We start from the raw sequence: 56,271 nt of genomic DNA on the forward strand, positions 1-56,271 counted from the left end.
TCACCGGAAATTGCACCCGATCTGTCCAGCCATGAAACCGCGACACCGACGGGACCGTTGCTATAATTCACCCATGGATGGACGGAATCGCAGCCTGCCCGACCGTTTTCTGGCGAGCGCCGACAACGCGCTGCGAACCCTGTTCGCGCCGCCGGGCGGCAGTCGGCCCAACCCGGGTGCGGAGCGGCCCGAGGCGCAGCTGTCGCGCGAGGACGCCAGACACGTCGCCGGGCTGATGCGCATCAACCATTCCGGCGAGGTCGCCGCGCAGGGCCTGTATCAGGGGCACGCGGTCGTCGCCAGGGACCCGGCCGTGGCCGCGGAGATGCACCATGCGGCCGAGGAGGAGACGGATCACCTGCGCTGGTGCGCGCAGCGGCTGCAGGAGCTGGACGCGGCGCCGAGCCGGCTGGCACCGGTCTGGTATGCCGGCGCCTGGACCATCGGCGCGCTGAGCGGACTGGCCGGCGACCGCTGGAGCCTCGGTTTCATCGCGGAGACAGAGCGGCAGGTGGTCGAACACCTGAACGGACATTTGGACCGACTGCCCGTCGAGGACGAACGCAGTCGAGCCATCCTGCAGCGGATGGCGGAGGAAGAGGCGGTGCACGGCGCCGCCGCCGCGGAATCCGGCGGCAGCCGCCTGCCCGCCCCCGTGCAGGGACTGATGCGGGCCACGGCGAAGCTGATGACACGAACCGCCTACTGGTTCTAGCCGGCCGCCGGGGCCGCCGGCTTGCCCTTGTTGAGCGTCTGTCACAAAATAGCTGTTGGATCCAGCGAGGGGGCTCGAATGCCAACGACAGCGAAGAATCTGAGCGACGTACCGGCCATCAACCGGTTCCTCAGCTACTGCCGCGTGCGCACCATCCCGTCGAAGACGGTGATGATCCACGCCGGCGACCTCCCCGACATCCTCTACTACATCGTCGACGGCTCGGTCGAGGTCATGATCGAGGACGAGGACGGCAACGAGATGGTGCTGGCCTACCTCAATAAGGGTCAGTTCTTCGGCGAGATGGGCCTGTTCTACGAACAGCCGACGCGCAGCGCGTGGGTGCGCACCCGCACCGAGAGCGAGATCGCGGAGATGACCTACCCCCGCTTCCGCCAGATCGCCAGCGAGAGCCCGGGCCTGGTCTTCGAACTGGCCACACAGCTGGCGAGCCGGCTGGATCGCACCAACCGCAAGCTCGGCGATCTGGCCTTCGTGGACGTCACCGGCCGCGTGGCTCACGCCATCATGGATCTGTGCAACGAGCCGGATGCCATGACACATCCCGACGGCATGCAGATCAAGGTCAGCCGCCAGGAACTCTCCCGTCTGGTGGGCTGCTCCCGCGAGATGGCCGGCCGGGTCCTGAAGGTCCTGGAGGAGCAGGGACTGGTTTCCGCCAACGGCAAGACCATCGTGGTCTACGGCGCGCGACCGAAACGCTAGCCGCTCGCCGGCGGCCGTTTAGTCCGCCTTCCCGGCCTTCGCGATAGTCTCTTTCATTGCGCGGATGGTCGCGGCGTAGTCGTCGCTGCCGAATATCGCCGAGCCAGCCACGAACGTATCGGCGCCGGCGGCCGCCACGTCGCCGATATTGTCCACCTTCACGCCGCCGTCGACTTCCAGCCGGATATCCCTGCCTGATTCGTCGATGAGCCGGCGCACCGCGCGCAGCTTGGTCAGCGCCTCCGGGATGAACTTCTGCCCGCCGAAGCCCGGGTTCACCGACATGATCAGGATCATTTCCACCTTGTCCATCACGTGCTCGAGCCAGGAGAGCGGCGTCGCGGGATTGAACACCAGCCCCGCGCCGACGCCCTGCTCGCGGATCAGCGCGAGGCTGCGATCTACGTGCCGCGAGGCCTCCGGGTGGAACGTGATGTAACTCGCGCCGGCCGCCGCGAAATCGGGGATCAGGCGGTCCACGGGTTCCACCATCAGGTGGACATCGATGGGCGCCGTCACGCCGTAGTTGCGCAGGGCCTCGCAGACCAGCGGGCCCACCGTCAGGTTCGGCACGTAATGGTTGTCCATCACGTCGAAGTGGACCATGCCGGCGCCGGCCGCGAGCACGGCGTCCACCTCTTCGCCGAGCCGGGCGAAGTCCGCCGACAGGATGGAAGGAGCGATCACGGGCTGCACGACGCTGTCTCCGTTGTTGTGTGGCACGGCACTGTAGCCAAGCGCGCCCGCCATGTATAGCCGGCCTGTCCTACCTGAAACCGCGTCGGGCTTTCAGGGACTCGTAGGCATTGCGGATCTCCCGCGTGCGCTGCTGCGCGCCCGCAAGATCCTCGGGGCTGAGATCCTTCGACGCCAGCTTGTCCGGATGGTAGCGATTCATCAGGCGGCGGTAGGCCTGTTTGATATCCGTATCGCTCGCGGATTCCGGCACCCCCAGGACTTCGTAGGCGTGGTCGACGAGCTTCCTCTCGGCGCGGCCCCGTTCCGAACGGGCGAAACCGCGCTGTGCCCGCAGCACGGCCTCCATCTGGGCGAACTCCACGCGGCCGATGCCGAACTCACCCGCCATGGCCCACAGCAGAGCGCGTTCGCGCTCGTGCATGCGTCCGTCGGCGAGCGCGATGCGCAGCTGCAGGCGCAGGAACGCACGGCCGAGATCGCCGCCGCGGCCGGCCAGCGCCGCCAGACGCTGCAGCCGGCCGCGCAAGGGATAATCCGCGCGCTTGCCCTGATTGAACCATTCAATGGCGGAACGGGTGTCGTCGGCCGACAGCCCGAGTTCGTGCATGATCCGGCGCGCGGCTCCGATCTCGGCTTCGCTCACGCGCCCGTCAGCCTTGGCGAGGTGACCCATGGTCTCGAAGGTGATGCGCAGGAATTCGGCAGGCAGCCGGGTCGGCCCGGCCCGGGATTCCCGCCATTTGGCGTAGCCCCGGTCGAACTGGTGGCCCAGCAGGACGCCGAGCACGGCGAACAACGGCCGGCCCGTGGCGAGACCCAGCAGGCCGCCTGCGAGCTTGCCCCACCAGTTCAACGACGCGGTCCGTGACCGTGCATAAGCGGGGATGCTACCCCGATTAACGACACCGTTGCACTGCGCAGGGCGGAGCGGTTGCCCGCGCCGCGCCGCCGGTCCATCATCGCCGCTTTACCGCGGGGAAGCGCCGATGGCCGAGCACAGCAGCGACGTCGTATTCGAGTCCACCGTGACCGGTCTCGAGCTGATCGGCCGCGGCAAGGTCCGCGACCTGTGGGCGGTGGACGACGAGCATCTGCTGATGGTCGCCACCGACCGGCTGTCGGCCTACGACGTCGTGCTGCCGGACCCGATCCCGGGCAAGGGCGCCATCCTCACCCGCATCTCCCGGTTCTGGTTCGCCCGCACGGCGGGCATCGTCCCGAATCATCTGAGCGAGCTGCCACTGGAGGCCGTCATCACCGATCCTGCCGAACGTGAGCTGCTCGGCGAACGCAGCATGGTCGTGCGGCGGCTGCAGCCCCTGCCGATGGAAGCCGTGGTCCGCGGCTACCTGATCGGCTCCGGCTGGCGCGACTACCGGGCGACCGGCGCCGTGTGCGGTATCCCTCTGCCGCCCGACCTGCCCCAGGCCGCGCAGCTGGACGAGCCCCTGTTCACACCGGCCACCAAGGCCGCCGTCGGCGATCACGACGAGAACATCAGCTTCGACACGCTGACGGAGATCATCGGACGGGAGCGGGCGATACAGGTTCGCGAGCTGTCGCTGCGCATCTATTCCGAGTGCGCGGACTACGCCATGCAGCGGGGCATCATCATCGCCGACACGAAGTTCGAGTTCGGCGTGGACCGCGCCGGCACTCTGTACCTGATCGACGAGGTACTCACGCCCGACTCGTCCCGATTCTGGCCGGCGGAGTCCTGGCGCACCGGCACGAGCCCGCCGAGTTTCGACAAGCAGTTCGTTCGCGACTATCTGGAGACACTCGACTGGGACAAGCGCGCGCCCGGACCGCGCCTGCCGGCGGAGGTCATCGCCCGCACGCGCGAAAAATATCTCCGCGCGCTGGAGCTGCTCACCGGCGACAGCGCTCCGACCAGCCGCGAATAATGGCGGCGATCTCGCGCACGCCGTCGGTCAGCGCCGCCGGTCCCGGCTGCAGGATCTGCGCCGACTTCACCTCGTAGAGATCGCCGTGGCGCACGGCGGGCACCGCATCCCAGCCCGGGCGCTCCGCCACTCGCTCGGGGCGGAACTTCTTGCCGCACCAGGATCCGATCACGATGTCGGGAGCCGCGTCGATGATGGGGGCGTCGTCGGCGAAGATGCGGTTCTTCGCCAGCGGCTCGTCGGCCATCGCCGGGAAGCAGTCCTCGCCGCCCGCGATGCGGATCAGCTCGGCGACCCAGCGGATGCCGGTGATACGGGGCTCGTCCCATTCCTCGAAGTAGACGCGGGGTCGGTGTTCCAGTGCGGCGGTGCCGGCGCGGATGGTCTCCAGGCCCTCCGCCAGGTTCGCGGCGTAGGCCCGGGCCCGGGACTCGCAACCGACCATGCCGCCGAGCACCCGGATCATCTGCAGGATCTCCGCCACCGAACGGTGATTGAACACGTGCACCGGCACACCGCGACGAATCAAATCGGCCGCGATGTCGGCCTGCAGATCGGAAAATCCCAGCACCAGGTCCGGCTCGAGCGCCATGATGCGGTCGATCTTCGCGCTGGTGAAGGCGGAGACCTTCGGCTTCTCGCGCCGCGCGCGCGGCGGCCGCACGGTGAATCCGGAGATGCCGACGATGCGGTCCTCCTCGCCGAGCGCATACAGCGTCTCGGTGGTCTCCTCCGTCATGCAGATGATGCGGCTCGGATAATCGTCCATGCGAAAGTCCTTCGTCCGCCCGTCTCGCTCGTGCCCGTTCATGCCGGAGCCCCGACTACAGGGGCTAATGTACAATCGGCGACGGCCCGTGCCAAAGGAGGGCGGCACCGCACCCATGCTGGATTCCCTGATCCGTTATCTGCAGCGATTCCTCTGGAGCCCGCAGTTCGCCGGTCTCCCCCCCGTGCCTGCCTTCGGCGTCGCTTTCCTGCGCTATGTCTGGGCCATCGTCCGCGACCTGATGAGCGGACAGCTGACGATGCGGGCGATGAGCCTGGTCTACACCACGCTGCTTTCCATCGTGCCGCTGCTCGCATTCAGCTTCTCTGTGCTGAAGGGATTCGGCATCCACCGGGAACTGGAACCCCAGCTGACCGAGTTCCTCGCGCCGCTCGGCAGCCAGGGGGAGCGGATCGTCTCCACGCTGATGAACCTCGTCAACGACGTGGACGGCGGCGTGCTCGGCGGCGTCAGCCTCGCGTTCTTCATCTACACCGCCTTCTCGATGGTGCAGAAGATCGAAGAAAGCGTGAACTTCGTCTGGCACGTCAGCAACCCGCGCAGCATCGCGCGGCGCTTCACGGAGTATTTCAGCGTGTTGCTGATGGGGCCGGTCGTGCTGGTGGTCGCCCTCGGCATCATCGCCTCCGTCCGCAACAACGCGCTCACCGAGCGGCTGATGGAGGTCGAACCATTCGGCACGGCGATCGTCGCGGCCGGCGAACTCACGCCCTATCTCCTCGCCATCCTGGCCCTGACCGTCCTGTACAAGCTGATCCCGAATACCCGGGTGAAGTTCCGCGCCGCCTTCGTCGGCGGGCTGACCGCGGGCATTCTGTGGGCGACCACCAGCGCCGTGTTCGCCAACGTCTTCGTCGGCGCCGGCGGCCGCATCCAGGTGGTCTACGCCAGTTTCGCGATCGCCATCCTGGTGCTGATGTGGTTGTACCTGAACTGGCTGATCCTGCTGCTCGGCGCGCAGATCGCGTTCTACAACCAGAATCCGGGCTTCCTGCGCCTCGGCCGCCGGGAGACGCGGCTGGCGAACAGCCTGCGCGAGCGGCTGGCGCTGAACGTGATGTACCTCGTGGGGGCCGCTTTTCGCGGCGGCTCCGGTTGCCGGACGGTACGCGAGCTGGCGAAGGAGCTGGCGATCCCGGGCATCGTCATCTCCCAGGTCGTCACGAATCTGGAGGACGCGGGCCTCATCACCAGCACCGAGCAGGAACGGCTGGTTCCCGCGCGGGAGCCTGCGCGCATCCGGCTGCAGGACATCCTCGATGCGGTACGGGAAGGCGGCGACACCGGCTCCTGGCGGCCGCCGTCGTGGACGCCTGCCATCGCGGACCTGGGTGACCGCATCGACGACGCCCTGGAGACCGTAGTGGACGAGCGGACCCTGAGCGACCTCCTCGATCAGCTCGAGGACGGCGCAGAGCGGGCCGGCTGACGGCCCTCGCGCCGCGGATAAAGGTCGAGCGCGTTCAGTTGCCGGCGACAGTCATCTCGGCGACGAGCACCGAGCCACAGCGGATGCCCCCCCTCAAGTCCTGGTCCCGGCCCACCGCGACGATGTCCCGGTACAGGTCGCGCAGGTTGCCGGCGATGGTGATCTCGCTGACCGGATAGGCGATCTCCCCGCCCTCCACCCAGAAGCCGGCGGCGCCCCGACTGTAATCGCCGGTGACCGCGTTCACGCCCTGTCCCATCAGCTCGGAGACGATCAGGCCCCGGTCCATCTGCCGGGTCAGGGTCTCCAGGCCCTCCGCATTGCCCTCCACCAGCAGGTTGTGCACGCCGCCTGCGTTGCCCGTGGTCTCCAGGCCAAGCCGGCGGGCGGAGTAGGTGGACAGCACATAGCCCTGCAGCACGCCGGCGGAGACCAGATCCCGGTCCGTCGTGGCCACGCCCTCGCGGTCGAACGGAGCGCTGCCGAATGCGCCGGGGATGTGCGGGCGCTCGAGGATATTCAGGAAGTCGGGGAAGAGCGTCTCGCCCGCGGCATCCAGAAGGAACGAGGAGCGCCGGTACTGGGCCGCGCCGCTGATGGCGCCGACGGCATGGCCGATGAACCCCCGGGCCAGCTCCGGCGGGAACAGCACCGGCACCTTCGCCGTCGTGACCTGGCGGGCACCCAGACGCCGCAGGGTGCGCTCGGCGGCCTTCGCACCCACTGCCTCCAGCGCCTCGAGCTGCGCCGGGTCCCGCGCGGCGGTGTAGTGGTAGTCCCGCTCCATGCCGCCGTCGTCGCCGGCCAGCACGGCACAGCTGATGCTGTGGCTGCTGCGCCGGTAGGCGCCGAAGAAGCCGTGGCTGTTACCGTAGGCCCTGACGCCCCGGCTGGTCGCCACGGTGGCGCCCTCCGAATTGCTGATGCGCGGGTCGCTGTCGAGCGCGGCACCCTCACAGCGGATAGCCATCTCCCGTGCCGCCTCCGGCGAGACCTCCCAGGCATGGTCCAGCGCAAGGTCGGGCGGATCCACGGCGAGCCTGGCAGGATCCGCGAGGCCCGCGCAGGGATCCTCGGCGGTGCGCCGGGCAATGGAGCAGGCCCTCCGCACGGCCTCCGTGATGGCTTCCGGGCGGAAGTCCGACGTGCTCGCGCTGCCCTTGCGGCGGTCGAAGTAGACGGTGACGCCGAAGGAGCGGTCGTTCTGGTACTCCAGCGTCTCGATGTCGCGCATGCGGGCGGTCACCGAGAGGCCGAGGTCGTGGCTAACCGCCGCTTCGCACTCGTCGGCGCCGGACCGGGCCGCCGTCTCCAGCGCCTGCGACACCAGGTCGGCGAAGCGCCGCTCCTCCGCCGGGCTGATCTCCAGGGTATGACTCATGGCGGCTCCTTCGCGGTCGGGCTCGGTCGTGGACGACAGTGCCGGGGATTCTAAACGGGTGCGGGAGCGCTGACGAGGCGGCGCGCTCGCCAGCCCGGGTCACCTCTCGCGCGCCGGTCACGATACAACCGGCGCCTGTGCCCCTGTAGAATGCCGCCATGGACGTGAAAGTCGGCATCATCATGGGTTCGGTCTCCGACTGGGACACCATGGCTCATGCGAGCGAGACCCTGCATGCGCTCGGCATCCCGCACGAGACGCGGGTGGTCTCCGCCCACCGTACCCCGGACCTGCTGTTCGAGTACTGCGAGACGGCGGCCGGCCGGGGCCTCGGCGTGATCATCGCCGGCGCCGGCGGCGCAGCCCACCTGCCCGGCATGGCCGCCGCCAAGACACCGCTGCCCGTGCTGGGCGTGCCGGTGCAGTCGAAGGCACTCTCGGGCATGGATTCGCTGCTCTCGATCGTGCAGATGCCTGCGGGTATCCCGGTGGGCACACTCGCCATCGGCAAGGCCGGTGCGATAAACGCCGCCCTGCTTGCCGCGGCCATCCTTGCCGTCAGCGACGCGGACATCCGCCGCTCCCTCGAAGAGTACCGCCGGCGGCAGACCGAGAAGGTGCTCGCGCGTCCCGACCCGGCGGCCGACGATCCGGCCGAAGTCTGACCGTCATGCGCGTCGGAGTGGTCGGCGGGGGGCAGCTGGGCCGTATGCTCGGCCTGGCGGGCCTGCCGCTGGGACTGGACTTCGTGTTCCTGGATCCTTCGCCCGACGCACCCGCCGGGGCGGTGGGAGAGCACATTGCCGCCGCCTTCGACGAGCAGGGCGCCATCGCCGAACTGGCGGCGCGCTGCGACGTCGTCACCTACGAATTCGAGAACGTCGACGTGGACTCCCTCGCCGCTGCGGCCGGCGACACGCCCGTGTACCCGCCGCCCGGCGCCCTCGCCACCGCCCAGGACCGACGCAACGAGAAGCTGGCGTTCGAGGCGGCCGGCATCCCGGTGGCGCCCTGGCAGACCGTCGACAGCCGTGACGAGCTGGAGGCCGCATGCCGCGCCATCGGCCTGCCCCTCATCGTGAAGACCCGGCGCCTCGGCTACGACGGCAAGGGTCAGCACCGCATTCTGGCCGAGACCGACATACCGGCCGCCTGGGAGGCACTGGCCGGCGTGCCGCTGCTGGCCGAACGGCTGGTCGCCTTCGACGGGGAGGTTTCGGTCATCGGCAGCCGCGGAGCGGACGGGTCACTCGCGTGCTACCCGCTGACAGGCAACGTGCACCGGCACGGTATCCTGCATACCTCCTGCGCGCCCGCCGCCGACGCCGCGCTGCAGGAGCTGGCCGAGACCTATCTTCGCGCGCTGGTCCAGCGGCTCGATTACCGCGGTACCATCGCCGTCGAATTCTTCGTGGCCGGCGACCGCCTGCTGGGCAACGAGTTCGCGCCGCGGGTCCACAATTCGGGGCACTGGACCATCGAGGGCGCCGCCTGCAGCCAGTTCGAGAACCACCTGCGGGCGGTCTGCGGATTACCGGCCGGCGACTGCCGCACGCGCGGCCATGCCGGCATGCTGAACCTGATCGGCGCGATGCCGGCGGCCGCCGGCATCCTGGCCGTGCCCGACGCCCACCTGCACGACTACGGCAAGTCCCCGCGCCCCGGAAGGAAACTGGGCCATGTCACGGTCGTCGCCGAATCACCGGAGGAGCGGGATCGGCGCCTGGCGCGGCTGCAAGCCCTGGTCGCGGCCGGGACTGAGAACCGTTCCCTGTAAGAGCGCCCGCTTTTGGTGTTAATGTTTAAGGTTGTTCCGGGGTAAGCCCGGAGGATCGATCGACAGACCATGTCCTATCTCGAGCATTTCGCACTCACCGAACAGCCTTTCCGCCTGACGCCGGACCCGGCTTTCGTCTACTGGAGCAAGCAGCACGCTCGCGCCAAGGCGTATATGGAGTCGACCATCTGGCTCGCCGACGGCTTCGTGGTCATCACCGGCGAGATCGGCTCGGGCAAGACCACTCTCATCCAGTCGTTCCTGAACGAGCTCGGCGACGACGTGGTCTACGCCATGGTGTCGCAGACCCAGCTCTCGCCGAGCCAGTTCCTGCAGGCCGTGCTGGCGGAATTCGGCTTCAAGCCGTTCCAGGCCCGCAAGGCCGAGCTGCTGGACATGCTGAACATGTTCCTCGTCGAACAGTACGGCGAAGGCAAGAAAGTGGTGCTGATCATCGACGAGGCGCAGAACCTCAGCCCGAAGGTGCTCGAGGAGATCCGGCTGCTGTCGGGCATCGAGACGCACAAGGAGAAGGTGCTGCGTATCATCCTGGCCGGCCAGCCCGAGCTGAAGGACAAGATCGAGTCGCCACGGCTGAAGCAGCTCACCCAGCGGGTGCGCCTGCGCTTCCACCTCGGGCCGCTTACCAACCGGGAGATGCGCGAGTACATCGGCCATCGGCTGAAGGTGGCGGGCGCGGACGCCGAGGAGATCTTCGCCGAGGACTGCCTCGACCTCATCTACCGCCGCACCGGCGGTGTGCCCCGACTGATCAACACGCTGTGCGACACGGCGATGCTCTGCGCTTTCGCCGAGGACGAGAAGCTCATCACCCCGGCGATCATCGAGACGGCACTGGAGGAGCTGGCCTGGGAGCACGAAGCGCCGGCGGCCGAGCCTACCGAACATGCCGAACCCGGCAATACGGGGCAGATCCTGCGCCCCGCCTCACTGGATCCGCGGGATACCGGCGAGATGACGCTCGCGCGCATCGACGTGCGCGTCGGGGGCAAGGTGGTGGAGAGCCACAACCTCGAAATCGGGCGCACGGTGATCGGACGCACGCCGGACAACGAGATCCGGATCGACAGCAAGTACGTGAGTCGCCACCATTGCCAGATCGTGAGCGACCTGGAGCGCTCGGTGCTCGAGGACCTCAACAGCACCAACGGCGTGTTCCTGGACAAACACCGCATCAAGAAGAAGAACCTCGAGGACGGCGACGTCATCGTCCTCGGCAAGCACGAACTCCACTACATCGACCTGCGGGACGCGGAGCTCGAGGCGGACGAGGAAGCGGACGAGGACGAGCTGGCCGAAGAGAGGGACGACGAGGACGACGACGAAGAGGACGACGAAGAGGACGAGGACCTCTACGCCACCTGATCCCCTTCCCTGCTCGGTCCTATTCGGGTACGTCGCTCTCGCGCTCGCGCTCCATGCGTCGCTGCCGGTGATCCCGGCGCTTCAGCAGCACGACGATCCCGCCCAGCAGCGAGAACATGCCTACCACGAAGCAGATCGACGGCCAGTACCAGTAGTCGAGGTACAGCGACGCCGCCAGCGCGATACAGCCGGCCAGCAGGTAGAAGTACGGGACCACCTCGTAGATCGGTTTAGAAAGCCACATCGCTCCCCCTGAGCTCGACGACGGTCCCCTGTGACGGGCATCCGCGCTGATCGGATCCATCTAATTAATGCAGCGCCGGGACCGCGTCAAGCGCGGGATGGCCGGGGAGCAGGCCGGAAACGCGGCCATTGGGGGCTCCGGGCCGGCGTTTCAGTCCCTGCGGCCGCGGAACAGGTTCAGCAGCTTGGCGCCCAGAGACTCGCCGAAACCGTCGATATTCATGTCACGCGGGGCCTCCATGGGGCGCTCGCGCAGGCTCCTGGCGAATTCCAGTGCGGCCGGATCCAGCTCGGATTCGGTGTAGGTGCGTTCGAAGTCCATGATCAGTGCCACCTTTGCTGACAGTGGCCATGGAGATTAGCCGGACGGGTTACGTATTGCAGTGACGCCTTTCACAGAGCGGGGTACCAAGCCGGCCGCCTGCCGGCGGCAGCGGCCTCAGCTCGTGCCGCCCACCGTGATGCGGTCCACCTTCAGGGTAGGCTGGCCGACCCCGACGGGCACCGACTGCCCCTCCTTGCCGCAGACCCCGACGCCCGTGTCCAGCCTGAGGTCGTTGCCCACCATGGACACCCGGGTCAGCACGTCCGGGCCGTTGCCGATCAGGGTGGCGCCCTTGACCGGCGCCCCGATGCGGCCCTTCTCGATCAGGTAGGCCTCGCTGGCGGAGAACACGAATTTGCCCGACGTGATATCGACCTGACCGCCACCGAAACTGGGTGCGTACAGCCCGTACTCCACGGACTCGATGATCTCGCCCGGATCGTGCGGCCCCGCGAGCATGTAGGTATTGGTCATGCGCGGCATGGGCAGATGGGCGAAGGACTCGCGGCGGCCGTTGCCGGTCGGCGCGACACCCATGAGGCGCGCGTTCATCTTGTCCTGCATGTATCCCTTCAGTCGGCCGTTCTCGATCAGCACCGTGCAGGACGAGGGCGTGCCCTCGTCGTCGATGGTGAGCGAACCGCGGCGCCCCGGCAGCGTGCCGTCGTCGACGATGGTGCAGAGCTCGGAGGCGACCTGCTCGCCGATGCGCCCGGAGAAGGCGGACGTGCCCTTGCGGTTGAAGTCGCCCTCCAGGCCGTGGCCGATGGCCTCGTGCAGGAGCACGCCAGGCCAGCCCGGCCCCAGCACCACCGGCATGCTGCCGGCCGGCGCCGGCACCGCCTCGAGCTGGACCAGGGCCTGACGGACCGCCTCCCGGGCGTAATCCATGACCCGGTCGCCCTCGAGGAAGAAATTCAGATCGGTGCGCCCGCCGCCGCCGCTGTAGCCCTGCTCCCGGCGGCCGTTCTGCTCCACGATGACGTGGACGTTGCAGCGGACCAGCGGACGGGAATCCGCCCCCATCGTGCCGTCGCTGCCGACGATCATCACCAGATCGTGGGAGGCCACCAGGCTGACGACGACCTCCTTCACCCGGCTGTCGAGCGCACGGGTCTCGCGGTCGACGCGGCGAAGGAGTTCGGTCTTCTCCTCGTCGCCGAGGCTCGAGACCGGATCGGCCGCGGGATAGAGCGCCGGCGGCTGGCTGCGGCTCCAGGCCTGCACTTGCGAGTCGCCGCCGCCCGCGGCGATGGCACGGGCGGCATCGGCAGCCTGCTCCAGCGCCGGCAGCACGAGTTCGTCGGAATAGGCGAAACCGGTCTTGTCGCCGTAGATCGCGCGCACGCCCACGCCCTGCTCCTGGCTGTAGCTGCCTTCGCGGACAATGCCGTCCTCGAGGCTCCAGCCCTCGAAACGGGAGCTCTGGAAATACAGATCGGCCGCGTCGATGGAACGCCGCATGATGGCGCCGAGCGTCCGGCTCAGGTGGCCCTCGTCGAGGCCGGCGGGATCTAGCAGTTCCTTCTGCGCCGTCTCCAGCGCGTTCGTTTCCGTCACAGCGAAAATCTCCGTTCGGGCACAGGGGCCCGTCCTTTCAGGTGGCTGTCTATCCTATCAGACGGGCCTCGCTCACTCGCCCTGATTCAGGCAGCCGGCCAGCTCGCTCGTAGCCCCGAAACGGCGCGCATCCGTGCGCTCGATGGTCGGGTCGTCGAAGTCGCCGCTCACCTGGTAATAGGCCTGGCCGAGCTCCTGCAGGGGCTTCTTGAAGATCTGGGAGAACAGCAGCAGCGCCGCTGCGGCCGGCGGGCCGCCGACGACCGCGCCGACCGCGGGCAGGCTGCTGCCGACATCGGCACTGACCAGCGCCGTCTGGTTGTAGTCACGCTGGGCCAGCCCGGCGCGCCCCACCACTCCGATATCGGCCACCGAGCCTTCCAGGGTCAGGTCGCAGGTATAGGCATCGCCGTTGACGATACGGAACGTGCCCTCGATCTTGTCGAAGCCGAGGCCCTTGTTGAACACGTCGCGGAAGTCGAGGGACAGACGGCGCGGCAGCGCAGCCACCGACAGCAGGCCGAAGACCCGGCCCGCGCCGGGCTCCACCTCGTCCAGCTGGCCGTTCACGATACGGATGGAGACGTCGCCATCCAGCTCCTCCAGGAACTCGCTGCGGGGCGGACCCGAGATCGACAGGTCCAGGCTGACGGCAGCCTCCTCGGCGTCGATGCCCGGGAAATAGCCGAGCTGGCTCAGCGTCTCTTTCACGTCGCTGCTCTCGAGGCGCCCGGAAAGACCGGCGCGCTGACCCGCCGGGTCCGTGAGGTCCACCCGCCAGCCGGCGCCGCCGGTGAATTCGAAGGTGGCCGCGTTCGCGGTGAGATCGTCGCTCTCGATGCCGGTCTCGGTCTTGCGGAAAGTGGCCGCCACCGTGCCGAACTCCCGCTCGCCCAGCCGGAAGTCCGCGATGCGCAGGTCCAGCGGCGGATACTGGGCCGGGCTGCCCGGATCGCCGGCTTCCGGGTCGGCCTCGAGCAGGTGCAGGCGCTGCATGTCCAGTACCAGCGGCCGCCCGTCGGCGAGATCGGCCGGCACGATGATCGAGCCTGCCGCCGTGGGTCCGTCGACCTGCACCAGCCAGTCGCTGGGGTTGCGCTCCATCTCCAGTCCGATGCTCCTCGCGCGCTGCCCGAACGCATAGAGATCGCCGACGGTCAGGTCCGCGGCGCGGATCAGGCCGCCCGGGGCGGCTTCTCCCGCCGTGGCACGGTCCAGCCAGTCGCCGAGCCGCAGCCGCTCCAGGCTGCCCGTGAGGTAGAGGCCGGACCCCGTCGGCAGCGACGGCAGTCCCGGGCCCAGGTGGATGTTGCCGCGACTGAGGCGCCAGCCCTCGGCTTCCCGGCCTACCTCCGCGGTCCACTTGGCCGTCTGGCCATAGAACCCGGTGATCCCCAGCAGGTCCGGCTCGGGAAACGCGATCTCGAAACTGAACGGCCAGGACTCGGCAGCCGTCTTGGCCACGGGCTCGGGCAGGCTCAGGCTCATCCCTTCCAGGCGGGACTCGACCCGGATCGTGACCGGCGGCCCGTTCTCCAGTCCTGCTTTCGGAAAACGCACCGTCGCCTGGTAGTCGGTCTCACCCGCGATATCGCCGGCCAGCGGGAGGCCCGCCTCCTGCACCAGCGCTTCCGCGCCGATGCGGCTCTCGGCCAGCGCGATCGCCGCGACGTCGCTGCCGGCATCCCCGGCAGAAGTCAGCTCGATCTGCACCGGACTGCCGAGGAAGGCGGCCTCGATATCCTGTCCCTCGACGCCGGAACGCGTGATTCGGGCCGTGCCGGCAATCGCCGTGAGGGGATGCGGGAACCCCGCAAGGGAGAGCCGCCCGTCCGTCGTGCTGACGGCCGCCTCCACCGCGTAGTCCTCGATGCGGGTCACCGGTATGCTGAGGTCGAGATCCACGCTCGCCGGTCCCGCGGCCGTCACGTCGGCGAGGCGGCCGCCGAACAGCCCGGACAGGGGCGACGCCTCGGCGTAGTCGACAACATTCGCCAGCGTGCCGGCCGCCGAACCGCGCACCTCCAGCACGCCCTTGCGAAGATCCTCGATCGCCGCGTAGACATCCTCGATGGCAGCGCCCATGGTGACCGCGGAATTCTCCGTGCTCGAGAGGCGCATGCCATCCAGTATCACTTCGCCGTCGAGCTGCTCGATATCCGGCCACTTCAGCGCGAATCGCATGACCGCATCGCGGATGCTGGTCCGGGCCCGGAATACGCCCTCGCCGTCCTCGAACGGAAAGTCGGCGAGCGCCCCGTCGAACCGGACCGTGCCCCGCTCCGCCCGGCCGGCGACCAGGGCTTTTTCGACCCATTCCACCGCGAGGCGCGGCATCACACGGACGGGAAGATAGCGAGGCGTGCGCGAGAGATCCGTGAGCCGCCATTCGCCGGTGAAATCCAGCCGCGGCGATGACGCGTTCGGGCCGCCGGGCAGTTCCAGCTCGAAGCTGCCCTCGGTGGCGAGCCACTCGTCCTCCAGGATGAACCGGTCGCACAGCACGGTGAGGCCGCTGCCGGTGCCGCGCCAGACCACGGTGGCATCCGCCCGGGTGAAATCGACCGGCGCCGCCAGGACCTTCGGTGCGTCCAGCACCAGTGTCCGGCTGTCGAGCACCAGCCGGCCGTTGCGCTCGTCGGCCCGCACGGTGCCCGAGATGCCGCGGACGCCGGGGATCGAGCCGTGCGGTGCGACGCCGGCATCGCGCAGCTCGGCCTCCAGCGAATAGGTCAGCGGTGCCCCTTCGGGCAGCCCGTCGACGTGCAGGCGCAGCGACACGAGATCGCCGCTGGGATCGTAATCGGCGTAGGGCTGCGCCAGGGGGGCGGGCAGCCAGGCCGCAAAGGGCCGGAGGTCATCCATCGAGAGGAACCCGGACTCGATCTCGAGGGCTGTGAGGCGCGAGTCGGCGTCGGTCTCCGCCGAGACCTGGACGAAGCTGTCCGGCCGGAGAGTGTCGCCACGCTCGATCCTGAGATCGTTAACCGCCGCCAGCCAGCCGCCATCGTTCAGTGCCCACTCCAGCCGCGCGCCAAGATCGTAGGGCGCGGATGGCGGCGCGTCTCCGGCGCCCGCGGGCGCCAGCCCGCGCGCCTCCAGCGTGGCCCCCGCCCTGCGCAGCAGTCCGGCCCGGAACCGGGACCAGATCTCGACGTCGGCGATACCGGCCGCCGGCGCCGGCCACTCCTCGGGCAGGATGGAGGCCAGCCGGCCCAGATCCAGCTCGCTGGCTTCGACGTTCACGTCCCACACCGGTGCATCGTCCTGCCGGGCTCCGCGGCGTGTAGCAAGGATGCGCAGCGCACTGCCGAGTTCGCTGCCGGGCTCGAGCCGGGCCTCCAGCTCCTGGTCTTCGCCGGATCGGTTCCACTCGAGGCTGGTCAGCCGGGCCTGGAGAGGGCCGCCCCGGGCGCGGGGATCGCTATAGGTGAAGTTGACGTCCTCGAGCACGATGCGTATGTCCCGGGGCAGGTCGCTGCCGGAGACGTCCTCGGACGTCTCGGCCGCCCGGCCCTGGACGGCGAAACGGCCGTCGCCGAGCCGCTCCACGGTCACGCTCGTGCCGGTCACCGCGAGCCGGCCGACGCTGATGCGGCGTTCCCGGAGAACGCGCAGGATGGCCGCGCCCACGCTCACCTCGTCGGCATCCAGCACCGCATCGCCGCTGCCGGGATCGATCAGCGTGACGTCGGTGAATATCAGCTCCGGCCCGTTCAGCCGCCAGCGGGCGTCGATGCGCTCGAACTCCACGTCGAGGCCGATGGCGGCGCTGGCCCGTGCACGGATCTCTTCCCGGTACTCGGGCAGCTCCGGCAGCATCAACCGCAGCAGCCCCACTCCCACCGCCAGCAGGATCACCAGCGCGGCGACGGTGTAGGCGAAGAACTTCAGTGCGCTTGCGGCGTAGCGATTCATCTCCGTCCGGTCAGAGCAGCACCACGTCGAAATGGTCCTGCGCATAAAGCGATTCGGTCTGCAGCCGGATGGGCTTCCCGGTCAGCTCCTCCAGCTCCGCCAGGCCGGCCGATTCCTCGTCCAGCAGCAATTCGATGACGTCCTGGTGGGCGAGGACCATCAGGCCCTCGAAGCTGAACTGCCGGTGCTGGCGCAGGATCTCGCGGAAGATCTCGTAGCAGACCGTCTGCGCCGTGCGTACCTGGCCTCGGCCCTCGCAGATTGGACAAGCCTCGCACAGGATATGTTCCAGGCTCTCCCGCGTGCGCTTGCGTGTCATCTCGACCAGCCCCAACGGCGAGACCTGGGTGATATGGTGGCGGGCATGGTCGGCGGCCAGCGAGCGCTCCAGCACCTGCATGACCCGGTCGCGGTGCTCGGCCTCCTCCATGTCGATGAAGTCGATGATGATGATGCCGCCCAGGTTGCGCAGCTTGAGCTGGCGCGCGATCGTCACCGCGGCTTCGAGATTGGTACGGTAGATCGTCTCTTCCAGGTTGCGGCTGCCCACGTAACCACCGGTGTTCACGTCGACCGTGGTCATCGCCTCCGTCTGATCGATGATGACGTAGCCCCCGGACTTCAGCGGTACCGTACGGTCCAGGGCCTTCCTGATCTCCTCCTCCACGCCGTACAGGTCGAAGACGGGCCGGCGCCCGTCGTAGAGTTCGACGATGGGCTCCAGATCCGGCAGGAAACGCCGGGTGAAGCCCTTCATCTTCTCGAAGGTGCGGGCATCGTCCACGCGGATGCGTTCGATGTCGGCGCTGACGAGATCGCGCAGGATGCGCACGGGCAGCGGCAGGTCCTCGTGGATCAGCCCGATGCCATGCTGCGCCCTCGACTGCTCCTGAATGACTTCCCACATGCGCTGCAGGAAGATCATGTCGGCCCGCAAAGCCTCGACACCGGCTCCCTCGGCGGCCGTACGGACGATGTAGCCGTGCTCCGGCGCCTCCGGCATGATCGCCTCCATCAGGCTCTTCAGCCGGGCACGTTCGGCCTCGTCCTCGATGCGCGAGGAGATGCCGATGCCGCTGCCGTGGGGCATCAGCACGAGGAAACGGGACGGCAGCGTGACGAAGGTGGACAGTCGCGCGCCCTTGGTGCCGATGGGATCCTTCAGCACCTGCACCACGATCTCGGCGCCCTCACTGACCAGCTCGCGGATATTCGCCTGGCGGGGACGCTCGCCGTTGCCGGCACCGGCGCCGCCGGCGGGGACCTCCTCCACCGGCGTGGGGGCGACGATATCGGAGGCGTGCAGGAACGCGGTGCGCTCGAGGCCGATGTCGATGAACGCGGCCTGCATCCCCGGCAGCACCCGCGAGACCTTGCCGCGATAGATATTGCTGATGAGGCCCCGCCGGGCGGCCCGCTCGATGAAGATTTCCTGCAGCACGCCGTTCTCGAGCACGGCAGCACGGACTTCCCGCGGCGTGACGTTGATCAGGATTTCTTCACCCATGGCTCTCTCGCTCCCCGTCGGGCACCGCCAGGGCCAGCAGGTCGACGCCCGCGGCGGCCAGCAGCTCCCCGGTCTCATACAGCGGCAGTCCCACCACGCCGGAATAGCTGCCCTCGAGTCCGGTCACGAACAGCGCACCGAGGCCCTGGATGGCATAACCGCCGGCCTTGTCCCGGGGCTCGCCGCTGGCCCAGTACTGCCGCATCTCTCTCTCGTCGAGTTTCCTGAGCCGGACCCGGCTCACCGCCGTGCGGACCGCGGTCCGCCCTCCCCGCACGACCGCGACGCCCGTGTAGACCTCATGGGAGCGCCCGCCCAGCGCGCCCATCATACGCCGGAAGTCCGCCGCCGAGGCAGGCTTGCCGTAGATCTCGTCGTCGAGGACTACCGCAGTATCGGCGCCGATCACGACGGCTGTCCGGGCGTCCGCGGCCGCAGCCTCCGCCTTGGCAATCGCGAGCCGCTCCACGTAGTCGCGCGGCGGCTCCCCGGGGCGGGCGGTCTCGTCGACGCCCACGGGCCGCACCACCGGTTCCAGGCCATACGCGGCCAGAAGCTCCCGGCGCCGGGGCGATGCCGATGCCAGCACCACCGCTCCGCTGTGGGATCCCGTGCCGCTCATCATGGCCGGTGATAGGGGTGGCCGGCGATAATGGTGGAGGCACGGTACAGCTGCTCCGCCAGCACCGCGCGCACCATCTCGTGGGGCAGGGTCAGCGGCGAGAGCGACCAGCGGAAATCCGCCGCGGCGAGGAAGGCCGCGTCCAGCCCGTCGGCGCCGCCGATCACGAAAGCGATATCCCGGCCCTCGGCGAGCCACCCGGACATCCGGGCGGCGAATCCCTCGCTGTCGAGTTCGCGGCCGCGCTCGTCGAGGGCGACGACCTGCTCGTCCGGACGCAGCACCCCGCGTACACGGTCCGCCTCGGCAGCCTTCACCTCGGCGTCGGGCTGCCGCGCCGAGCGCCGGGCACCCGCCACTTCCACGAGCTCCGTGCGCCACTGGGGCGGCAGGCGCTTGGCGTACTGCTCCCAGGCCTCCGCGACCCAGGAACGGGGCCGGCCGCCGATGGCCACGACTCTCACGCGCACGGGAGTCGCTCAGCGCTCTGTCGACGCCGCGCTGTTCCGGGGCTCACTGATGTCCCAGAGCTTCTCGAGATTGTAGAAGACCCGGGTCTCGGGCTGCATGACGTGGACCAGCGCATCCTGCAGGTCGACCAGGATCCAGTCTCCCTTCTCCTCGCCCTCGACGCCGTAGGGTTTCACCCCCGCCGCGCCGGCGCGCTCGATGACCCGGTCGGCGACGGATCTGACGTGGCGGTCCGAAGTGCCGCTGGCGATGATCATGTAATCGGTGATGGTCGTGAGATGGCGCACGTCGAGCACCTTGACGTTTCGCGCCTTCAGATCCTCCAGCGCCTCCACGACCAGATCGCGCAGCTCTTCACTGTTCATGCAGTCTCCCGTAGTCCTTCGTCATGCGTACCGTCTCCGCTCATTCTCCGCCGTCCTCGTCCTCGTCCCCGGACGCCGCCCGGTAGCAGCCGCTCTCGTCGATGAGATCCCGCACCGCGTCCGGCATCAGGAAACGCGGATCGCGCCCGGCTCTGACCAGCGCCCGGATGTCCGAGGAGGAGATCTCGAGCTGGGTCACGGCATGGATATAGATGCTACCCGCCCGTGACTCGTGCAGATCGCCGATACGCCCCGTGCCGCGGTCCACCAGGAGCTCGCCGAGTGGGCCCATGTCGGGCGCGCGCCAGCCGGGCCGGTGGGCCACGATGATGTGGGCTAGCTGCAGTATCTCGCGCCAGTGGTACCAGCGCGGCAGACTCAGGAAAGCGTCCATGCCGACGATCAGACACAGCGAGCGGGTAGGATACTCCGCGCGCAGGGCCGCCAGGGTATCGACGGAATAGGACGGCCCCTCGCGCTGCAGTTCCCGGTCGTCCACGACGAAGCCGTGCTGCGCTTGCGTCGCCAGTTCCACCATGCGCACGCGCAGGGCGGCATCCGCGATGGGCGTGCCGCGATGCGGCGGCGTGCCGCAGGGCATGAACCGGAGCTCCGACAGACGGAGTTCCTGCAGCAACTCGAAGGCCGTCCGCAGGTGACCGTAGTGGATGGGGTCGAAGGTCCCGCCGAATACGCCCATCGGATTCATCGGCGCATGCCCTCCCCGTCTGTGGCCCGACTCCTCACGCAGCCCGCCGGACCCGCGGCCCCCGCGCCATGCCTGTCGTGAGCGCCACGAGTTCCTGCCAGGGCTGTCCCGGGGCGCGGCCCTTGACCACCTGGTCGGCGAGAGCCGCCCGGCGCATCAGCGCATGCAGGCTCGCCGGGCTGTGCCGGCCCACGCAGGCGCGCAGCAGATCTTCCCGACTGGACCAGACGCCCCGCTGCTTGAGGCTGCGGGCCAGCGCGACACCCGCTTCGAGATCGTCGCGGACCAACGCAGCGGTGCGCAGCTCCCGGGTGAGTGCCCACAACACCAGCACCGGCTCGACACCCTCCGCGCGCAGCGAGCCCAGGATGCGCAGCGCCCGATCCGCGTGACCGGCGACGGCCGCATCGCTGAGCTTGAAGATATTGAAGCGGGCGCTGTCCGCGACGGCGGCCTCGACCTGGTCCGCGTCCACGGGCCCCTCGCCGTGCACAAGGCGCAGTTTCTCGAGTTCCTGGGCGGCCGCAAGCAGATTGCCCTCGACCCGGTCCGCCAGCAGCCGCACGGCATCACGCGTGGGCTCCAGGCCAAGTTCGCGCATCCGCGCGGCGATCCAGCCGGGCAGCGCGCGGGCATCCACGGGCCAGACCTGCACCAGCGCACCCGCCCCCTCCAGGGCCTTGACCCACTTCGAAGACAGCTGCGCGCGTTCCAGCTTCGGCGCGGACACCAGCACCAGGGTGTCCGGCGGCAGGGTGGCGGTGAGTTCCACCAGTGTCCGCGACCCCGCATCCCCCGGCTTGCCGGTAGGCAGACGCAGCTCCAGGATCCGCTTCTCGGCGAACAGCGACAGGCTCGCGCCGCCGGCCAGCACCCGGTTCCAGTCGAAACCGCGCTCGGCCGTCAGGACCTCACGCTCCACATAGCCCTGCTCCCGGGCCCGGACCCGGATCGCGTCCAGTGCCTCGGCCACGAGCAGCGGCTCGTCGCCGGTCACGAAGTAAAGCGGCAGGATGCGTTCTTTCAGGTGGGCCTTGAGCTGGTCGGCGCTGATTTTCACTCTGGAATTTCGGGCTCGGGACTGCGCCGATCATACATGGGCGGCGCGCGGGCAGGGAACCTCGGCGACCCGGTCAGGGCGTGGACAGCTGGGCGAGTGCAATGGCTTCGTCTTCCAGCAGCACCGGTATGCCGTCGTCGACGGGATAGGCGATCCGGTCGTCCTCGGTCACCAGCGCTTCCTCGAGACGCCGCTCCACCGGACTGCCGTCGTGGCGCAGCAGACGCCCCTCCGAGACGGCCGCATTTAGCCGCTCGAGCACGTCCGGCGTCGCCGGATGCAGAGACTTGTGGGTGACCGGGCAGCAGAGGATTTCCAGCAGTTTTCGCTTCACGGGACGTTCTTCCGTCAGGTTTGCGTCGATGATTTTGCCTGGGGTCTTGCCACCCATGTGGCCCGGGTTTGCGTCCCGCCATTGCCGCCAGAAACGTAATGTTATATCTTTCAGTTCCGGCAGGCGCCGGTCCATCTCGCTAGCGTAACCCCAGGTTCCCGTGGAAAACACCCCCTCACGACATCAGCAGCGCCTCGATCGCGTGGCGGTCGCGCTGTCCGGTCTCTGCCTGTTGCATTGCCTCGCCCTGTCGCTGGTGACGGTGGCGGCGCCGGCCGTGGTCGGGCTCGGGTTCGACGGCGGCTGGACCCACGTGGCCATGCTGGCGCTGGTCATACCCCTGAGCGCCATCGCGCTGCCCAGAGGCTACCGCGAGCACCGCCGTAACGCGGTGCTTTGGCTGGGCGGCGCCGGGCTCACCCTGCTCGTGCTGGGCGCCACGCTGGGGCACCACGTCTATGGACCGGCGGCGGACACCGCACTGACCATGACCGGCGCCGTCGTCCTCGGACTGGCCCACGTAATGAACGCCGTGTGGTGCGGCCGGCCCGCGCCGCGGCACCGCGGCGCGAGTAGCTAGGCGAGTCTCCAGGCGAGTGGCCAGCATCAGCTAGGCACTCGGCCGGGGGCCCGTCGCCGACCCGGAATATCGCTTGCCCCGGAGCGCGGCCGCCAGTCCGGCCCGGCCGTGGCGCTCTGCGGCGGCCAGCAGCGGCTTCAGGTCGTCGTCACCGGGTCGGAAGCCGGCGTCGAGAGCAAGGCACCGGCCCAATACCGCCAGAGCCTCCTCCCAGGCGCCCGCCCGGCCCAGACGGGTGATGTAGTCGCGACCGAAGTTGATCCGGGCGCGGGGCGATTCCCACTCGCCGAACGCCTCGAAGAACCAGCGCCAGGCCTCCACGTCGTCGTCGTTGCGCTCCAGCCACTGGCGGACGTACGCGACGCCGGCCGGGCCGTTGCCGCGGCTGACGTGGGCGTAGGCGTGGTCCAGCACGGCCCGACGCTCACGCTCCGCAGCCTGCCGGCGCCGGGCGGCAGCGATCTCCGGCGCGCACCGCACCGGGAGGCCGAGCGCATCCCTGCGCGAGTAGAACACCGCGCCGCTCAGGCTGAACAGGAGCACCACTTCGTAGGCGGCCGCGAGGAACCGCACCGCCACCGGCAACCCGGCGGCGAGGCCGTTCACCAGCGCAGCGACGGCAGCCGCGGCAAATATCCAGCCATAAGCGGCACCCGTCTTCCGAATCGTATCGGCCAGGGCGAGCGGACGCAGCATCTCGAGCGGCGACTGGGTCACGGCGAGCCGCAACGCGGCCGCGGGGAACAGGAAGGCGGTCGCATAGAGCAGGACGTTCGCGGCCGCGCCGTAGCCGGCGCCATCCAGCACGAACGCCGCGAAACCCGCGATCGACATCGCCGCCCAGGCGCCGAGCATCCACAGCCGAGCGGCCGGATTGAACAGGTCGACCTCCGCCACCGTCGGCTCCTCCCCCAGTGCCCGGGCGCGCAGCACGGCCAGCAGGTATTTGGCGCCGCCGAAGCTCAGCAGCACCGCCAGCCAGAGGCCGAACAGGCCCGCCTTGACCGCCAGCAGCGCCAGCGCCGCGAAGCAGACGATGGCGACGGCAAGGGCGCCGTGGATGACGGGGTAGACGAGTTCGCGGAGGAACTCCCGCGCCGTCATCGGCGCGGCTGGGGTTCGCCGGCGGCGTCCTCGGGCTCGGGCACCGGGTCGTAGCCGCTGCCGCCCCAGGGATGGCAGCGGCCGATGCGGCGCAGTGCCAGCGCCCCGCCCTTCAGTGCGCCGTGCCGGGCGATGGCCTCCCGGGCGTATTCGGAACAGGTCGGGTGGTAGCGGCAGTTCGCACCCAGAAACGGGGAGACCAGGAGCTGGTAGCCGCGGATCAGGCCGAGTAGCAGGCCGCGCAGGAGCCGGGAACCCATCAGACGGCGGTGCCGGCGCACTCCGCCGCCGCCCGCGCGCGGATGGACTTCAGCATGGCCATCAACCCGTTGCTGCGGGTGGGGCTCAGGTGCTCGTCGAAACCCAGCGCCGCGATGAAGGAGGGCTCCGCCGCCACGACGTCCTCGGGCGGGCGATCGTCGTAGACCCGCAGCACCACCGCGATGAGCCCCTTGACGATCGCCGCGTCGCTGGTGGCCCGGTAGTGCATGCGACCGTCATCCGCCGCCGACACCAGCCAGACCTGGGACTGGCAGCCCTGCAGCTTGTTCTCCTCCGTCATCTCGTCGGCGGGGAACTCCGGCAGCCGCCGGCCCAGCTCGATCAGGTACTGGTAGCGGTCCATCCAGTTGTCGAAGAAGGCGAATTCCTCGATGAGTTCCTGCTCGGCCTGTTCGATCTCGTTCATAAGCCCTCAGCTCGCCACACGCCAGCGCGTGCCGTCCGGTCCGTCCTCGATCACGATGCCACGCGCCTCCAGCTCGTCACGGATGCGGTCCGCCTCGGCGAAGTCCCGGGCCTTGCGGGCCGCCTGGCGCTGTTCGAGCAGCGCCTCGATCGCCTCGGCATCGGGCAGCTCGTCGCCGCCGGCGCCGAACCAGGACTCCGGGTCGTCCTGCAGCAGGCCCATCACGTCTCCGCTCGCAGCCAGCGTGGCGCCGAGGCGGCGGCGCTCTGTTTCGTCTTCCGCCTTGTTCACCCGCCGGGCCATGTCGAACAGGGCCGCCATGGCCCGCGGCGTGTTCAGGTCGTCCTCGAGTGCCTCCAGGAAATCCGCCGCCGGTTCCGCGGCCGCCACCTCTTCCGCCGTCGGCGCCGCCACACGCAGAGCGCCATACAGGCGGTCGAGCTTGCGGCGGCATTCGGTGATCAGTTCCTCGGTCCAGTCCAGCGGCTGGCGGTAATGCGCCGACAGCAGCGCCACCCGAACCGCTTCGCCCGGCCAGCGCTCCAGCAGGTCGCGCACCAGCAGCACGTTGCCGAGGGACTTGGACATCTTTTCGTGCTCGACGTTCAGGAAACCGTTGTGCACCCAGTAGCGCGCGAACTGCCGGCCACCGTGGGCGCAGGTGCTCTGCGCGATCTCGTTCTCGTGATGGGGGAACATCAGGTCCTGGCCGCCGCCGTGGATGTCGATGGTCTCGCCGAGATGGGTCTCGGACATCGCCGAGCACTCCAGGTGCCAGCCCGGCCGGCCCCGGCCCCACGGGCTGTCCCAGCCGGGCAGGTCCTCGCCGGACGGCTTCCAGAGCACGAAATCCGCCGCCGCCCTCTTGTACGGCGCCACCTCCACCCGCGCACCGGCGATCATCTCCCGGAGGTTGCGCCGCGACAGCACCCCGTATTCCTCGTACGCCTCCACGTCGAAGAGCACATGTCCCTCCGCCTCGTAGGCATAGCCCGCGTCGATCAGCGACTGGATCATCGCGATCATCTGCGCAATGTGTGCGGTGGCCCGGGGCTCGACGTCCGGCGGCAGCACGCCGAGCGCCGCCATGTCCTCGTGATAGGCGTCCGCGAAGCGCTCCGTGATGGCGGAGATCGGCTGACCCGTATCCTTCGCGGCCTGGTTGATCTTGTCGTCCACGTCGGTGATGTTGCGGGCGTAGATCAGGCGGTAGCGGCGGCGCAGCAGGCGCGCCAGCACGTCGAACACGACCGCCGGGCGGGCGTTACCGATGTGCGCGAAGTTGTAGACCGTGGGCCCGCAGACGTACATGGTCACGCGCTCCGGATCCCGGGGCTCGAAGGGGACTTTCTCCCCTCGCATGGTGTCGTGGAGTTGGATCGTCATGGCGCTGCGAGATTGTCGAGGGAAACCTTGTCGAAAGAAAACAACGGAAAATTCCGGGTCGGCGGACCATGATAGCAATACTGGACCGGCTGTCGATCGCCTATAATGGCGGGTTTCCAACCCATCGCCCAGGAGCAGACATGGCCGAGCCGACTGTCAGGTTCGAGACGCGCCGCAGCGTCGAGCAGGTGGAGGAAGGCAATGAACTCGCGCCCCGCTTCGACGAGCAGGGGCTGATCCCGGTGGTAACGACCGATTACCGGACCGGCGAGTTGCTGATGCAGGGCTACATGAACGCCGAAGCCCTGGCGCGCACCATCGAGACCGCCGAGGCCCACTACTTCAGCCGCAGCCGTCAGGTGATGTGGCACAAGGGCGCCACCAGCGGCCTCGTGCAGCACGTGCGCGAGATGCTGATCGACGACGATCAGGATTGCGTCTGGCTGCGCGTCGACGTCGCCGGCAGCGGCGCCAGCTGCCACGTCGGCTACCGCTCCTGCTTCTACCGCAAGGTCCCGCTGGGGCCGGACGCCGCCGACGGCCGGATGGAGCTCGAATTCACCGAGACGGAGAAGGTGTTCGACCCGGAAGCGGTCTACGGCAACGCGCCGAACCCGACCGTGCTCTGAGGCCGTGGCGTTCTCCGCCGAAAGCCGTCGTACTCGCCGCGTCGGCCTCGCCGCCGTCGCCGCCCTGCTGACCGTCGGGCTCGCCGGGACGGCCGATGCTCAGGGCCTCACTGCCGACGACCTGGTCGAACTGAAGCGGCTGTCGGAACCGGCGGTGGCGCCGGATCGCAGCGCCGCGGCCTATACGCTGCGGGAGACAGATCGGGAGGCCGATCGGGGTCGCACGGATATCTGGCTCCTGCCGCTACGGGGCGACGCCGTGCCGCGCCGGCTCACCAATCACCCGGAGAACGACACCTCGCCGCAGTGGAGCCCGGACGGCCAGCGGCTGTACTTCCTGTCCGCCCGCAGCGGCTCCCGCCAGGTGTGGATGATGCCGCTCGACTTCGGTGAACCGGCTCAGGTCACCGACTACGGCGTGCCGGTATCGACCTTCCGCATCTCCCCCGATGGCGCGGCCCTCGCCTTCACCGCCGCCGTGCTGCCGGACTGCGAGGCCGACCTCGCGTGCACGGCCGAGCAACTGGCCGCGCGCGCCGGGAGCCCGGAGACCGGCCGGGTCTACGACCGGCTCATGGTCCGCCACTGGGACCGCTGGGAGGACGGTACGATCTCGCGCCTGTTCACGACGGCTCTCGGCGAGGACGGCCTGGCCGGCAACACGCCGCCGCGGCTGGTCTCGGCCGGACTGCTGGCGGAGATCCCTTCGCGGCCGTTCGGCGGCGTCGCCGACTATGCCTTCTCCCCCGACGGCCGGGGCCTCGTCTTCACAGCGAAACCCGAGGACCGGCAGGAAGCCTGGTCCACGGACTCTGATCTCTACGCTGTCGCCGCCGGCGGCGGCCGGCTGCAGAACCTGACCGAGGAGAACCCGGGCCGGGACGGCCATCCCGTGTTCTCGCCGGACGGCGAACGCCTGGCCTGGCTGTCGATGGCGACGGCGGGCTACGAGTCGGACCGCCGGCGCATCATGCTCCGTGACACGGACTCCGGACGCACCCGCGAGGTGGCGCCGGAGTGGGACCGCTCGCCGAGCGAGCTCGCCTTCTCGACGGACGGACGGGAAATCTATGCGGTAGCCCAGGACCGGGGCCGGCGGCTCCTGTTCCGCATCGACATCGAGAGCGGCAGCGTGCTGCCGCTCACCGCGGCCGGCACGGCGGGCAGCATCAGTGTCGGGCCGGAAGCCGTGGTGTTCGTGAAGCATTCCCTGCGCGCACCGGCCGACCTGCACCGGCTCGACCTGCAGACCCTGGGGCTGGAGAGGATCACTGCAGTCAACGACGAGCGCCTCGCCGGCATCCGCATGGCGGAGTTCGAGCAGTTCAGCTTCCCGGGCTGGAACGAGGAGACGGTGTACGGCTACGTGATGGAACCCGTCGACCGGGAGCCCGACGCAGAGTATCCGATCGCCTTCCTGATCCATGGCGGCCCCCGGGGCAGCTTCGCGGACCAGTTCCACTACCGCTGGAACCCGCAGATCTACGCCGCGGCGGGCTACGGGGCCGTGTTCATCGATTTCCACGGCTCGACCGGCTACGGCCAGGCATTCACCGACTCCATCAACGGCGACTGGGGCGGCAAGCCCCTCACCGACCTGAAGCGCGGCCTGGCGGCCGCACTGACCGCCCATCCCTGGCTGGACGGCGAGCGGGCATGTGCACTGGGCGCCTCCTACGGCGGCTACATGATCAACTGGATCGCGGGCAACTGGCCGGAGCGGTTCCGCTGCCTGGTCAATCACGACGGTCTGTTCGACCTGCGCATGATGTATTTCGCCACCGAGGAACTCTGGTTCCCCGAGCATGAGTTCGGCGGCCCGTATTACGCCGGCCCGACCGCCTACGAGAACCACAACCCGGTGCACTACGTGACGAACTGGCGCACGCCCATGCTCGTGGTTCACGGCGCCCTCGATTACCGGGTACCCGGCACCCAGGCGCTGGCCACCTTCACGGCGCTGCAGCGCCAGGGCGTCGAGAGCCGCCTGCTGTGGTATCCGGACGAGAACCACTGGGTGCTGAAGCCGGCGAACAGCGTGCAGTGGCACCGGCAGGTGCTGGGCTGGCTCGAGCGCTATCTCGGCCGCTGAGAGGGCCGTTCAGGGCCGGCCCAGCAGCCGCGCGAGGCGATCGCCGGGACCCGACGGGCCGGCACCCTCCAGATGGCGCGCCTCCAGGTAATACTCGATGGCCCCGCTGAAGCACAGGGCATAGCCGGCCAGTTCCGTCATCTCCTCCATCGCCAGCTTGGCGATGCGCCGGTAGTCCTCGCCCTGCAGCACGCGCCAGAAGGCCTCGTGACCGATCAGGTTGGAGAACAGGAACAGCACGACCGCACCGGCGAACAGCAGCGTCGCCGCCGGCGATGGCCACAGCCGCGCCCAGCCGACGGCGTAGCGGCGACGGTGGCGCAGCAGGTAGGCGCCGCCAAGGGCGACCACGATGGCCAGCAGCACCTGCCAGAGGTTGTCGGCGAACCAGAGATCCAGAAAGTAGTCGAGCTCGCGCACCAGACAGGCCAGTGTCAGGGCAGCGAAGCCGATCGCGACCGGCCGCTGACCCCGGTGCCACCAGGCGACGGCGCCGAAGACGAGCCCGCTGACCACGATCAGCACGAGCTGCAGGGACTCCACCAGGGAGTACTCGCTGGTGCCGAGCGCATCGGCAGGGCCACGGAACACCTGCAGGCCCAGCGTGCCGGGGAACTGGACCTCCAGAAGGACGAGCAGGCCCACCAGCCCGCCCGTGGCGAGGGCGTAGGCCGCGTAGCGCAGGAATACGGTCATGGTGCAGGCCCTGCCGTGACGGGCCGACCACTATAGGAGACCCGCCTACTCGCAGCCAGGGTTCTTCCGCCGGGCCGCCCCGCGGCCTGCCTCAACTTGCCGCCCCGCGCAGCACCGGACGCGGCCGCCCGTGCCCGTCCACGAGCCCTTCGCGGCGCAGCCACTGCCGTGCATCCGCGGCGTCCTCACGGAACCAGGCGCCGGCGCTGCCGAGCCGGAAACTGTAGCCCCAGGCGTCCATGTCGGCCAACAGGCGGTCGCGCTCGACGCCGGTCAGCGCATCGGCGAGGAGCACCTGGAGATAGCAGACCGCGCATTCCTCGAGATCGTCACCGCCGGCATCCGTGTGCAGGCCGGCGCGGCGTGCGGGCGACAGGCAGACGTAGTGCGCGCCCTCGTGCAGCAGCGAGTGCACCGGCGTGTCGCCCCGGTAGTAGAGCGTGCGGCGCACGAGCCCGGCCTCCGGCTCGCCCCAGTAGCTGCCAGGTATCGGGCTGCCGTCCGGCACTCGCTCGGTGCGCAGGCGGTAGGGTGCGAACAGGGCGCGGATGGCCGCGTCCGCGAGGTCGGCGCAGCGCAGCATGCTCAGTCGATGCTGGCGAGCTGACGCACCACCTGACGGACGAGGTCGCGGATCAGGGCGCTACGCAACATCTCCTCCTCGCGCCGCTTGCCGAGCACCTGCGTCTCCTCCCAGGTGTAGTCCTGGGTGAGCGTGATGCGCTGGGGCTCCAGCACCGTGCCCTCGGTGGTGCGCACCGAATACTCCACGGTGTAGTAGACCTCGAACTCGCGCGGGACGTTGCGGGCGGACACCGACAGCACCCGCTGCCCCGTCTCGTCCCGGGAGATGTCGAGCACGGCAGATGCGAGGGCCGGGTCGTCCGTCACCTCCACCCCCCGCGCCTCCAGGGTGGTCCCCAGCGCGCGGTGGAACGCCGTGTAGCGATCGGCGGAGCTGATGTAGATACGCGCGATCTCGGGCGGCAGGCTCTCGCTGCCCTGCAGCTGGAAGCCGCAGCCGGCCAGCACGAGCACCGGCAGGAGGGCCGGCAACCGGGCCGGCAATCGGGCGAGGAGCCGCTCAGACCACCACATTGACCAGCTTGCCCGGCACGTAGATGGTCTTGCGGATGGTCTTGCCCTCGGTGTGACGCCGCACGTTGTCGTCCGTCATCGCGCGCTGGACAACGGCGTCCTTGTCGGCATCCGCCGGCACGCTCACGCGTGCGCGCAGACGGCCGTTGACCTGCACGACTACCTCGATGGTGTCCTGTGCCAGGGCGGACTCGTCCACCGCAGGCCAGGGCTGTTCCACCAGCGCCGATTCGTGGCCGAGCGCCTGCCAGAGCTCGTGGGTGACGTGCGGCACGATGGGCGAGAGCATCAGCACGATGGCCTCCAGCGCCTCCTGACGTACGGCCCGCAGTGCCGGTTCGTCGCCCTCGGCGCGATTGATGGCGTTCAGCAACTCCATCACGGCTGCCACTGCCGTGTTGAAAGTGTAGCGACGCCCGACGTCGTCGCTCACTTTCGCGATGGTCTCGTGCAGCTTGCGTCGCAGCGCGGTTGCCGCCGCGCAGGTCTCATCGCCAGCCTCGCCGCCGTCCCCGACCGGATCGGCAGGCAGATGCTCGTACACCGTCTTCCACAGGCGCTTCAGGAAGCGGTTGGCGCCGGCCACGCCGGAGTCCGACCACTCCAGCGCCTGATCCGGCGGCGCGGTGAACATCATGAACAGCCGCACCGTGTCGGCGCCGTAGCGCTCCAGCAGTTCCTGGGGGTCCACGGTGTTGCCCGCCGACTTCGACATCTTCACGCCGTTCTTCAGCACCATTCCCTGGGTGAGCAGGTTGGTGAACGGCTCGTCGGCAGCGGACAGGCCGCAGTCGCGCATCAGCTTCTGGAAGAAACGCGCATAGAGCAGATGCAGGATGGCATGCTCGATGCCGCCGGTGTACTGGTCCACCGGCATCCAGTAGGCCTCGCGCTCGTCCAGCATGGCGTCCGCGTCCGGGCAGGTGTAGCGGGAGAAATACCAGGAGGACTCGACGAAGGTGTCGAAGGTGTCCGTCTCCCGCCGCGCGGCAGCCCCGCACTTCGGGCACTCGGCCTCGACGAACTCCGGCATGTCCTTCAGCGGCGAGCCCGCGCCGGTGATGGTCACGTCCTCCGGGAGCACCACCGGCAGGTCGGCCTCCGGCACCGGCACGGCGCCGCACTCGCCGCAGTAGATGATCGGTATGGGCGTCCCCCAGTAGCGCTGGCGGGAGACGCCCCAGTCGCGCAGCCGGTAGTTCACCGTGCGCCGGCCGATGCCCTCCGCCTCGAGTCGGTCCGCGATGGCATCGAAGGCCTGACGGAAGTCCATGCCGTCGTAGTCGCCGGAGTTGACCACGATGCCGTACTCGGTGAAGGCGCCCGCGTCCATGTCCGCCTCCGAGCCGTCGGCCGGACGGATGACCTGGCGGATGGACAGACCGTGCTTGCGGGCAAAGTCCCAGTCGCGCTGGTCGTGGCCGGGCACGGCCATCACGGCACCGGTGCCGTAGCCCATCAGCACGAAGTTCGCGACCCACAGCGGCACTTCCTCGCCCGTGAACGGATGGATGGCGGAGATGCCGAGCGGCATGCCCTTCTTCTCCATCGTCTCCATGGCAGCTTCGGCGGCATGGCTGGAGCGGCATTCGGCCAGGAATGCCTGCAGCGTCGCATCGCCCTCGGCCGCCTTGACCGCCAGCGGGTGTTCCGCCGCCACCGCCATGTAGGTGACGCCCATGAGCGTGTCCGGGCGGGTGGTGTAGACCGTGAGTGGCGCCTCCTCACCGGGCACGCGGAAGGCGATCTCCACGCCCTCGGAACGGCCGATCCAGTTGCGCTGCATCACCTTCACCGGCTCCGGCCAGCCGTCCAGGCCATCCAGCGCCTCCAGCAACTCGTCGGCGTAGGCCGTGATCTTCATGAACCACTGGGGAATCTCCCGGCGCTCCACCAGCGCGCCGGAACGCCAGCCCCGGCCGTCGATGACCTGTTCGTTGGCGAGCACGGTCTGGTCCACCGGATCCCAGTTCACCACCGAGTTCCTGCGGTACACCAGCCCCTTCTCGAACAGCTTCGTGAACAGCCACTGCTCCCAGCGGTAGTACTCGGGCCGGCAGGTGGTGACCTCGCGCCGCCAGTCGTAGGCGTAGCCGAGCCGCTGCAGTTGGCCGCGCATGTAGTCGATGTTCCGGTAGGTCCATTCCGCCGGCGGCACGTCGTTCTTGATGGCTGCGTTCTCGGCGGGCATGCCGAAGGCGTCCCAGCCCATGGGCTGCAGCACGTGGCGACCCTGCATGCGCTGGTAGCGGGCGATCACGTCGGAGATGGTGAAGACGCGGACGTGGCCCATGTGCAGGCGCCCGCTGGGATAGGGGAACATGGTGAGGCAGTAGAACTTGTCCCGGCCGGGATCCTCGTCCACCTCGAAACACCGGTGCTCTTCCCAGTAGCGCTGGGCGGCCGGCTCTATCGCTTCCGGCCTGTAATTGCTGTCCATCGTCTGCCGTCTTCAGCCAACCCGTTCAGGACCGGCAAGGATACATGAGGCACCCGGCGGCCGGTACCGCCGTCAGCGGCGCCGCCGGGCGGCCAGTGCTGCCGCCGCGAGCAGTGCGAGGCACAAGCCCACCACCGGCCAGTTGCCGGCCGCGGCGTAGGGCGTGAGCCCGGTGCGGGGCTGCACCCGCGTCCGCAGCACCGCCGTCTCGAACTGGGGCGAGCGCGAGTGGATGCGACCGCGGGAATCGATGAACGCGGTCACGCCGGTGTTGGTGGCGCGCAGCTGCCAGCGGCCGGTCTCCAGGCTGCGCAGGCGGGCGATCTGCAGATGCTGATGGGGCGCGATGGAATCGCCGAACCAGGCGTCGTTGCTGACATTCACGAGCAGCGTCGCCTCGGGCAGCGCATAGAGCTGCTCGGCACCGAAGGCGTCCTCGTAGCAGATGGTCAGGGCCACCTTTTCGCCGGCCGCCTGCAGCAGTTCCGGGCGCGGCGGGCCAGCCGCCGTGTCCGTATAGGGCAGGCTCATCAACCGCATCCACTCGCGGATGAAGTCGGGCACCGGGAAGTATTCGCCGAAAGGCACCAGGTGCCGCTTGCGATAGATCCCCTCGCCGGGGCCCAGCAGCAGGACGCTGTTGCTGTAGCCGCCCAGCGCCTCGTCGTAGTCCATGATGCCGAGCAGCAGCGAGGCGTCACGCGCCTCCATGACCCGATCCATGTCCGCGAGATAGCCGGCCACCTGGCTCGTCTCCGCGGGCACCGCCACCTCGGGCCAGACGACGATGTCAGCGTCCGCCTCGGCCAGTGTCAGCCGGCGGTACAGGGCGAGCGTCGGTGCCCGCTCTTCCGGCAGCCACTTGCGGTCCTGGGTGATCGCTCCCTGCACCAGGGAGGCGCGCAGGGGCTCCCCGTCGGCAGCGGTCCACTCGATGCGGGCGAGTCCGGCACCGACGGCAGGCACGGCGACGACGAGCGCCGCGACCGGCACGCGCCAGCGGGGCTCGCGCACCAGCACGATCAGCGCCGCCGCCAGCACAGCCACGGCGAGGCTCGCGCCATAGACACCGCCGACGGGGACGAAACCGGCCAGGGGGCCATCGGTCTGGCTGTAGCCCAGCGAAAGCCAGGGGAATCCGCTCAGCAGCCAGCCGCGCAGCCACTCCATCGCCACCCATGCCGCCGGCAGCAGCCACAGCACGTGGCGGATGTCGCGGCCGGTCAGGCGCGCGACGAGCCAGGCGGTGCCCGCATAGTACGCCGCCATGATCAGCACCAGCCCGAGCATGAGGAACACGGACAGCGCCGCCGGTGCGCCGCCGAAGATGGTGATGGAGATGTAGAGCCAATAGGTGCCGGAGAGGAAGGCGCCTGCGCCGAAGGCGAAGCCGGCGGCGGCGGCCCGGCGCGGGCTGCGGCCGGGCCACAGCGCGGCGCCAGCGGCGACGACCAGTGGCGCATACCACCACCAGCCGAAAGGCGCGAAGGCCAGCGGCAGCGTGAGTCCCGCCCCCAGGCTCAGGAGTCGGGGATAGCCGGACGCCGCTTGCAGGGCCTCTCGCATGCCGGACGACGTGCGGGACGGTCCCGGGGCGGGGCTACTCGCCCCCGGCCTCGGCGAGCGGCGACACCTCCAGCAGGTCGATGCGCCGGCGGTCCGCCCGGGTCACCGTGAATCGGTAGCCCCCGTACTCGATGGCTTCGGAGCGGCGCGGCAGGTGGCCGAGTTCGTGCATGACCAGACCGCCCACGGTGTCGTAGTCGTCGTCGTTGAATTCCGTATCGAAGTGCTCGTTGAAGTCCTCAATGCGCGTCAGCGCCCGCACGGCGTACACCGGGCGGCCGCCCTTCTCGCCCGCCTCCTGGATGTAGGGCATCTCCTCCGGGTCGTGCTCGTCGTCGATCTCGCCGACGATCTCCTCCAGCACGTCCTCGATGGTGGCGAGCCCCGACACGCCGCCGTACTCGTCCACCACGATGGCCATGTGGTTGTGGCTCGCCCGGAATTCCTTCAGCAGCGTGTTCAGGCGCTTCGCCTCCGGGATGAAGACGGCCGGCCGCAGCCAGCGGACGATGTCCTCGCTGGAGTACTCGGCCTGGCCGACGAAGCGCAGCAGATCCTTGGCGAGCAGGATCCCGAGCACCTCGTCACGGTCCTCGCCGATGACAGGGAAACGGGAGTGCCCGGATTCGATGATGATCTTCAGCATCTCCTCGACGGGCCGGTCCTTCTCCAGGATCACCATCTGGGAACGCGGGATCATCACGTCCCGCACCTGGGTGGCGGAGACTTCCAGGACGCCCTCGAGCATGGCCTGCTCCTCGGGGTCGAATATGTCCCCCGCCTGGGCGTCCTTGATGATGTTGAGGATCTCTTCACGGCCCCTGGGCTCGCCCCGCAGCGCCTTCAGCAGGCGATTGAACAGACCGGGCGGCTCGGAGCCGTTGCTACTGGGAGGTTTGTCTTCCGTCATGATTCCGATAGAGGCGGCGCAGATCGCGCCGAGCTGGATATTGTAGCAGTGTCCACGGATTTCAATCCTCCCGATAAGGGTCCGGATGGCCCAGTTCCGCGAGGATCTCCCGTTCGAGGCCTTCCATGCGGACGGCCTCGTCCGGCGTCTGATGGTCGTAGCCCGCGAGATGGAGCGTCCCGTGGACGATCATGTGACACCAGTGGCTCTCCGCCGTCTTGCCCTGCTCGGCCGCCTCCCGCGCCACCACCGGCGCGCAGACCACGAGATCGCCCAGCGGATAATCCACCTCGCCGGGCAGACCCGGCTCGCCACCGGGGAACGCCAGCACGTTGGTCGGGCGGTCCTTGCCGCGCCAGCCCGCGTTCAGCTCCCGGCTCTCGCACTCGCCGACGATGCGTACCGTCAGCTCCCGCGCGTCCGCCTCGAGACCCGCGCGACGCAGCGCCGCCTCGGCCCAGCGCCGGAGTGCGCCCCGGCCCGGGATGCCCGCGGCGGCCGCATCAGCGCGGCCGTCATCGCCGTCGAGGGCCAGCTGTCTGACCAGCGCGAGAGACATGGCGAGGCCTCTTGCCGCGACTACAGGTCGCCGTCGCCGTGAACGTCGTAGGCTTCCACGATGCGCTGCACCAGCGGATGACGGACCACGTCGGCGGCGGTGAAGTAGCTGAAGCCGATGCCCTCGACCCCGCGCAGCACATCCATGACGTGGCGCAGACCCGACAGCTGCCCCTTCGGCAGGTCGATCTGGGTGACGTCGCCGGTCACCACCGCGCGGGAACCGAAGCCGATGCGGGTCAGAAACATCTTCATCTGGGCGGCGGAGGTATTCTGCGCCTCGTCCAGCAGCACGAAGGACTCGTTCAGTGAGCGCCCGCGCATGAAGGCGAGCGGCGCCACCTCGATGACATTGCGTTCCACCAGCCGGCCCACGCGCTCGAAACCCATCATCTCGTACAGGGCGTCGTACATGGGGCGGAGGTACGGGTCGACCTTCTGGGACATGTCGCCGGGCAGGAAGCCGAGCCGTTCTCCCGCTTCCACGGCCGGGCGCACCAGCACGATGCGGCGCACCTCGTCACGCTCCAGCGCCTCGATGGCGGCGGCCACGGCCAGGTAGGTCTTGCCGGTGCCGGCGGGGCCGATGCCGAAGGCGAGATCGTTCTCCCGGATCTGCACCAGGTAGTGCCGCTGGTTGGGGCCGCGCGCGCGGATGCGCTTGCGCGGCGTCTTGATCAGCGTCTCCTCCGACTGCTCCCGGGCGGGCGCCTCCGTGCCGGCGTCCTCCTCTGCGGGCGCTTCGCGCGCCTCCATCGCGGATTCCTGCAGACAGATGTGCACCCGGTGCGGGTCCAGGTGCTCACTCCCCGTCAGGCGGAACAACTCCTGCAGCACCTGCTCGCCGGCGCGAGCCGCACCCGGCTGGCCCACCACCCGGAAGCGATTGCCACGGTTGGCGATCTCCACGCCCAGTCGGCGTTCGATTTGTCTCAGGTGTTCGTCGAACTGGCCGCAGAGGTTGGCCAGACGGTTGTTGTCGGCGGGCTCCAGGACGAGGTCCCTGGCTTCGTTTACGGATTCCAAGAGAAGTGGAGACTCCCGGTTCGAGTTGACAGGTTTCTAGCCTAACCCCTCCTCATGACGAGGGGAAGTCAGGAAGCCCGGCGCCGGGCCGGCGGCGCGACCACGCGTCCGCGCAGCGAATTGGGCATGGCCTCGGTGATCTGCAGGTCGACGAACCGGCCGATGAGAGAGTCGTCGCCGTCGAAGTTCACCCAGCGCATGTTCTCGGTGCGGCCGGCCACCTGCCCGCTATGGCGGCGGGCGCGTCGCTCGACCAGTACCCGCTGGGTCGTGCCGACCATCGCCTCGCTGATCGCCGCCGCCTGCTGGTTGATGCGCGCCTGCAGCAGCGCGAGACGGCGCTTCTTCTCCTCGGCGGTGACCTCGTCCGGCAGCGAGGCCGCCGGCGTGCCCGGCCGCGCGCTGTAGATGAAGCTGAAGGACTGGTCAAAGCCCACGTCGGCGATGAGTCTCATCGTGGCCTCGAAATCCGCGTCCGTCTCACCGGGGAAGCCGACGATGAAGTCCGAGGAGACCGAGATGCCGGGCCGGGCCTCGCGCAGCCGACGGATCTTCTGCCGATACTCCAGCGCGGTGTGGCCGCGCTTCATCAGCGCGAGCACCCGGTCCGAGCCGCTCTGCACCGGCAGGTGCAGGTACGACGCGAGCTTCGGCACCTCGGCGTAGGCGCGGATCAGGGAATCGGTGAACTCCACCGGATGCGAGGTGGTGAAGCGGATGCGCTCGATGCCCTCGACCGCGGCCACGTAATGGATCAGGGTGGCCAGATCGGCGGTGGTGCCGTCGTGCATGGCACCCCGATAGGCGTTCACGTTCTGCCCGAGCAGGTTCACCTCCCGCACGCCCTTGTCCGCGAGCTGCGCCACCTCGACGATGACGTCGTCGAACGGCCGGCTGATCTCCTCACCACGGGTGTAGGGCACGACGCAGAAGGAGCAGTACTTGCTGCAGCCTTCCATCACCGAGACGAAGGCCGTGGGACCCTCTGCCCGGGGCTCGGGCAGGCGGTCGAACTTCTCGATCTCGGGGAATGACACGTCCACCACCGGCTCGCCGGAGCGGCGCACCCGCTCGAGCATATCGGGCAGCCGATGTAATGTCTGCGGACCGAATACCATGTCCACGTAAGGGGCCCGGCGGATCACGGCGTCGCCCTCCTGGCTGGCCACGCAGCCGCCGACGCCGATCACCAGCTCCGGGCGCTCCGCCTTCAGCCGCTTCCAGCGCCCGATCTCGGAGAAGGTCTTCTCCTGGGCCTTCTCGCGGATGGAGCAGGTGTTGACCAGCAGTACGTCGGCCTCCGACGGGTCGTCCGTCAGCGCGAGACCATGGGACTCCCGCAGCACGTCCGCCATCTTGTCGGAGTCGTACTCGTTCATCTGGCAGCCGTAGGTGCTGATGTAGAGCCTGCCGGTCATGGCGTCGATCCTAGCGCAGGAATCCTAGCGCAAGAAACCCAGGCTTTCGAGGACCACCAGGATGCGGTGGGCCGCCAGGTCCGGCGTCATCTCCTGCGTGTCGAGGCGAATCTCCGGTGCCTCCGGCTCCTCGTAGGGGTCGCTGATGCCGGTGAACTCCTTGATGATGCCGGCCCGGGCCTTGGCGTAGAGCCCCTTGCGGTCGCGCTCCTCGCAGATCTCCAGCGGCGTGGCGACGTGCACCTCGACGAAACCGCCGAGCGGCTCGATCAGCTGGCGCACCTCGCGGCGGGTGCGCGTGTAGGGTGCGATGGGCGCGCAGATGGCGATGCCGCCGTTCTTGGTGATCTCGCTGGCCACGTAGCCGATGCGCAGGATGTTCAGATCCCGGTGCTCCTTCGAGAAGCCGAGCTCGCTGGAGAGGTTCTTGCGCACGATGTCGCCGTCGAGCAGCGTCACCGGCCGGCCGCCGGCCTCCAGCAGCTTCACCATCAGCGCATTCGCGATGGTGGATTTGCCAGAGCCCGAAAGCCCGGTCATGAACACGGTGAAGCCCTGCCGGTGACGGGGCGGGTGGGTGCGGCGCAGTTCCGCGACGACCTCCGGGAACGAGAACCAGTCCGGTATCTCCAGGCCTTCCTGCAGCCGCCGGCGCAGTTCGGTGCCGGAGATGTTCAGCACGTTGTCCTGGTCGGTGGTCTCGTCCAGCGGCATGTACTGGGCCCGGTTCTCCGCGTAAACCATCAGGCGGAACGGCACCATGGAGATGCCGAGTTCCTGCTCGTGTTCGCGGAACAGGGTCTGGGCGTCGTAGGGACCGTAGAAGTCGTTCCCCTGGCTGTCCTTGCCCGGTCCGGCATGATCACGGCCGACGATGAAGTGGGTACAGCCGTAGTTCTTGCGGATGATGGCGTGCCACAGTGCCTCCCGCGGGCCGCCCATGCGCATGGCCAGCGGCAGCAGACTGAGGGACGTGGTCTGGTCCGGGTACTGGCCCAGCACGTGCTCGTAGCAGCGCACCCGGGTGTAGTGGTCCACGTCGCCGGGCTTGGTCATGCCCACGACCGGGTGGATGAGCAGGTTGGCCTCCACCTCCCGCGCCGCCCGGAAAGTGAGTTCCTGGTGGGCCCGGTGCATCGGGTTGCGGGTCTGGAACGCCACCACCTTGCGCCAGCCGAGCTTGCGGAAGCGGTCGCGCATCTCCCGCGGGGTGTCGCGCAGATGGCGGAAGTCGTAGTGGGTGGGCGCCTCGACGCCGCGCAGAGGCCCGCCGAGATAGACCGGCCCGGACTTGTTCAGCAGATAGTCCACCGCGGGGTGCAGCTCGTCGGTGCTGCCGAAGACCTGCAGCGCCTCGGACTGCTTGTCCGGCGTCCAGCGGCTCGCCACCTTCATCGTCGCGACGAGCACGCCTTCCTGGTCGCGGAGCGCGATCTCGTCGCCCTCGGCCACGTCCGCGGCGAACTCCTCGCTCACGTCCAGGGTGACCGGCATGGGCCAGAGCACCCCCGAGGCGAGGCGCATGTCCTTCACCACGCCCTCGTAGTCCGCCTGGTCCAGGAAACCGGTCAGGGGGGAGAAGCCGCCGTTCAGCAGCAGCTCGAGGTCGCACAGCTGGCGCGGCGTCAGGTCCCAGGACGCCATGTCGCGGGCGCGCTTCTTCTCCTCGGCCGCCGCAGCCTCGTCCAGGTACAGTTCGATCAGTTCGCCGCCGTGCGGCTCCTTGTAGGCTCCCATTTCCGGTTCCTTCTTTCCTTAAGACTATTGATCAGCAGATCGTCCACCGCATCGATGGACAGCCCGCAAACGTAGCAGAGCCCGCGCCGCGCTGCCGCGACCGGGCTCACAGAGTCAGTTGGTCCCCGCGGGGACGTATCGGTTGGGCTGCAGCGCTCCGGGGCGGACCTCAGAACGGAATATCGTCGTCGAATTCCTCGCCGCCGCCCGAGTCCGGGTAATTCCCGCCGGACGGGCCGGAGTCCTGGGACGACATCGGCGCCGCGCCACCACCGCCACGGCCGCCCATCATCTGCATCTCGTCGGCGATGACCTCGGTGGTCCAGCGGTCATTGCCCTGCTTGTCCTGCCACTTGCGTGTGCGCAGCTTGCCCTCGATGTAGACCTGGGAGCCCTTGCGCAGGTACTCGGCGGCGATCTCGGCAAGGCGCCCGAACATGGCGACGTTGTGCCATTCGGTGCGCTCCTTCTGCTCACCCGTCTGCTTGTCCTTCCACTGCTCGCTGGTCGCGATACGGAGGTTCGTGACCGCGCTGCCGCTCGGCATGTAGCGCGTGTCGGGATCCTGGCCGAGGTTGCCGACCAGTATGACTTTGTTGATTCCGCGGGCCATCAGGGTCCCCTGCTCTTCTTGGTTGGATGCCGCGGCGAGGAGCGCAGGCTCTTCGCCGTCGAGGGTGAGCTATTGTAGGCGCTGGGCCGCCAAATGCCCACCGCTATAATGCGGGATTACGCCCGAAAACAAGGCCGATCGTCACCAGCAGCCAGACGATGCCGACGACACCGAGCGAGACGAACACGCCGCTGTAGTCAGTCACGCCCATCAGCCACCCGCCGACCACGCCGCCGGCGAACGCGCCGAGGAACTGGGAGGTGTAGAACAGCCCCAGCGCACCGCCCCGGCCGTCCGGACCGGCGACCACCGACAGGCGGGCCGGCAGCCGGGCCTCGAGATAGTTGAACCCGGCGAAGAAGACCGCCAGCCCCGCCAGGGCCAGTACCCAGCCGTCCGTCGCCCGCCACAGCAAGCCCTGGCCGATGGCCAGCAGACCCACGGAGAGGACGAAGATCCAGCTGCCACGGCCCTTCTCGCCCAGCAATACCAGGGGCACTGTGGCCACCAGGGACAGCGCCAGGGCGGCGAAGTAGGTACGCCACTGGGTCTCCATGGGCACGCCGAGCGCGTCGCGCAGCAGGAACGGCGCCGCCACGAAGCTGGCCGTGAGCATCATGTGCAGCAGGAAGATGGAGGCATCGATGGCGGCGACGCCCGGAGTGAGGCGCCCCGCCGGCCGCCGCTGCTCCCCGTGATGGGCCCCCGGCTTCGCCCGGGGCAGCACCGTGGCGAGCGCCAGCGCGGTCAGCGCCATGATGCCGGCCAGCCAGAACAGGCCGCGCACGCCCGTCACGCTGGCCACCAGCGGGCCGAGCACCAGTGCGATCAGGAACGAGCTGCCGATGGAGATGCCGAGGATGGCCGTGGCGCGGGTACGGATTTCCTCCCGGGTGTGATCGGCCAGCAGCGCGGTCAACGTGGCCGAGACGGCGCCCGCCCCCTGCAGGAGACGCCCGGCGATGACGCCGAGGATATGGTGACTCATGGCCGCGACGAAGCTGCCCAGGGCGAAGACGGTCAGCCCGAGTACGATGACCGGCACGCGGCCGATGCGGTCGGACAGCGTGCCGAACGGTACCTGCAGCACGGCCTGGGTGATTCCGTAGCCGCCCACCGCCAGGCCGACCAGCATGGGCGTGGCCCCCTCCAGGCCGGAGGCCCAGAGCGCGAGCACCGGCAGCAGGAGAAACAGGCCGAGCATACGCAGCATGGCCATGCCGCTGACCATGCCGATGATGCGGCCCTCCCCCGGCTCGAGTGAGATGCGTTTTCGCTGCCCTTCGGGCGGGGTCGTCTGTTCGTCTGACATGTCCGGTCCTGTGCTGTCGCCGCGGGCCCGTCGTGCTGCCGCGGTTTTGCGCGGCGGGAAGCAGGCGGCGTATATTAACAGGTTGACCCCCGCTCACCGCCGGCTCCCATGGACAGTATCGAAATACGCGGCGCACGGACGCACAACCTGCAGAACATCGATCTGTCGCTGCCCCGCGACCGGCTGATCGTGCTCACCGGCCTCAGCGGCTCCGGTAAGTCATCGCTCGCCTTCGACACCATCTATGCCGAGGGTCAGCGCCGCTACGTGGAGTCGCTGTCGGCCTATGCGCGCCAGTTCCTCTCCATGATGGAGAAGCCGGACGTCGACCACATCGAGGGTCTGTCGCCCGCCATCTCCATCGAGCAGAAGTCGACCTCGCACAACCCGCGCTCGACGGTGGGGACGGTCACCGAGATCTACGACTACCTGCGCCTGCTCTACGCCCGCGCCGGAACCCCGCGCTGCCCGGACCACGGCCTGGACCTCGAGGCGCAGACGGTCAGCCAGATGGTCGATCACGTCCTGGCGATGCCGGAGGGCAGCCGTCTGGCGCTGCTGGCCCCCATGGTGGACAACCGCAAGGGCGAGCACGCGCGCATGCTGCAGGAACTGCAGGCCCAGGGCTTCGTGCGCGCCCGCATCGACGGCGAGATCCTGGAGCTGGCCGACGCGCCGGCACTGGACGCGCGGCGACGCCACACCATCGAGGCGGTGGTCGACCGCTTCAAGGTCCGCCCCGACCTCGCGCTGCGGCTGGCCGAATCCTTCGAGACGGCGCTGGGCCTCGCCGACGGTGTGGCGCGGGTGGTGCCGCTTGCGGGCGACGGCGAGGAGATCACGTTCTCGGACCGTTACGCCTGCCGGGAGTGCGGCTACAGCCTGAGCGAGCTGGAACCCCGGCTGTTCTCCTTCAACAACCCGCACGGCGCCTGCCCGGACTGCGACGGGCTCGGCGTGAAGCAGTTCTTCGACCCGGACCGGGTGGTGGTCAACCCGGACATCAGCCTGGCCGGCGGCGCCATCCGCGGCTGGGACCGGCGCACGACCTATTATTTCCAGATGATCGGCAACCTCGCCGCCCATTACGGCTTCGACGTGGAGGCGCCCTTCGGCGAGCTGCCCGAGGCGGTGCGCAACGTCATACTGCACGGCAGCGGCGACGAGCAGATCGAGTTCAGCTACACCAGCAGCCGCGGCGCCAGCGTGAGCCAGCGCCACCCGTTCGAAGGCGTGCTGCCGAACCTGGAGCGCCGCTACCGCGAGACCGAGTCGGCCACCGTCCGCGAGGAGCTCGCCAGGTACCTGAGCACCCAGCAGTGTCCTGCCTGCGGCGGCTCGCGGCTGAACCGGGCCGCGCGCAACGTCTTCGTGGCCGACCGCGGCATCGCCGACCTCTCGGCCATGGCCGTGGGCGACGCCCGCGCCTTCTTCGGCGTGCTGGAGCTGCCGGGCTGGCGCGGCGAGGTCGCCGGGCGCATCGTCCGGGAGATCGCCGAGCGGCTCGGCTTCCTGGACGACGTCGGGCTGTCCTACCTCACGCTGGACCGCAGCGCCGACACGCTCTCCGGCGGCGAGGCACAGCGCATACGGCTAGCCAGCCAGATCGGCTCGGGACTGGTGGGCGTCATGTACATCCTCGACGAGCCCAGCATCGGCCTGCACCAGCGGGACAATGCGCGGCTCCTCGGCACCCTCACCCACCTGCGGGACATCGGCAACACCGTGATCATGGTGGAGCACGACCAGGAGGCCATCCTCGCCGCCGATCATGTCGTCGACCTGGGCCCGGGCGCCGGCGTCCACGGCGGCCGGGTGGTGGCGGAGGGGCCGCCGGACGCGATCCGGCGCAATCCGGCCTCCCTCACCGGCCAGTACCTCTCCGGCCAGCGGCGCATCGAGGTGCCCGCCCGCCGCGTCGCACCCGACGCCGCCCGTCAGCTGGTGGTCCGCGACGCCACGGGCAACAATCTGAAACACGTCGAGGCCGCCCTGCCGGTGGGCCTCATGACCTGCGTCACCGGCGTATCCGGCTCCGGCAAGTCCACGCTCATCAATGGCACACTGTACGAGACCGCCGCGGCATTGCTGAACCGGGCGGCCACCGACCCGGAGCCCTGCGCCGGCATCGACGGGCTGGAATACTTCGACCGGGTCATCGAGATCTCCCAGAGCCCGATCGGCCGCACGCCCCGCTCCAACCCGGCCACCTACACCGGGCTGTTCACGCCGATCCGCGAACTCTTCGCCGGCACCCAGGAGGCACGCTCGCGGGGCTATCAGGCGGGGCGTTTCAGCTTCAACGTGAAGGGCGGGCGCTGCGAGGCCTGCCAGGGCGACGGCGTCATCAAGGTGGAGATGCACTTCCTGCCCGACATCTACGTGCCCTGCGACGTTTGCGAGGGCCGCCGCTACAACCGGGAGACGCTGGACATCCGCTACAAGGGCCGCAACATCCACGAGGTGCTGGAAATGACCGTGGAAGACGGCCTGGAATTCTTCCGCAACGTGCCGGTCATCGCCCGCAAGCTGCAGACGCTGATGGACGTGGGCCTGTCGTACGTGCGCCTGGGGCAGAACGCGACCACGCTGTCCGGCGGCGAGGCCCAGCGCATCAAGCTCGCCCGCGAGCTCTCCAAGCGGGACACCGGCTCCACGCTGTACATCCTAGACGAACCCACCACGGGACTGCATTTCCACGACATCGCCCAGCTGCTCGCGGTGCTCCATCGCCTGCGCGACCGGGGCAACACCATCGTCGTCATCGAGCACAACCTGGACGTGATCAAGACGGCGGACTGGATCGTGGATCTCGGCCCGGAAGGCGGCGACGGCGGCGGCGAGATCGTCGCGGCGGGCACGCCGGAAGCCGTGGCGGAGGTGGAGGCGTCGCACACGGGCCGGTACCTGCGCGCCCTGCTGGCCGAGGGCCGCGAGAAACGTCTGGCCTGACACCCGCCTTTCCTGGCCGGCTTGCGGGGGCATCGATCTTGCTCCCGACAAAAGGTCGCGGCGATGGTTACCCCCGCATGACGGCCGTGCTCGCGGTGGCGTGAAGGAAGCGCCAGTCAGTAGCGCCTGCTGACTGGCCCCAAGCCTCTCGGCTACGGGCCCGTCAGCGGCTGGGGTGGACTGCTGGGGTCGTCCGGGCCGACTGGAGCCATGACGGCGGGAAGGAGGTCTGGCCGAAGCGAAGGAGGACAGGACGTCCGACTGAGCGTCCCCAGCAGTCCACCCCAGCCGATGGCGGGCCTACGCCAACAGAAAGCCGAGTCGGGCCTGAAGGCCCTCCTACATGCGGGCTGCCAGGTCTACCAGGCGCGCATTGTAGCGCTCGTCCAGACAGTCGCGGCGCTCGGCCTCGGGCCGCTCGAGGCAGTCCCGCAGGCCCCGCTCCCAGGCGGCATGTTCGTTCCTGAGGGCGGCTTTCGCCGTGTGATCCGCACGGGCCAGCGCCCGCTGGTACAGGCGGGTGAGGTCCGCGTCCATCGCGCGCAGGTCCACGTCGGCGCACACGGCGCGCTCGACCGGGTCGCTGACACCCGCGCAGCGGTCCGGCATACCGGTCTGCGAGCCATCATCGGCCGCGCCGCCGCCGTCCGGGGCGGGCGAACAGGCTGCCAGCACCAGCAAGAGCGACGTGAGGATGAGCGTGGCGCGCATCGGGCGACTACCCGAGCGGGCGGATACCCACCGCGTGGCGGATATCGGCCATGAACGGCGCGCTCAGGGCGCGGGCGCGTTCGGCGCCGGCGACCAGCACGGATTCCACGTGACCCGGGTCGGCGATGAGCCGCTCGTATTCCGCGCGGGCCGCGCCGAGGTGATCGTTGATGTACTCGAACAGGAGCTGTTTCATCTCGCCCCAGGCGATGCCCCCGGCGTAGCGGCGGGCGACGTCGGCGGTCTCCGCGGGCGTGGCGAAGGCCCGGTAGATGTCGAACAGCGTCGAGCCCTCGGTCTCCTTCGGCTCGCCGGGCTCCAGCGAGTTGGTCTTGATCTTCATGATCAGCTTTCTGAGCTTCTTCTCCGGCAGGAACAGCGGGATGGTGTTGCCGTAGCTCTTCGACATCTTGCGGCCGTCCAGCCCGGACAGTACCGCCGTATTGTCGTCTATCACCGGCTCCGGCAGGGTGAACAGTTCGCCGTAGTGATGATTGAAGCGCCCCGCAATGTCCCGGGCCATCTCGACGTGCTGCTTCTGGTCCCGCCCCACCGGCACCTTGTGCGCCTTGAACAGCAGGATGTCGGCGGCCATCAGCACGGGATAGGAGAACAGGGCCATGGTGATGCCCTTGTCGGGGTCCTTGTTGCCCGCCTCCTCGTTGGCGGCGACCGCGGCCTTGTAGGCGTGCGCCCGGTTCATGAGGCCCTTGGCCGTCATGCTGGAGAGCACCCAGGTAAGCTCGGGGATCTCGAGGATGTCCGACTGGCGGTAGAACACGGCGTTCTCGGTATCCAGGCCGAGCGCGAGCCAGGAGGCGGCGATCTCCAGCGTCGAGCGCTGGATCTCGTCCGGATTCTGATTCTTCACCAGCGCATGCAGGTCCGCGAGGAAATAGAAATTGCGCTTCTCCGCCTCGCGGCTTGCGGCCACCCCGGGCCGGATGGCGCCGACGTAATTGCCGATGTGGGGCGTGCCGGTGGTCGTAATGCCGGTCAGCCAGATTTCACCGTTCATTGTCGCTTCTCTGGGCGAGGATCCTGGGCCATTACTGTCAGTAGCCGGCCGCCTGGCCGTCCTTGCGGGACTCGGAGGCGCCGTAGTACACGCCCTCGTCGTGGTCCTTCATGATGGCCTGGTAGCCGCCGAAGCCGCCGTTGCTGCCGCCGAGCCGGTGACCGCGGCGCAGCAGCTCCCGGTGGACGGCCTGGTCCAACCCGTGCTCGAGATGCACCGTGCCGCCGTCGGTCATCTGCTCGCCCGTGGGCTGGGAGGAGCCGCTGTGGCGCAGCCGGGGCGCGTCACCGGCCTCCTGCAGGTTCATGCCGAAGTCCACCATGTTGACGATGATCTGGGTGTGGCCCTGGGGCTGCATGGCACCGCCCATCACCCCGAAGCTCATCAGCGGTTTGCCGTCGCGCATCACGAACGCCGGGATGATGGTGTGGAAGGGCCGCTTGCCGGGCTCGTAGACGTTCGGATGGCCCGGCTCCAGGGAGAAGAGTTCGCCCCGGTCCTGGAGCACGAAGCCCAGATCGCCCGGCGTCATGCCGGATCCCATGCCGCGGTAGTTGCTCTGGATCAGGGAGACCATGTTGCCGTCTTTGTCGGCCACGGTGAGATAGATGGTGTCGCCGTTCTCGAGCGCCGCGTCGCCGGCGGGCAGCGAGCGCGAGGCCTGCGCCATGTCGATCAGCCTGCGGCGCTCGTCCGCGTACTCCTTCGAGATCAATCTCTCCACCGGTACGTCGGCGAAGTCCATGTCGGCGTAGTAGCGGGCCCGGTCCTCGAAGGCGAGCTTCTTCGCTTCAGTGAGGACGTGCAGATAGTCCGCCGAGCCGAAGCCCATGGAGGCGATGTCGTAAGCCTCCAGGATGTTCAGCATCTGCAGCGCGGCGATGCCCTGGCCGTTCGGCGGCAGCTCGAAGACCTCCCAGCCCCGGTAGGTCGTGGAGACGGGCTGCACCCATTCGGAACGGTGGTTCGCCATGTCCTCGTAGGTGAGGAAGCCACCGTTCTCCTGCATGTAATCGGCGATCTCGCGGGCCATCTCGCCGCGGTAGAACACCTCGCGCCCCTGCTCGGCGATCTTCTCGTAGGTGTCGGCGAGGCGCGGGTTGCGGAACATCTCGCCCTTGCGCGGCGGCCTTCCGTCTGGCATGAATGTCTCCGCGAAACCCGGGAAGTCCTTCAGGTAGCCGGCGTTGCGCTGCCAGTAATAGGCGATGAGTTCCGACACCGGGAAACCCTCGCGGGCGTAGCGGATGGCGGGCGCGAGGATCTCGCTCATCGGCAGGCGGCCGTAGCGGCCGTGCAGCTCGAACCAGCCGTCCACGGTGCCCGGCACGCTCACGGGCAGCGGCCCCAGCGGGGGGATGCTGTCCATGCCCTGTTCCTCGAAGTACGCCAGCGTCAGCGAGACCGGCGAGCGGCCGCTCGCGTTGAGCCCTGTCAGTTCGCCCTTTTCCGCGTCCCAGACGATGGCGAAGAGATCGCCGCCGATGCCGCAGCCGACCGGCTCCATGAGACCGAGGGCGGCGTTCGCGGCGATGGCCGCATCCACCGCGCTGCCACCGGCTTTCAGTACGTCAAGCGCGATCTGGGTGGCCAGCGGCTGGCTCGTGGCGGCCATGCCGTGTGGCGCGATCACCTCCGAACGGGACGCAAACGTCTCTCCCGTGATGCGATCGTAGCCGAGTACCGGCGTGGTCATGACGAGCAGGAGGGACGCTGCGGCGACGAGGCCGCGTGCGGCAGGGGAAAACATAGGGAACTCCGGCGATCCATTGAGCGTGCAATGATGCCCGAGATCGGGAACCCTGTTAAGTGAACCCCCGGAAGGCTGCCGTCCGGCAGCGGCGCGTTCGTTATACTGCCCTGAGGCGAAGCCATCGCCATGAGAGAGCCATACGGAGGAAGCATGGAACCCGAGCGTCCCGACATCGACGAGTTGTACGCCGACCACGTCGCGGAGATGATGCGCCGCCACGACCGTGCGCTGGAGCGCGCCGGCGCGGAGGGCATCGTCATCGCGGCCGGCGAACCCCGCTATGCCTTCCAGGACGACCGCGCCTATCCCTACCTCGTCAATCCGGACTTCAATGCGTGGCTGCCGCTGACCGACGCGCCCGGCTCGTATCTCGTCTACACGCCGGGCAGCCGGCCCCGCCTCGCCTACTGCCAGCCGTCCGATTACTGGCATATGCCGCCGGCCGCGCCGTCCGGCTACTGGACGGGGCAGTTCGACATCCTGCCCTTCGGGAGCCCGGCCGGCGCCCGCACGCTGCTGCCGGACGACCTGTCGCGCTACGTCTTCATCGGCGAGGTGATCGATCCGGCCCAGACCCTCGGCATCGAGCGCATCAATCCGGAGGGCGTGCTGCAGAGCCTGCACTATCCCCGCGCAACGAAGACCGGCTACGAGCTGGAGTGCATGCGGGCGGCGACCCGGCGGGCGGCCGAGGCGCACATCGCCGCGCATGCGGCCTTCGAGAACGGCGCCTCGGAGTTCGACATCCACCTCGCCTACTGCCGCGCGGCGGGGCAACTGGACCAGGAGCTGCCCTACGGCAACATCGTCGCGCTGAACGAGCACGGCGCCGTATTGCACTACCAGCATCGCGACCGGCTGCCGCCCGACGAGATCCGCTCGTTCCTGATCGACGCGGGAGCCTCCGTGGCCGGCTATGCCGCCGACATCACACGCACCTACGCGGCCGACGAGGGCGACTTCGCCGCGCTAATCCGTGCCATGCACGAGCTGCAGCAGGAGATCGTCGCCGGCGTGCGGGCCGGTACGGACTTCCGCGAGCTGCACCTGGAAACCCACCGCCGGCTCGGCGCCGTGCTGCTCGCCCACGAGATCGCGAGCGCAGGCAGCGCCGAGGCACTGGTGGAGGCGGGCGTGACCCGCGCCTTCATGCCCCACGGCCTCGGCCATCTGCTCGGCCTGCAGGTGCACGACGTGGGTGGCTTCATGGCGGATGACGAGGGCGGCGAGATTCCCGCGCCGGAGGACCATCCCCATCTGCGGCTCACCCGCACGCTGGCCGCCGATCAGGCGCTGACCATCGAGCCGGGCCTCTATTTCATCGACCTGCTGCTCGAGGCATTGCACGGGAGCGCCGCGGGGCGCCTTGTCAACTGGCTGCGGGTGGAGGAGCTGAAGCCTTGCGGCGGCATACGCATCGAGGACAACGTCCGCGTGCTGGAAGACGGCACGGAGAACTTCACCCGCGATGCCTTCGCCGCGATGGCGGTGGTCTGAGGATCGGGCAGGCCAGAAGCCCCCGGTGCGTCAGGCCTGGTCCGCCAGTGCCGACATCGCCCCGGCCAGCTCGAAGTCCAGGTCGGTGATGCCGCCCGCGTCGTGAGTGGTGAGATCGACGGTCACCTTGTTGTACACATTGAACCACTCCGGGTGGTGATCCATCTTCTCGGCGACGATAGCCGCCGCGCTCATGAAACCGAACGCCCGCACGAAATCGTCGAACCGGAACTCGCGGTGCAGCTTGCCCTCACGCAGTTCCCAGCCGGGGACGTCGAGCAGCTTCGCTTCGATGACGGTGTGGTCGAGTTTGTCAGCCATGATTCTCCTTCTCCCCGCCCGCCCTGCGGGCCTTGTAGTACTCCCGCGCCTTTTTCCCCTTGCGGCTCAGCAGCGGCTGCATGGCGCGCCGCAGGCCCGGGAAAAGATAGACCAGATCTGCGGTGACGCCGCTCAGGCGTGGCATCTTCTCCTCCACCGTTCCCCCCGAGGCTACGCGCAGGATGGCCTCGGCCACCGCCTCCGGCGTGCTCATGGGCTGGGAGAGCGAGAGGTCGGTCACCTCGTCCAGTTCCTCCATGATGAAACCGGTGTCCACCGGGCCGGGCGAGACCGCTCCCACGTGAATGCCGCTGTCCTTCAGTTCCTCGGCCAGACCGTGGGAGAAGGAGCGCAAGCCCGCCTTCGTGGCCGCGTAAGTCACCGAACCGGGCACCGGCGTGCAGCCGGCGAGCGAAGCCACGTTGACGATGGCGCCACCGCCGGCCTGCCGTATGCACGGTATCGCCAGCCGGCTGAGCAGGATGGGCGCGCGCAGGTTGACGTCCACCATCGCCGTGAGCTCTTCCGCGATCTTCTCCTCGACGCTGCCGCGGGCGTGTAATCCGGCGTTGTTGATCAGGTAATGCACGGCGCCGAAAGCCGCCTTCGCGCGATCGAACAGCGCCCGGCAGGCCGCATCGTCTGCCACGTCCATGGCGACGCTGACGACCTCCGTGCCGTCCGGCAGGCCGGCCGCGAAGGTCTGCAGGGAGTGCTCGTTGCGGGCCGCCAGGACAAGGCGCGCCCCGGCTGCCGCGAACCGCCGGGCCGCGGCGGCGCCGATGCCGGCGGATGCGCCGGTGATGATCACCGTTTTGTCTCTGAAAATGGCGTCCATGGCCACGAGTCTAGTGCATAGAGGGGGCCGCCGACACCCGCCGCGAATCTGCCGGCTGCATCCGTCCGCCCGGCCTGCGCGAATACGTTTGCGCCATGGCCGTCGCGACGGATTTCGCAATGCCGGAGCCGCCCGGGCTGCGCCCCTCCGGTTACAATGGCCTGCCGGCCGCAACGTCGCTGTCGGACTCGCGGCAGGTGCGCCGGCGCGCCGAAACCGCCACCGCTTTTCGATGAGGAAGGTGATTTTTGCCCAAGTGCCCGACACCCTGGATGCTGCTGGCCGCCCTGGCCCTGCTCGCCGGCTGCGAGGCCGACCAGCAGCGAGGCGGCGGCGGCCGTTTCGGTGGCGGCCCCGTGACCGTCATCACCGAAGTGATCGAGCCCCGGAACATCGTCGACCAGGTCGACGCCATCGGTACCGTGCTCGCGGACGAGTCCGTCGAGATCACGCCCCGGGTCACCAGCATCATTACCCGCATCGCCTTCCGGGAAGGGCAGCTGGTCGACGAAGGCGACCTGCTGGTCGAACTGGAGAACAAGGAGATCCGCGCCGAGCTGGCAGTGGCGGAGGCCTCTCTGAGCGAGAGTCGCAGCCAGTACGAGCGGGCACGCCAGCTGGCCGACACCCGGGCCATCTCCGCCTCCAGCCTAGAGGAACTGCTCGCCGCGATGCAGGTGGCCCAGGCCCAGGTGCAGGCGGCGCGGGCGCGCCTGGAGAACACCTTCGTCCGTGCGCCGTTCAGCGGCAAGATCGGCCTGCGCCGGGTGAGCCCGGGCAGCCTGGTGAATCCGGGCACGGTCATCACCACCCTGGACGACCTCGACCCGGTCAAGCTGGAGTTCTCGGTACCGGAGGCCTTCCTCGGCGTATTGCGCGAGGATGTGGCCGTCTCCGCCCGCAGCCCGGCCCTGCAGGGACGGCAGTTCCGCGGCCGCATCGACAGCGTCGACACGCGGCTGGATCCGGTCTCCCGGTCGATCCTGGTGCGTGCGATCCTGCAGAACGAGGACGACCTGCTCAAGCCCGGCATGTTCCTCACGGTAGCCCTGCAGATGCGGCGCAGCGACATCCTCATGGCACCCGAGCAGGCCATCGTGCCTGAGCGCGGCCAGCACTACGTGTATGTCGTGGCGCCGGAGGACCGGGCGGCCAGGCGACAGGTGGAACTGGGGCAGCGGATACCGGGCGCAGTGGAGATCGTCTCCGGGCTCGTTCCCGGCGACCGGGTGATCACCGAGGGTACCCAGAAGGTGCGCGAAGGCTCCGAGGTCGTCTACGGCACCGTCGGGATGTCGCGGCCGTGATCCTGTCGGAGATCTCCGTGCGGCGGCCCGTTTTCGCCACGGTGCTGTCGCTGATTCTGGTCATCGTCGGCCTGATGTCGCTGGGCAACCTGCCGATCCGGGAGTACCCGGACATAGAACGGCCGGTGGTAAGCGTCGACGGCAATTATCGGGGGGCGTCGGCGGAGATCGTCGAGCGCAAGATCACCCAGCTCGTCGAGGACGCCGTCGCCGGCATCGAGGGCATCGAAAAACTCACCTCCACCAGCTACGACGGCCGCTTCGACGTCAGCATCGAGTTCTCCGCCGACCGGGACCTGGACGCCGCAGCCAACGACGTGCGCGAGCGCGTGGCGCGGGTGGTCGAGGACCTGCCCGAGGAAGCGGATCCGCCCGAGATCACCAAGGCGCGCGGCGGCACCGGCGCGACAATGTACATCGACCTGTCGAGCACCGCACGCTCGCCCATGGAGCTGACGGACTTCGCCGAGCGTTATCTGGTCGACCAGTTCTCCATCGTCAGCGGCGTGGCCAACGTGCGGGTCTTCGGCGGGCGCCGGCTGGCCATGCGCCTCTGGGTCAAGCCGGCAGCCCTCGCGGCGCGCGGCCTGACGGTGACGGAGATCGAGGATGCACTGCGGCGGGAGAACGTGGAGCTGCCCGCCGGCCGCCTGGAGTCCAGCCAGCGGGAGTTCACGCTGCGCACGTCGACCGGCCTCTCGAGCGTCGAGGATTTCCGCCGGCTCGTGGTGGGCCGGGGCGACGACGGCTATCTCATCCGGCTGGAAGAAGTGGCGGACGTCGAGCTGGCACCGGAGGACAACCGCAACATCTCGCGTTCGAACGGCATCGCCGGCGTGAGCATGGGCATCATCCCCCAGTCGAAGGCGAACATCCTGATGCTCAACACCGGCGTGCGCGAGCAGATCGAGCGCATCCAGCCGACCCTGCCGGACGACATCAACCTGTCGGTGAATCTCGACTTCTCCGTATTCATCAGCGAGTCGATCAAGGAGGTCGTGAAAGCGCTCGGCCTCGCGCTGCTGCTGGTGCTGATCGTGATCTACGGCTTCATCGGTTCGCTGCGAGCCACCCTGATCCCCGCGCTGACCATCCCCGTCTCCATCATCGCCGCATTCACCGTGATGGCGGCGATGGGCTTCTCCATCAACGTGCTGACGCTGCTCGGACTGGTGCTGGCCATCGGCCTGGTCGTCGACGATGCGATCGTCGTGCTGGAGAACATCGCGCGGCGCATCGAAGGAGGCGAGCCCGGCCTGCTGGCGGCCGTGAACGGCAGCCGCGAGATCGGTTTCGCCGTCATCGCCACCACCGCAGTGCTCGTGTCCGTGTTCATCCCGATCTCCTTCATGGAGGGCACGGTGGGCCGTCTGTTCGGAGAATTCGGCATCTCGCTGGCGGCAGCGGTAGTCTTCTCCAGCCTGGTGGCTCTGAGCCTGGTACCGATGCTCTCCTCCAAGCTACTAGGGCGGCGTATCGCGCGGGGCCGCCTGACCCGTTTCGTGGATCTGCTGTTCCGGCGCCTGTCCGCCCGCTACGAGGCCGGTCTGCGGCGCTCCCTGCGCCATCCGTTACTGGTGGTGGCCGGCGCTCTCGCGGTCTTCGCGGCTGCGCTCGCCCTGCTCGCCGAACTGCCCGTGGAGTACGCGCCGTCGGAGGATCAGGGAGCGGCCTTCATCGCCATGAACGGGCCGGACGGTGCCAGCCTGGAGTACATGGACCGCTACGCGCGCCAGGTCGAGGACATCGTCCTGCCCGACGTGGAGAGCGGCGACGTACGGCGCATACTGACGCGCTCGGCCTGGGGCGGCGGCGACGACGTCAACCGCATGTTCTTCTACATACCCCTGGCGCTCTGGAGTGAGCGAGAGCGCTCGGCCGAAGAGATCGCCTCGGCCTGGCGGCCCGAGCTCGCCGCGCTGCCCGGCGTAACCGTCTTCGCCCGCGGCTCGTCGTCCGGACTCGGCATCCGCGGCTCCAACCGGCCGGTGGAGATCGTCCTCGGCGGCACCGATTACACGGAGATCGCGGACTGGGCCGAGCGCATCATCGCAAGAGCCTCGGAGGAGAACCCGCGGTTACTGGGTCTGGAGACCGACTACCAGGAACGCAAGCCGAAGATGGACGCGGCCATCAACCGCAACCGTGCGGCCGACCTCGGCGTGTCGCTGGCGACCATCGGACGGACGCTCGAGACCGTGCTGGGTTCGCGCCGGGTCACCACCTTCATCGACGGCGGCGAGGAGTACAACGTCATCCTGCAGGGCGGCCAGCAGACGCGCAGCACGCCCGACGACCTGGACAGAATCTTCGTGCGCTCCGATGTGACGGGCCGGCTGATACCCCTGGCGAACCTCGTGACGCTGGAGGAAACCTCCGGGCCGGTGGACCTCAAACGCTTCGATCGGCTGCGCTCCATCACCGTCTCCGGCGGACTCGCACCCGGTTACTCTCTCGGCGAGGGGCTGGCGTACCTGGAACAGTTGGTGACCGAGGAACTGCCAGCCGAAGTCCAGCTGAACTACGATGGTGAGTCGCGGGAATTCAAGCGCTCGGGCAGCGCGCTCTACACAACGTTCCTGCTGGCCCTCCTGATCGCATTCCTGGTGCTCGCGGCCCAGTTCGAGAGCTTCCGCCACCCGATCGTCATCATGGTAACGGTGCCGCTCGCCATCGCGGGCGCCCTCGTGGGCATATGGATCTTCGGCTCCTCGGTCAACGTCTTCAGCCAGATCGGCGCCATCATGCTGATCGGCCTGGCGGCCAAGAACGGCGTGCTGATCGTCGAGTTCGCCAACCAGCTCCGCGACCGCGGGCTGGAATACCGGGAGGCAGTGATACAGGCCGCGGGTATCCGGCTGCGGCCCGTGCTGATGACCAGCATGTGTACTGCATTCGGTGCCGTGCCGCTCATGCTGGCGGTGGGCGCCGGCGCCGAGGCCCGGCAGTCCATCGGCGCGGTCGTGTTCTTCGGCGTCAGCTTCTCGGTATTCCTGACGCTGCTGGTAGTGCCGGCCGTCTATATCCTGATCGGCAAGAACACCCGCTCGCCCCAGTACGTAGGCAAGCTGGTCGATCGACTTCGCCAGCGCGAGCAGAGCGCCGCGGCGGAAGACCAGCTCACCCGATAGCGCGTAGGAGGGCCTTCAGGCCCGATCCGGCTTTCTGTTTGCGTAGGCCCGTCAATGACTGGAACGGTCTTTCTTCCAGCCCTCATGTCTACGGGTTCGCCACATGTGGCGCCTATGTGGTTCCCTTCTTCGTACTCCTGGCCGAGGGGACTTGGCGTGTTGTCGAAGTAGTTCTGTCCCAATGCCAATCGCCTGGCTTCCAGTTGCCGGTAGAGGCGGACAGCCCCCGCGCACGCCTCCGCAATCTCCGCTTCAGTAAAGCTGTAATCGGTCTTGAGCTGCTGCAGTCGCCGAGGGACCAGTACATTGTCGCCTCTCAGTTGCGCCGCAAGGAGCATGGCAAGCATGTTTACCGGCGGATTGTCGGATACCCTCATGGTCGAGACGTTCTGACTAATCCAGGGAGATGCCCATACGCTCGACGCCGAAACCAGTGCAGATGTGCTGCCAAGCACTGCCGCCTGCTCGTACAGTTCCATCATTTTTCTGGGGTCGATCGTGAGATAACGCCCCGCCAGGGTCGTTATAGCCGCCGTGTTCCCCTGGGCGATCAGCTCCTGCAACTGTCCTTCGTCAAGGCTTCTGAGATGCGTTCTCTCGGCCGACATGTAGCCACGTTCTCTCTCCCAGGCTTCCTGGCGAGTGATAGCTAGCGCGGACGGTTTACTTGACTGTGCGTCGGCTACGGCGGACGACGAATCGGGTTCTCCCATGTCCTGCGGGCTTGACGAATCTCGTTCAGAGGTCTCAGCGGTATTGGCGACAGGCGCAGGCGTTCTGCCGTGTGGCTCGGTACCCGAATCCCCACGCATCATCCAGGCGATAACCAAAACGGTGAGCAAGCCGACGAGGGCGGCATATACGATCAGTCGGCTCTTCAACAAAGTGCTGCATCCCCTGGAATCGGTCTCCCTGTCGGCCCTGACGCCGCCCACAGCCTGGTTCGGCCGCTAACGGGCCCGTGGC

51 protein-coding genes are annotated in these 56,271 nt (G+C 68.6%); 14 read left to right on the plus strand and 37 right to left on the minus strand.

What is annotated here, in order from left to right; all coding sequences use genetic code 11:
- Positions 1 to 73 precede the first annotated feature (73 nt).
- Together coq7 and crp are read left to right on the plus strand one after the other, a co-directional pair.
- Positions 74 to 715, plus strand: coding sequence for a 2-polyprenyl-3-methyl-6-methoxy-1,4-benzoquinone monooxygenase (gene coq7, locus ACJMKX_RS08320; protein WP_405223613.1), 642 nt, complete (start codon positions 74 to 76; stop codon positions 713 to 715).
- A 78-nt stretch (positions 716 to 793) separates the two neighbouring features.
- Positions 794 to 1,441, plus strand: a complete 648-nt coding sequence (crp, locus tag ACJMKX_RS08325; RefSeq protein ID WP_405223615.1) for a cAMP-activated global transcriptional regulator CRP — start codon at positions 794 to 796, stop codon at positions 1,439 to 1,441.
- Positions 1,442 to 1,459: 18 nt separating this feature from the next.
- Here crp and rpe read toward each other — a convergent pair whose 3' ends face one another.
- Positions 1,460 to 2,191 (minus strand): ribulose-phosphate 3-epimerase, encoded by a 732-nt coding sequence (gene rpe, locus ACJMKX_RS08330; RefSeq protein WP_405223617.1) that lies wholly within the window; start codon positions 2,189 to 2,191, stop codon positions 1,460 to 1,462.
- A 16-nt stretch (positions 2,192 to 2,207) separates the two neighbouring features.
- Positions 2,208 to 2,993: a co-chaperone DjlA gene (gene djlA, locus ACJMKX_RS08335; RefSeq protein ID WP_405223618.1), complete on the minus strand. Its 786-nt coding sequence runs from the start codon at positions 2,991 to 2,993 to the stop codon at positions 2,208 to 2,210.
- 133 nt (positions 2,994 to 3,126) lie between these two features.
- Here djlA and ACJMKX_RS08340 point away from each other — a divergent pair, with 133 nt between their 5' ends.
- Positions 3,127 to 4,047: a phosphoribosylaminoimidazolesuccinocarboxamide synthase gene (locus ACJMKX_RS08340; RefSeq protein WP_405223620.1), complete on the plus strand. Its 921-nt coding sequence runs from the start codon at positions 3,127 to 3,129 to the stop codon at positions 4,045 to 4,047.
- Here the strand turns inward: ACJMKX_RS08340 and ACJMKX_RS08345 are convergent.
- The gene (locus tag ACJMKX_RS08345; protein ID WP_405223622.1) at positions 4,013 to 4,816 is read right to left on the minus strand and encodes a cobalamin-binding protein; all 804 of its coding nucleotides are present in this window, start codon (positions 4,814 to 4,816) and stop codon (positions 4,013 to 4,015) included. The two genes, ACJMKX_RS08340 and ACJMKX_RS08345, sit on opposite strands and share 35 nt — an antisense overlap.
- 88 nt (positions 4,817 to 4,904) lie before the next feature.
- Between ACJMKX_RS08345 and ACJMKX_RS08350 the strand changes: the two genes are divergently transcribed.
- A complete protein-coding gene (locus ACJMKX_RS08350; RefSeq protein ID WP_405223623.1) occupies positions 4,905 to 6,266 on the plus strand; it encodes a YhjD/YihY/BrkB family envelope integrity protein in 1,362 nt (453 codons plus the stop codon).
- A 34-nt stretch (positions 6,267 to 6,300) separates the two neighbouring features.
- Here the strand turns inward: ACJMKX_RS08350 and pmbA are convergent, their stop codons facing one another.
- Positions 6,301 to 7,647, minus strand: coding sequence for a metalloprotease PmbA (gene pmbA, locus ACJMKX_RS08355; protein ID WP_405223625.1), 1,347 nt, complete (start codon positions 7,645 to 7,647; stop codon positions 6,301 to 6,303).
- A 158-nt stretch (positions 7,648 to 7,805) separates the two neighbouring features.
- Here pmbA and purE point away from each other — a divergent pair, with 158 nt between their 5' ends.
- The 3 genes from purE to ACJMKX_RS08370 all read left to right on the plus strand — a co-directional run bounded on the left by purE (position 7,806) and on the right by ACJMKX_RS08370 (position 10,810).
- Entirely contained in the window at positions 7,806 to 8,312 is a 507-nt protein-coding gene (gene purE / locus ACJMKX_RS08360; RefSeq protein ID WP_405223627.1) for a 5-(carboxyamino)imidazole ribonucleotide mutase, read from the plus strand.
- Positions 8,313 to 8,317: 5 nt separating this feature from the next.
- Positions 8,318 to 9,424, plus strand: a complete 1,107-nt coding sequence (locus ACJMKX_RS08365) for a 5-(carboxyamino)imidazole ribonucleotide synthase (protein ID WP_405223629.1) — start codon at positions 8,318 to 8,320, stop codon at positions 9,422 to 9,424.
- A 69-nt stretch (positions 9,425 to 9,493) separates the two neighbouring features.
- On the plus strand, positions 9,494 to 10,810 hold the full coding sequence (locus ACJMKX_RS08370) for an AAA family ATPase (RefSeq protein ID WP_405223631.1): 1,317 nt from the start codon (positions 9,494 to 9,496) through the stop codon (positions 10,808 to 10,810).
- Positions 10,811 to 10,829: 19 nt separating this feature from the next.
- Here the strand turns inward: ACJMKX_RS08370 and ACJMKX_RS08375 are convergent, their stop codons facing one another.
- The 11 genes from ACJMKX_RS08375 to ACJMKX_RS08425 form a co-directional block, all read right to left on the minus strand.
- Positions 10,830 to 11,054 (minus strand): hypothetical protein, encoded by a 225-nt coding sequence (locus ACJMKX_RS08375; RefSeq protein ID WP_405223633.1) that lies wholly within the window; start codon positions 11,052 to 11,054, stop codon positions 10,830 to 10,832.
- Between the two features lie 150 nt (positions 11,055 to 11,204).
- Positions 11,205 to 11,375 carry a hypothetical protein gene (locus ACJMKX_RS08380; protein WP_405223635.1) on the minus strand — a complete coding sequence of 57 codons (171 nt, stop codon included), beginning with the start codon at positions 11,373 to 11,375 and terminating at the stop codon, positions 11,205 to 11,207.
- Positions 11,376 to 11,492: 117 nt separating this feature from the next.
- Positions 11,493 to 12,938: a metalloprotease TldD gene (tldD, locus tag ACJMKX_RS08385; RefSeq protein ID WP_405223636.1), complete on the minus strand. Its 1,446-nt coding sequence runs from the start codon at positions 12,936 to 12,938 to the stop codon at positions 11,493 to 11,495.
- A 72-nt stretch (positions 12,939 to 13,010) separates the two neighbouring features.
- Positions 13,011 to 16,856, minus strand: a complete 3,846-nt coding sequence (locus ACJMKX_RS08390) for a YhdP family protein (protein ID WP_405223638.1) — start codon at positions 16,854 to 16,856, stop codon at positions 13,011 to 13,013.
- Between the two features lie 10 nt (positions 16,857 to 16,866).
- Complete coding sequence (rng, locus tag ACJMKX_RS08395) at positions 16,867 to 18,363, minus strand: ribonuclease G (RefSeq protein WP_405223640.1); 1,497 nt, start codon at positions 18,361 to 18,363, stop codon at positions 16,867 to 16,869.
- Entirely contained in the window at positions 18,356 to 18,985 is a 630-nt protein-coding gene (locus ACJMKX_RS08400) for a Maf family protein (RefSeq protein ID WP_405223812.1), read from the minus strand. Before ACJMKX_RS08400 ends, rng begins: the two co-directional genes overlap by 8 nt.
- Positions 18,985 to 19,455, minus strand: a complete 471-nt coding sequence (gene rlmH, locus ACJMKX_RS08405) for a 23S rRNA (pseudouridine(1915)-N(3))-methyltransferase RlmH (RefSeq protein WP_405223642.1) — start codon at positions 19,453 to 19,455, stop codon at positions 18,985 to 18,987. Before rlmH ends, ACJMKX_RS08400 begins: the two co-directional genes overlap by 1 nt.
- A 9-nt stretch (positions 19,456 to 19,464) precedes the next feature.
- Positions 19,465 to 19,821 carry a ribosome silencing factor gene (gene rsfS / locus ACJMKX_RS08410; RefSeq protein WP_405223644.1) on the minus strand — a complete coding sequence of 119 codons (357 nt, stop codon included), beginning with the start codon at positions 19,819 to 19,821 and terminating at the stop codon, positions 19,465 to 19,467.
- A gap of 40 nt (positions 19,822 to 19,861) precedes the next feature.
- Entirely contained in the window at positions 19,862 to 20,530 is a 669-nt protein-coding gene (nadD, locus tag ACJMKX_RS08415; protein ID WP_405223646.1) for a nicotinate-nucleotide adenylyltransferase, read from the minus strand.
- A 34-nt stretch (positions 20,531 to 20,564) separates the two neighbouring features.
- Positions 20,565 to 21,590: a DNA polymerase III subunit delta gene (gene holA, locus ACJMKX_RS08420; RefSeq protein ID WP_405223648.1), complete on the minus strand. Its 1,026-nt coding sequence runs from the start codon at positions 21,588 to 21,590 to the stop codon at positions 20,565 to 20,567.
- A gap of 73 nt (positions 21,591 to 21,663) precedes the next feature.
- Positions 21,664 to 21,924 carry a Trm112 family protein gene (locus ACJMKX_RS08425; protein ID WP_405223650.1) on the minus strand — a complete coding sequence of 87 codons (261 nt, stop codon included), beginning with the start codon at positions 21,922 to 21,924 and terminating at the stop codon, positions 21,664 to 21,666.
- A 160-nt stretch (positions 21,925 to 22,084) separates the two neighbouring features.
- Between ACJMKX_RS08425 and ACJMKX_RS08430 the strand changes: the two genes are divergently transcribed.
- A complete protein-coding gene (locus ACJMKX_RS08430; protein ID WP_405223652.1) occupies positions 22,085 to 22,504 on the plus strand; it encodes a MerC domain-containing protein in 420 nt (139 codons plus the stop codon).
- A gap of 30 nt (positions 22,505 to 22,534) precedes the next feature.
- Here ACJMKX_RS08430 and ACJMKX_RS08435 read toward each other — a convergent pair whose 3' ends face one another.
- From ACJMKX_RS08435 to cysS, 4 genes are read right to left on the minus strand one after another with little or no spacing between them, the layout of a single operon-like run.
- Complete coding sequence (locus tag ACJMKX_RS08435; RefSeq protein WP_405223654.1) at positions 22,535 to 23,608, minus strand: hypothetical protein; 1,074 nt, start codon at positions 23,606 to 23,608, stop codon at positions 22,535 to 22,537.
- Positions 23,605 to 23,868, minus strand: a complete 264-nt coding sequence (gene yidD / locus ACJMKX_RS08440; protein ID WP_405223656.1) for a membrane protein insertion efficiency factor YidD — start codon at positions 23,866 to 23,868, stop codon at positions 23,605 to 23,607. The genes ACJMKX_RS08435 and yidD overlap by 4 nt, the downstream gene beginning before the upstream one ends.
- Positions 23,868 to 24,296, minus strand: a complete 429-nt coding sequence (locus tag ACJMKX_RS08445) for a SufE family protein (protein WP_405223658.1) — start codon at positions 24,294 to 24,296, stop codon at positions 23,868 to 23,870. The genes yidD and ACJMKX_RS08445 overlap by 1 nt, the downstream gene beginning before the upstream one ends.
- Positions 24,297 to 24,302: 6 nt before the next feature.
- Positions 24,303 to 25,682, minus strand: coding sequence for a cysteine--tRNA ligase (gene cysS / locus ACJMKX_RS08450; RefSeq protein WP_405223660.1), 1,380 nt, complete (start codon positions 25,680 to 25,682; stop codon positions 24,303 to 24,305).
- Positions 25,683 to 25,822: 140 nt separating this feature from the next.
- Between cysS and hisI the strand changes: the two genes are divergently transcribed.
- On the plus strand, positions 25,823 to 26,311 hold the full coding sequence (gene hisI / locus ACJMKX_RS08455; RefSeq protein WP_405223661.1) for a phosphoribosyl-AMP cyclohydrolase: 489 nt from the start codon (positions 25,823 to 25,825) through the stop codon (positions 26,309 to 26,311).
- A 4-nt stretch (positions 26,312 to 26,315) separates the two neighbouring features.
- Positions 26,316 to 28,403: a S9 family peptidase gene (locus tag ACJMKX_RS08460; protein ID WP_405223663.1), complete on the plus strand. Its 2,088-nt coding sequence runs from the start codon at positions 26,316 to 26,318 to the stop codon at positions 28,401 to 28,403.
- 9 nt (positions 28,404 to 28,412) lie between these two features.
- Here the strand turns inward: ACJMKX_RS08460 and ACJMKX_RS08465 are convergent, their stop codons facing one another.
- The 12 genes from ACJMKX_RS08465 to ACJMKX_RS08520 all read right to left on the minus strand — a co-directional run bounded on the left by ACJMKX_RS08465 (position 28,413) and on the right by ACJMKX_RS08520 (position 41,777).
- Positions 28,413 to 29,099, minus strand: coding sequence for a hypothetical protein (locus ACJMKX_RS08465; protein ID WP_405223665.1), 687 nt, complete (start codon positions 29,097 to 29,099; stop codon positions 28,413 to 28,415).
- Between the two features lie 91 nt (positions 29,100 to 29,190).
- Positions 29,191 to 29,682 (minus strand): hypothetical protein, encoded by a 492-nt coding sequence (locus tag ACJMKX_RS08470; protein ID WP_405223667.1) that lies wholly within the window; start codon positions 29,680 to 29,682, stop codon positions 29,191 to 29,193.
- A gap of 2 nt (positions 29,683 to 29,684) precedes the next feature.
- On the minus strand, positions 29,685 to 30,197 hold the full coding sequence (locus ACJMKX_RS08475; RefSeq protein WP_405223668.1) for an LPS-assembly lipoprotein LptE: 513 nt from the start codon (positions 30,195 to 30,197) through the stop codon (positions 29,685 to 29,687).
- Positions 30,184 to 32,637 (minus strand): leucine--tRNA ligase, encoded by a 2,454-nt coding sequence (leuS, locus tag ACJMKX_RS08480; RefSeq protein ID WP_405223670.1) that lies wholly within the window; start codon positions 32,635 to 32,637, stop codon positions 30,184 to 30,186. Before leuS ends, ACJMKX_RS08475 begins: the two co-directional genes overlap by 14 nt.
- A 72-nt stretch (positions 32,638 to 32,709) precedes the next feature.
- Positions 32,710 to 34,203 carry an apolipoprotein N-acyltransferase gene (gene lnt, locus ACJMKX_RS08485; protein ID WP_405223672.1) on the minus strand — a complete coding sequence of 498 codons (1,494 nt, stop codon included), beginning with the start codon at positions 34,201 to 34,203 and terminating at the stop codon, positions 32,710 to 32,712.
- 34 nt (positions 34,204 to 34,237) lie between these two features.
- On the minus strand, positions 34,238 to 35,113 hold the full coding sequence (locus ACJMKX_RS08490) for an HlyC/CorC family transporter (RefSeq protein ID WP_405223674.1): 876 nt from the start codon (positions 35,111 to 35,113) through the stop codon (positions 34,238 to 34,240).
- Positions 35,114 to 35,174: 61 nt separating this feature from the next.
- Positions 35,175 to 35,672, minus strand: coding sequence for an rRNA maturation RNase YbeY (ybeY, locus tag ACJMKX_RS08495; RefSeq protein WP_405223676.1), 498 nt, complete (start codon positions 35,670 to 35,672; stop codon positions 35,175 to 35,177).
- A gap of 20 nt (positions 35,673 to 35,692) precedes the next feature.
- Positions 35,693 to 36,697 (minus strand): PhoH family protein, encoded by a 1,005-nt coding sequence (locus tag ACJMKX_RS08500; protein ID WP_405223678.1) that lies wholly within the window; start codon positions 36,695 to 36,697, stop codon positions 35,693 to 35,695.
- A 68-nt stretch (positions 36,698 to 36,765) separates the two neighbouring features.
- Positions 36,766 to 38,115 carry a tRNA (N6-isopentenyl adenosine(37)-C2)-methylthiotransferase MiaB gene (miaB, locus tag ACJMKX_RS08505; RefSeq protein ID WP_405223680.1) on the minus strand — a complete coding sequence of 450 codons (1,350 nt, stop codon included), beginning with the start codon at positions 38,113 to 38,115 and terminating at the stop codon, positions 36,766 to 36,768.
- Positions 38,116 to 38,139: 24 nt separating this feature from the next.
- On the minus strand, positions 38,140 to 39,852 hold the full coding sequence (locus ACJMKX_RS08510) for a bifunctional sulfate adenylyltransferase/adenylylsulfate kinase (RefSeq protein ID WP_405223682.1): 1,713 nt from the start codon (positions 39,850 to 39,852) through the stop codon (positions 38,140 to 38,142).
- A 169-nt stretch (positions 39,853 to 40,021) separates the two neighbouring features.
- Entirely contained in the window at positions 40,022 to 40,465 is a 444-nt protein-coding gene (gene ssb, locus ACJMKX_RS08515; RefSeq protein ID WP_405223684.1) for a single-stranded DNA-binding protein, read from the minus strand.
- Positions 40,466 to 40,568: 103 nt separating this feature from the next.
- Positions 40,569 to 41,777, minus strand: a complete 1,209-nt coding sequence (locus tag ACJMKX_RS08520; RefSeq protein ID WP_405223686.1) for an MFS transporter — start codon at positions 41,775 to 41,777, stop codon at positions 40,569 to 40,571.
- A 108-nt stretch (positions 41,778 to 41,885) separates the two neighbouring features.
- On the opposite strand from ACJMKX_RS08520, the gene uvrA reads away from it, so the two are divergent.
- On the plus strand, positions 41,886 to 44,729 hold the full coding sequence (gene uvrA, locus ACJMKX_RS08525; protein WP_405223688.1) for an excinuclease ABC subunit UvrA: 2,844 nt from the start codon (positions 41,886 to 41,888) through the stop codon (positions 44,727 to 44,729).
- 339 nt (positions 44,730 to 45,068) lie between these two features.
- On the opposite strand, the gene ACJMKX_RS08530 is transcribed toward uvrA, so the two are convergent.
- The 3 genes from ACJMKX_RS08530 to ggt are packed head-to-tail and all read right to left on the minus strand — an operon-like array spanning position 45,069 to position 48,208.
- Positions 45,069 to 45,440: a lysozyme inhibitor LprI family protein gene (locus ACJMKX_RS08530; RefSeq protein ID WP_405223689.1), complete on the minus strand. Its 372-nt coding sequence runs from the start codon at positions 45,438 to 45,440 to the stop codon at positions 45,069 to 45,071.
- 7 nt (positions 45,441 to 45,447) lie between these two features.
- The gene (trpS, locus tag ACJMKX_RS08535) at positions 45,448 to 46,458 is read right to left on the minus strand and encodes a tryptophan--tRNA ligase (protein WP_405223691.1); all 1,011 of its coding nucleotides are present in this window, start codon (positions 46,456 to 46,458) and stop codon (positions 45,448 to 45,450) included.
- Between the two features lie 37 nt (positions 46,459 to 46,495).
- Positions 46,496 to 48,208, minus strand: a complete 1,713-nt coding sequence (ggt, locus tag ACJMKX_RS08540; protein ID WP_405223693.1) for a gamma-glutamyltransferase — start codon at positions 48,206 to 48,208, stop codon at positions 46,496 to 46,498.
- A gap of 153 nt (positions 48,209 to 48,361) precedes the next feature.
- Here ggt and pepQ point away from each other — a divergent pair, with 153 nt between their 5' ends.
- Positions 48,362 to 49,708, plus strand: a complete 1,347-nt coding sequence (gene pepQ / locus ACJMKX_RS08545) for a Xaa-Pro dipeptidase (protein WP_405223694.1) — start codon at positions 48,362 to 48,364, stop codon at positions 49,706 to 49,708.
- A gap of 30 nt (positions 49,709 to 49,738) precedes the next feature.
- Here the strand turns inward: pepQ and ACJMKX_RS08550 are convergent, their stop codons facing one another.
- The gene (locus tag ACJMKX_RS08550) at positions 49,739 to 50,029 is read right to left on the minus strand and encodes a 4a-hydroxytetrahydrobiopterin dehydratase (RefSeq protein WP_405223696.1); all 291 of its coding nucleotides are present in this window, start codon (positions 50,027 to 50,029) and stop codon (positions 49,739 to 49,741) included.
- Complete coding sequence (locus tag ACJMKX_RS08555) at positions 50,022 to 50,867, minus strand: SDR family NAD(P)-dependent oxidoreductase (protein ID WP_405223698.1); 846 nt, start codon at positions 50,865 to 50,867, stop codon at positions 50,022 to 50,024. Before ACJMKX_RS08555 ends, ACJMKX_RS08550 begins: the two co-directional genes overlap by 8 nt.
- A gap of 248 nt (positions 50,868 to 51,115) precedes the next feature.
- On the opposite strand from ACJMKX_RS08555, the gene ACJMKX_RS08560 reads away from it, so the two are divergent.
- Together ACJMKX_RS08560 and ACJMKX_RS08565 are read left to right on the plus strand one after the other, a co-directional pair.
- The gene (locus tag ACJMKX_RS08560) at positions 51,116 to 52,174 is read left to right on the plus strand and encodes an efflux RND transporter periplasmic adaptor subunit (protein ID WP_405223700.1); all 1,059 of its coding nucleotides are present in this window, start codon (positions 51,116 to 51,118) and stop codon (positions 52,172 to 52,174) included.
- Positions 52,171 to 55,305 (plus strand): efflux RND transporter permease subunit, encoded by a 3,135-nt coding sequence (locus tag ACJMKX_RS08565; RefSeq protein WP_405223702.1) that lies wholly within the window; start codon positions 52,171 to 52,173, stop codon positions 55,303 to 55,305. Before ACJMKX_RS08560 ends, ACJMKX_RS08565 begins: the two co-directional genes overlap by 4 nt.
- On the opposite strand, the gene ACJMKX_RS08570 is transcribed toward ACJMKX_RS08565, so the two are convergent.
- The gene (locus ACJMKX_RS08570) at positions 55,194 to 56,186 is read right to left on the minus strand and encodes a hypothetical protein (protein ID WP_405223704.1); all 993 of its coding nucleotides are present in this window, start codon (positions 56,184 to 56,186) and stop codon (positions 55,194 to 55,196) included. The genes ACJMKX_RS08565 and ACJMKX_RS08570 overlap by 112 nt on opposite strands.
- Positions 56,187 to 56,271 lie beyond the last annotated feature (85 nt).

This window comes from Lentisalinibacter sediminis, from assembly GCF_040706615.1.
GTDB classification, from domain to species: Bacteria; Pseudomonadota; Gammaproteobacteria; order Steroidobacterales; family Woeseiaceae; genus Lentisalinibacter; species Lentisalinibacter sediminis.

What these genes read in the sequence shown, in the direction of transcription:
- coq7 (WP_405223613.1), top strand. Translation starts at nt 74, where the DNA reads ATGGATGGACGGAATCGCAGCCTGCCCGACCGTTTTCTGGCGAGCGCC.
- crp (WP_405223615.1), top strand. Translation starts at nt 794, where the DNA reads ATGCCAACGACAGCGAAGAATCTGAGCGACGTACCGGCCATCAACCGG.
- rpe (WP_405223617.1), bottom strand. Translation starts at nt 2,191, where the DNA reads ATGGCGGGCGCGCTTGGCTACAGTGCCGTGCCACACAACAACGGAGAC.
- ACJMKX_RS08340 (WP_405223620.1), top strand. Translation starts at nt 3,127, where the DNA reads ATGGCCGAGCACAGCAGCGACGTCGTATTCGAGTCCACCGTGACCGGT.
- ACJMKX_RS08345 (WP_405223622.1), bottom strand. Translation starts at nt 4,816, where the DNA reads ATGGACGATTATCCGAGCCGCATCATCTGCATGACGGAGGAGACCACC.
- pmbA (WP_405223625.1), bottom strand. Translation starts at nt 7,647, where the DNA reads ATGAGTCATACCCTGGAGATCAGCCCGGCGGAGGAGCGGCGCTTCGCC.
- purE (WP_405223627.1), top strand. Translation starts at nt 7,806, where the DNA reads ATGGACGTGAAAGTCGGCATCATCATGGGTTCGGTCTCCGACTGGGAC.
- ACJMKX_RS08365 (WP_405223629.1), top strand. Translation starts at nt 8,318, where the DNA reads ATGCGCGTCGGAGTGGTCGGCGGGGGGCAGCTGGGCCGTATGCTCGGC.
- ACJMKX_RS08370 (WP_405223631.1), top strand. Translation starts at nt 9,494, where the DNA reads ATGTCCTATCTCGAGCATTTCGCACTCACCGAACAGCCTTTCCGCCTG.
- ACJMKX_RS08375 (WP_405223633.1), bottom strand. Translation starts at nt 11,054, where the DNA reads ATGTGGCTTTCTAAACCGATCTACGAGGTGGTCCCGTACTTCTACCTG.
- ACJMKX_RS08380 (WP_405223635.1), bottom strand. Translation starts at nt 11,375, where the DNA reads ATGGACTTCGAACGCACCTACACCGAATCCGAGCTGGATCCGGCCGCA.
- ACJMKX_RS08390 (WP_405223638.1), bottom strand. Translation starts at nt 16,856, where the DNA reads ATGAATCGCTACGCCGCAAGCGCACTGAAGTTCTTCGCCTACACCGTC.
- rng (WP_405223640.1), bottom strand. Translation starts at nt 18,363, where the DNA reads ATGGGTGAAGAAATCCTGATCAACGTCACGCCGCGGGAAGTCCGTGCT.
- ACJMKX_RS08400 (WP_405223812.1), bottom strand. Translation starts at nt 18,985, where the DNA reads ATGAGCGGCACGGGATCCCACAGCGGAGCGGTGGTGCTGGCATCGGCA.
- rsfS (WP_405223644.1), bottom strand. Translation starts at nt 19,821, where the DNA reads ATGAACAGTGAAGAGCTGCGCGATCTGGTCGTGGAGGCGCTGGAGGAT.
- nadD (WP_405223646.1), bottom strand. Translation starts at nt 20,530, where the DNA reads ATGAATCCGATGGGCGTATTCGGCGGGACCTTCGACCCCATCCACTAC.
- ACJMKX_RS08435 (WP_405223654.1), bottom strand. Translation starts at nt 23,608, where the DNA reads ATGACGGCGCGGGAGTTCCTCCGCGAACTCGTCTACCCCGTCATCCAC.
- yidD (WP_405223656.1), bottom strand. Translation starts at nt 23,868, where the DNA reads ATGGGTTCCCGGCTCCTGCGCGGCCTGCTACTCGGCCTGATCCGCGGC.
- ACJMKX_RS08445 (WP_405223658.1), bottom strand. Translation starts at nt 24,296, where the DNA reads ATGAACGAGATCGAACAGGCCGAGCAGGAACTCATCGAGGAATTCGCC.
- cysS (WP_405223660.1), bottom strand. Translation starts at nt 25,682, where the DNA reads ATGACGATCCAACTCCACGACACCATGCGAGGGGAGAAAGTCCCCTTC.
- hisI (WP_405223661.1), top strand. Translation starts at nt 25,823, where the DNA reads ATGGCCGAGCCGACTGTCAGGTTCGAGACGCGCCGCAGCGTCGAGCAG.
- ACJMKX_RS08465 (WP_405223665.1), bottom strand. Translation starts at nt 29,099, where the DNA reads ATGACCGTATTCCTGCGCTACGCGGCCTACGCCCTCGCCACGGGCGGG.
- ACJMKX_RS08470 (WP_405223667.1), bottom strand. Translation starts at nt 29,682, where the DNA reads ATGCTGCGCTGCGCCGACCTCGCGGACGCGGCCATCCGCGCCCTGTTC.
- ACJMKX_RS08475 (WP_405223668.1), bottom strand. Translation starts at nt 30,197, where the DNA reads ATGTGGTGGTCTGAGCGGCTCCTCGCCCGATTGCCGGCCCGGTTGCCG.
- leuS (WP_405223670.1), bottom strand. Translation starts at nt 32,637, where the DNA reads ATGGACAGCAATTACAGGCCGGAAGCGATAGAGCCGGCCGCCCAGCGC.
- lnt (WP_405223672.1), bottom strand. Translation starts at nt 34,203, where the DNA reads ATGCGAGAGGCCCTGCAAGCGGCGTCCGGCTATCCCCGACTCCTGAGC.
- ACJMKX_RS08490 (WP_405223674.1), bottom strand. Translation starts at nt 35,113, where the DNA reads ATGACGGAAGACAAACCTCCCAGTAGCAACGGCTCCGAGCCGCCCGGT.
- ybeY (WP_405223676.1), bottom strand. Translation starts at nt 35,672, where the DNA reads ATGTCTCTCGCGCTGGTCAGACAGCTGGCCCTCGACGGCGATGACGGC.
- miaB (WP_405223680.1), bottom strand. Translation starts at nt 38,115, where the DNA reads ATGACCGGCAGGCTCTACATCAGCACCTACGGCTGCCAGATGAACGAG.
- ACJMKX_RS08510 (WP_405223682.1), bottom strand. Translation starts at nt 39,852, where the DNA reads ATGGGAGCCTACAAGGAGCCGCACGGCGGCGAACTGATCGAACTGTAC.
- ssb (WP_405223684.1), bottom strand. Translation starts at nt 40,465, where the DNA reads ATGGCCCGCGGAATCAACAAAGTCATACTGGTCGGCAACCTCGGCCAG.
- ACJMKX_RS08520 (WP_405223686.1), bottom strand. Translation starts at nt 41,777, where the DNA reads ATGTCAGACGAACAGACGACCCCGCCCGAAGGGCAGCGAAAACGCATC.
- uvrA (WP_405223688.1), top strand. Translation starts at nt 41,886, where the DNA reads ATGGACAGTATCGAAATACGCGGCGCACGGACGCACAACCTGCAGAAC.
- ACJMKX_RS08530 (WP_405223689.1), bottom strand. Translation starts at nt 45,440, where the DNA reads ATGCGCGCCACGCTCATCCTCACGTCGCTCTTGCTGGTGCTGGCAGCC.
- trpS (WP_405223691.1), bottom strand. Translation starts at nt 46,458, where the DNA reads ATGAACGGTGAAATCTGGCTGACCGGCATTACGACCACCGGCACGCCC.
- ggt (WP_405223693.1), bottom strand. Translation starts at nt 48,208, where the DNA reads ATGTTTTCCCCTGCCGCACGCGGCCTCGTCGCCGCAGCGTCCCTCCTG.
- pepQ (WP_405223694.1), top strand. Translation starts at nt 48,362, where the DNA reads ATGGAACCCGAGCGTCCCGACATCGACGAGTTGTACGCCGACCACGTC.
- ACJMKX_RS08550 (WP_405223696.1), bottom strand. Translation starts at nt 50,029, where the DNA reads ATGGCTGACAAACTCGACCACACCGTCATCGAAGCGAAGCTGCTCGAC.
- ACJMKX_RS08555 (WP_405223698.1), bottom strand. Translation starts at nt 50,867, where the DNA reads ATGGACGCCATTTTCAGAGACAAAACGGTGATCATCACCGGCGCATCC.